The organism is Mesorhizobium sp. P2_E10 (genome assembly GCF_056404235.1).
Window position 1 is genome coordinate 1 of sequence record NZ_JBFUEK010000015.1, and the last position, 56,167, is coordinate 56,167.

Annotated in this window: 54 protein-coding genes, 4 tRNA genes and 1 pseudogene (1 of these 59 cut by a window edge); 25 read left to right on the plus strand and 34 right to left on the minus strand. The window is 62.3% G+C overall.

Going from position 1 to position 56,167, the window contains the following annotated elements:
- The coding region (locus AC1D0N_RS26535) for a GTP-binding protein (RefSeq protein ID WP_477248935.1) at positions 1-263 on the minus strand (263 nt) is incomplete at its 3' end.
- Between the two features lie 295 nt (positions 264-558).
- On the opposite strand from AC1D0N_RS26535, the gene AC1D0N_RS26540 reads away from it, so the two are divergent.
- Positions 559-1,446, plus strand: coding sequence for a DMT family transporter (locus tag AC1D0N_RS26540; protein ID WP_477248936.1), 888 nt, complete (start codon positions 559-561; stop codon positions 1,444-1,446).
- 109 nt (positions 1,447-1,555) lie between these two features.
- On the opposite strand, the gene AC1D0N_RS26545 is transcribed toward AC1D0N_RS26540, so the two are convergent.
- Positions 1,556-1,629: transfer RNA gene (locus AC1D0N_RS26545), tRNA-Gly, on the minus strand.
- 144 nt (positions 1,630-1,773) lie between these two features.
- Positions 1,774-1,858: transfer RNA gene (locus AC1D0N_RS26550), tRNA-Tyr, on the minus strand.
- A gap of 202 nt (positions 1,859-2,060) precedes the next feature.
- Between AC1D0N_RS26550 and AC1D0N_RS26555 the strand changes: the two genes are divergently transcribed.
- Complete coding sequence (locus AC1D0N_RS26555) at positions 2,061-2,912, plus strand: TrmH family RNA methyltransferase (RefSeq protein WP_477248937.1); 852 nt, start codon at positions 2,061-2,063, stop codon at positions 2,910-2,912.
- A 92-nt stretch (positions 2,913-3,004) separates the two neighbouring features.
- On the opposite strand, the gene AC1D0N_RS26560 is transcribed toward AC1D0N_RS26555, so the two are convergent.
- From AC1D0N_RS26560 to gcl, 3 genes are read right to left on the minus strand one after another with little or no spacing between them, the layout of a single operon-like run.
- Positions 3,005-3,889, minus strand: coding sequence for a 2-hydroxy-3-oxopropionate reductase (locus AC1D0N_RS26560; protein ID WP_477248938.1), 885 nt, complete (start codon positions 3,887-3,889; stop codon positions 3,005-3,007).
- Between the two features lie 28 nt (positions 3,890-3,917).
- Positions 3,918-4,715: a 2-oxo-tetronate isomerase gene (gene otnI / locus AC1D0N_RS26565; protein WP_477248939.1), complete on the minus strand. Its 798-nt coding sequence runs from the start codon at positions 4,713-4,715 to the stop codon at positions 3,918-3,920.
- Between the two features lie 24 nt (positions 4,716-4,739).
- Positions 4,740-6,521: a glyoxylate carboligase gene (gcl, locus tag AC1D0N_RS26570; protein ID WP_477248940.1), complete on the minus strand. Its 1,782-nt coding sequence runs from the start codon at positions 6,519-6,521 to the stop codon at positions 4,740-4,742.
- A gap of 212 nt (positions 6,522-6,733) precedes the next feature.
- Here gcl and bhcR point away from each other — a divergent pair, with 212 nt between their 5' ends.
- Complete coding sequence (bhcR, locus tag AC1D0N_RS26575) at positions 6,734-7,555, plus strand: HTH-type transcriptional regulator BhcR (protein ID WP_477248941.1); 822 nt, start codon at positions 6,734-6,736, stop codon at positions 7,553-7,555.
- On the opposite strand, the gene AC1D0N_RS26580 is transcribed toward bhcR, so the two are convergent.
- From AC1D0N_RS26580 to AC1D0N_RS26590, 3 genes are all read right to left on the minus strand, one after another.
- On the minus strand, positions 7,556-7,912 hold the full coding sequence (locus AC1D0N_RS26580; RefSeq protein WP_477248942.1) for a hypothetical protein: 357 nt from the start codon (positions 7,910-7,912) through the stop codon (positions 7,556-7,558).
- A gap of 364 nt (positions 7,913-8,276) precedes the next feature.
- A complete protein-coding gene (locus AC1D0N_RS26585) occupies positions 8,277-8,576 on the minus strand; it encodes a BA14K family protein (protein ID WP_477248943.1) in 300 nt (99 codons plus the stop codon).
- A gap of 350 nt (positions 8,577-8,926) precedes the next feature.
- Positions 8,927-9,094, minus strand: coding sequence for a hypothetical protein (locus AC1D0N_RS26590; RefSeq protein WP_477248944.1), 168 nt, complete (start codon positions 9,092-9,094; stop codon positions 8,927-8,929).
- A gap of 157 nt (positions 9,095-9,251) precedes the next feature.
- Between AC1D0N_RS26590 and AC1D0N_RS26595 the strand changes: the two genes are divergently transcribed.
- Both AC1D0N_RS26595 and AC1D0N_RS26600 read left to right on the plus strand, forming a co-directional pair.
- Positions 9,252-9,327: transfer RNA gene (locus AC1D0N_RS26595), tRNA-Thr, on the plus strand.
- Positions 9,328-9,576: 249 nt separating this feature from the next.
- Entirely contained in the window at positions 9,577-9,777 is a 201-nt protein-coding gene (locus tag AC1D0N_RS26600; RefSeq protein ID WP_477248945.1) for a hypothetical protein, read from the plus strand.
- A gap of 245 nt (positions 9,778-10,022) precedes the next feature.
- Here AC1D0N_RS26600 and AC1D0N_RS26605 read toward each other — a convergent pair whose 3' ends face one another.
- The gene (locus tag AC1D0N_RS26605) at positions 10,023-10,520 is read right to left on the minus strand and encodes a hypothetical protein (protein ID WP_477248946.1); all 498 of its coding nucleotides are present in this window, start codon (positions 10,518-10,520) and stop codon (positions 10,023-10,025) included.
- Between the two features lie 887 nt (positions 10,521-11,407).
- Positions 11,408-12,097 (minus strand): outer membrane protein, encoded by a 690-nt coding sequence (locus tag AC1D0N_RS26610; RefSeq protein ID WP_477248947.1) that lies wholly within the window; start codon positions 12,095-12,097, stop codon positions 11,408-11,410.
- Positions 12,098-12,287: 190 nt separating this feature from the next.
- Between AC1D0N_RS26610 and AC1D0N_RS26615 the strand changes: the two genes are divergently transcribed.
- A tRNA-Thr gene (locus tag AC1D0N_RS26615) sits at positions 12,288-12,363 on the plus strand.
- 59 nt (positions 12,364-12,422) lie between these two features.
- Here AC1D0N_RS26615 and AC1D0N_RS26620 read toward each other — a convergent pair.
- Positions 12,423-13,457, minus strand: a complete 1,035-nt coding sequence (locus AC1D0N_RS26620; protein WP_477248948.1) for a COG3904 family protein — start codon at positions 13,455-13,457, stop codon at positions 12,423-12,425.
- Positions 13,458-13,546: 89 nt separating this feature from the next.
- Positions 13,547-14,161: a TetR/AcrR family transcriptional regulator gene (locus AC1D0N_RS26625; RefSeq protein WP_477248949.1), complete on the minus strand. Its 615-nt coding sequence runs from the start codon at positions 14,159-14,161 to the stop codon at positions 13,547-13,549.
- Positions 14,162-14,252: 91 nt separating this feature from the next.
- On the opposite strand from AC1D0N_RS26625, the gene AC1D0N_RS26630 reads away from it, so the two are divergent.
- From AC1D0N_RS26630 to AC1D0N_RS26650, 5 genes are read left to right on the plus strand one after another with little or no spacing between them, the layout of a single operon-like run.
- Entirely contained in the window at positions 14,253-15,323 is a 1,071-nt protein-coding gene (locus tag AC1D0N_RS26630; RefSeq protein WP_477248950.1) for a polyamine ABC transporter substrate-binding protein, read from the plus strand.
- Positions 15,324-15,335: 12 nt separating this feature from the next.
- Positions 15,336-16,202 (plus strand): ABC transporter permease, encoded by an 867-nt coding sequence (locus AC1D0N_RS26635; protein WP_477248951.1) that lies wholly within the window; start codon positions 15,336-15,338, stop codon positions 16,200-16,202.
- A 1-nt stretch (position 16,203) separates the two neighbouring features.
- Positions 16,204-16,986, plus strand: coding sequence for an ABC transporter permease (locus AC1D0N_RS26640; RefSeq protein ID WP_477248952.1), 783 nt, complete (start codon positions 16,204-16,206; stop codon positions 16,984-16,986).
- A complete protein-coding gene (locus tag AC1D0N_RS26645; RefSeq protein WP_477248953.1) occupies positions 16,983-18,047 on the plus strand; it encodes an ABC transporter ATP-binding protein in 1,065 nt (354 codons plus the stop codon). Before AC1D0N_RS26640 ends, AC1D0N_RS26645 begins: the two co-directional genes overlap by 4 nt.
- 3 nt (positions 18,048-18,050) lie before the next feature.
- Positions 18,051-18,812, plus strand: a complete 762-nt coding sequence (locus AC1D0N_RS26650) for an MBL fold metallo-hydrolase (protein ID WP_477248954.1) — start codon at positions 18,051-18,053, stop codon at positions 18,810-18,812.
- A 144-nt stretch (positions 18,813-18,956) separates the two neighbouring features.
- Here the strand turns inward: AC1D0N_RS26650 and AC1D0N_RS26655 are convergent, their stop codons facing one another.
- Positions 18,957-19,526: a DUF2569 family protein gene (locus AC1D0N_RS26655; RefSeq protein ID WP_477248955.1), complete on the minus strand. Its 570-nt coding sequence runs from the start codon at positions 19,524-19,526 to the stop codon at positions 18,957-18,959.
- 113 nt (positions 19,527-19,639) lie between these two features.
- On the opposite strand from AC1D0N_RS26655, the pseudogene AC1D0N_RS26660 reads away from it, so the two are divergent.
- A pseudogene (locus AC1D0N_RS26660) lies at positions 19,640-19,801 on the plus strand (MBL fold metallo-hydrolase); the annotation flags it as partial.
- Between the two features lie 6 nt (positions 19,802-19,807).
- Here the strand turns inward: AC1D0N_RS26660 and AC1D0N_RS26665 are convergent.
- The 6 genes from AC1D0N_RS26665 to AC1D0N_RS26690 form a co-directional block, all read right to left on the minus strand.
- Complete coding sequence (locus AC1D0N_RS26665; protein WP_477248957.1) at positions 19,808-20,503, minus strand: TetR/AcrR family transcriptional regulator; 696 nt, start codon at positions 20,501-20,503, stop codon at positions 19,808-19,810.
- Between the two features lie 34 nt (positions 20,504-20,537).
- On the minus strand, positions 20,538-21,965 hold the full coding sequence (locus AC1D0N_RS26670) for an amidase (RefSeq protein ID WP_477248958.1): 1,428 nt from the start codon (positions 21,963-21,965) through the stop codon (positions 20,538-20,540).
- 93 nt (positions 21,966-22,058) lie between these two features.
- Entirely contained in the window at positions 22,059-23,093 is a 1,035-nt protein-coding gene (locus tag AC1D0N_RS26675; RefSeq protein ID WP_477248960.1) for an extracellular solute-binding protein, read from the minus strand.
- A gap of 39 nt (positions 23,094-23,132) precedes the next feature.
- The gene (locus tag AC1D0N_RS26680; RefSeq protein WP_477248961.1) at positions 23,133-23,933 is read right to left on the minus strand and encodes an ABC transporter permease; all 801 of its coding nucleotides are present in this window, start codon (positions 23,931-23,933) and stop codon (positions 23,133-23,135) included.
- Positions 23,926-24,846, minus strand: a complete 921-nt coding sequence (locus AC1D0N_RS26685; protein WP_477248962.1) for an ABC transporter permease — start codon at positions 24,844-24,846, stop codon at positions 23,926-23,928. The genes AC1D0N_RS26680 and AC1D0N_RS26685 overlap by 8 nt, the downstream gene beginning before the upstream one ends.
- 5 nt (positions 24,847-24,851) lie before the next feature.
- Complete coding sequence (locus tag AC1D0N_RS26690; RefSeq protein WP_477248964.1) at positions 24,852-25,943, minus strand: ABC transporter ATP-binding protein; 1,092 nt, start codon at positions 25,941-25,943, stop codon at positions 24,852-24,854.
- Between the two features lie 294 nt (positions 25,944-26,237).
- On the opposite strand from AC1D0N_RS26690, the gene AC1D0N_RS26695 reads away from it, so the two are divergent.
- Positions 26,238-28,631, plus strand: a complete 2,394-nt coding sequence (locus AC1D0N_RS26695; RefSeq protein ID WP_477248966.1) for a CHAT domain-containing protein — start codon at positions 26,238-26,240, stop codon at positions 28,629-28,631.
- A 27-nt stretch (positions 28,632-28,658) separates the two neighbouring features.
- On the opposite strand, the gene AC1D0N_RS26700 is transcribed toward AC1D0N_RS26695, so the two are convergent.
- Positions 28,659-28,823 carry a hypothetical protein gene (locus tag AC1D0N_RS26700; RefSeq protein ID WP_477249108.1) on the minus strand — a complete coding sequence of 55 codons (165 nt, stop codon included), beginning with the start codon at positions 28,821-28,823 and terminating at the stop codon, positions 28,659-28,661.
- A gap of 257 nt (positions 28,824-29,080) precedes the next feature.
- Here AC1D0N_RS26700 and AC1D0N_RS26705 point away from each other — a divergent pair, with 257 nt between their 5' ends.
- Positions 29,081-29,854 (plus strand): NAD kinase, encoded by a 774-nt coding sequence (locus AC1D0N_RS26705; RefSeq protein WP_477248968.1) that lies wholly within the window; start codon positions 29,081-29,083, stop codon positions 29,852-29,854.
- Between the two features lie 192 nt (positions 29,855-30,046).
- The gene (locus AC1D0N_RS26710) at positions 30,047-31,633 is read left to right on the plus strand and encodes a DEAD/DEAH box helicase (protein ID WP_477248970.1); all 1,587 of its coding nucleotides are present in this window, start codon (positions 30,047-30,049) and stop codon (positions 31,631-31,633) included.
- Positions 31,634-31,708: 75 nt separating this feature from the next.
- Here AC1D0N_RS26710 and AC1D0N_RS26715 read toward each other — a convergent pair whose 3' ends face one another.
- From AC1D0N_RS26715 to AC1D0N_RS26750, 8 genes are all read right to left on the minus strand, one after another.
- Positions 31,709-32,314: a hypothetical protein gene (locus AC1D0N_RS26715; RefSeq protein ID WP_477248972.1), complete on the minus strand. Its 606-nt coding sequence runs from the start codon at positions 32,312-32,314 to the stop codon at positions 31,709-31,711.
- Between the two features lie 244 nt (positions 32,315-32,558).
- Entirely contained in the window at positions 32,559-33,209 is a 651-nt protein-coding gene (locus AC1D0N_RS26720) for a YiaD family glycine zipper/OmpA-like lipoprotein (RefSeq protein WP_477248974.1), read from the minus strand.
- A gap of 115 nt (positions 33,210-33,324) precedes the next feature.
- Positions 33,325-33,609 carry a hypothetical protein gene (locus AC1D0N_RS26725; protein WP_477248976.1) on the minus strand — a complete coding sequence of 95 codons (285 nt, stop codon included), beginning with the start codon at positions 33,607-33,609 and terminating at the stop codon, positions 33,325-33,327.
- 193 nt (positions 33,610-33,802) lie between these two features.
- The gene (locus AC1D0N_RS26730) at positions 33,803-34,171 is read right to left on the minus strand and encodes a GFA family protein (protein WP_477248978.1); all 369 of its coding nucleotides are present in this window, start codon (positions 34,169-34,171) and stop codon (positions 33,803-33,805) included.
- A 106-nt stretch (positions 34,172-34,277) separates the two neighbouring features.
- Entirely contained in the window at positions 34,278-34,655 is a 378-nt protein-coding gene (locus AC1D0N_RS26735) for a hypothetical protein (protein ID WP_477248979.1), read from the minus strand.
- A 251-nt stretch (positions 34,656-34,906) separates the two neighbouring features.
- Positions 34,907-36,038 (minus strand): peptide chain release factor 2 gene (prfB, locus tag AC1D0N_RS26740; RefSeq protein ID WP_477248981.1). Its coding sequence is split into 2 segments (ribosomal slippage): positions 34,907-35,971 and positions 35,973-36,038, totalling 1,131 coding nucleotides; the frame shifts between segments, so codons are not numbered across the junction.
- Between the two features lie 125 nt (positions 36,039-36,163).
- Positions 36,164-38,620, minus strand: coding sequence for a penicillin-binding protein 1A (locus AC1D0N_RS26745; protein ID WP_477248982.1), 2,457 nt, complete (start codon positions 38,618-38,620; stop codon positions 36,164-36,166).
- A 213-nt stretch (positions 38,621-38,833) separates the two neighbouring features.
- Positions 38,834-40,096: an N-acetylmuramoyl-L-alanine amidase gene (locus tag AC1D0N_RS26750; RefSeq protein WP_477248984.1), complete on the minus strand. Its 1,263-nt coding sequence runs from the start codon at positions 40,094-40,096 to the stop codon at positions 38,834-38,836.
- A 654-nt stretch (positions 40,097-40,750) separates the two neighbouring features.
- On the opposite strand from AC1D0N_RS26750, the gene AC1D0N_RS26755 reads away from it, so the two are divergent.
- Positions 40,751-43,657 (plus strand): Rne/Rng family ribonuclease, encoded by a 2,907-nt coding sequence (locus AC1D0N_RS26755; RefSeq protein ID WP_477248985.1) that lies wholly within the window; start codon positions 40,751-40,753, stop codon positions 43,655-43,657.
- 109 nt (positions 43,658-43,766) lie between these two features.
- On the opposite strand, the gene AC1D0N_RS26760 is transcribed toward AC1D0N_RS26755, so the two are convergent.
- Together AC1D0N_RS26760 and AC1D0N_RS26765 are read right to left on the minus strand one after the other, a co-directional pair.
- Complete coding sequence (locus tag AC1D0N_RS26760; RefSeq protein WP_477248987.1) at positions 43,767-44,696, minus strand: glutaminase; 930 nt, start codon at positions 44,694-44,696, stop codon at positions 43,767-43,769.
- A gap of 8 nt (positions 44,697-44,704) precedes the next feature.
- Positions 44,705-45,856, minus strand: a complete 1,152-nt coding sequence (locus tag AC1D0N_RS26765) for a pyridoxal phosphate-dependent aminotransferase (RefSeq protein WP_477248988.1) — start codon at positions 45,854-45,856, stop codon at positions 44,705-44,707.
- Between the two features lie 169 nt (positions 45,857-46,025).
- Here AC1D0N_RS26765 and AC1D0N_RS26770 point away from each other — a divergent pair, with 169 nt between their 5' ends.
- The 6 genes from AC1D0N_RS26770 to aat all read left to right on the plus strand — a co-directional run bounded on the left by AC1D0N_RS26770 (position 46,026) and on the right by aat (position 51,348).
- A complete protein-coding gene (locus AC1D0N_RS26770; protein ID WP_477248990.1) occupies positions 46,026-47,423 on the plus strand; it encodes a M48 family metalloprotease in 1,398 nt (465 codons plus the stop codon).
- A gap of 58 nt (positions 47,424-47,481) precedes the next feature.
- Positions 47,482-48,288, plus strand: a complete 807-nt coding sequence (locus tag AC1D0N_RS26775; protein WP_477248992.1) for a DsbA family protein — start codon at positions 47,482-47,484, stop codon at positions 48,286-48,288.
- Between the two features lie 145 nt (positions 48,289-48,433).
- The gene (gene aroQ, locus AC1D0N_RS26780; RefSeq protein ID WP_477248994.1) at positions 48,434-48,868 is read left to right on the plus strand and encodes a type II 3-dehydroquinate dehydratase; all 435 of its coding nucleotides are present in this window, start codon (positions 48,434-48,436) and stop codon (positions 48,866-48,868) included.
- A gap of 26 nt (positions 48,869-48,894) precedes the next feature.
- Positions 48,895-49,353: an acetyl-CoA carboxylase biotin carboxyl carrier protein gene (gene accB / locus AC1D0N_RS26785; RefSeq protein ID WP_477248995.1), complete on the plus strand. Its 459-nt coding sequence runs from the start codon at positions 48,895-48,897 to the stop codon at positions 49,351-49,353.
- Between the two features lie 7 nt (positions 49,354-49,360).
- Positions 49,361-50,704, plus strand: a complete 1,344-nt coding sequence (gene accC, locus AC1D0N_RS26790; protein ID WP_112392211.1) for an acetyl-CoA carboxylase biotin carboxylase subunit — start codon at positions 49,361-49,363, stop codon at positions 50,702-50,704.
- Positions 50,705-50,730: 26 nt separating this feature from the next.
- A complete protein-coding gene (aat, locus tag AC1D0N_RS26795; RefSeq protein WP_477248997.1) occupies positions 50,731-51,348 on the plus strand; it encodes a leucyl/phenylalanyl-tRNA--protein transferase in 618 nt (205 codons plus the stop codon).
- A 12-nt stretch (positions 51,349-51,360) separates the two neighbouring features.
- Here the strand turns inward: aat and AC1D0N_RS26800 are convergent, their stop codons facing one another.
- The 3 genes from AC1D0N_RS26800 to AC1D0N_RS26810 all read right to left on the minus strand — a co-directional run bounded on the left by AC1D0N_RS26800 (position 51,361) and on the right by AC1D0N_RS26810 (position 52,884).
- Complete coding sequence (locus tag AC1D0N_RS26800) at positions 51,361-51,747, minus strand: hypothetical protein (protein WP_477248999.1); 387 nt, start codon at positions 51,745-51,747, stop codon at positions 51,361-51,363.
- Positions 51,748-51,835: 88 nt separating this feature from the next.
- Complete coding sequence (locus tag AC1D0N_RS26805) at positions 51,836-52,372, minus strand: DUF2155 domain-containing protein (protein WP_477249000.1); 537 nt, start codon at positions 52,370-52,372, stop codon at positions 51,836-51,838.
- Between the two features lie 113 nt (positions 52,373-52,485).
- Positions 52,486-52,884 (minus strand): NADH:ubiquinone oxidoreductase subunit NDUFA12, encoded by a 399-nt coding sequence (locus AC1D0N_RS26810; protein ID WP_477249002.1) that lies wholly within the window; start codon positions 52,882-52,884, stop codon positions 52,486-52,488.
- Between the two features lie 207 nt (positions 52,885-53,091).
- Between AC1D0N_RS26810 and panB the strand changes: the two genes are divergently transcribed.
- The 3 genes from panB to AC1D0N_RS26825 all read left to right on the plus strand — a co-directional run.
- The gene (gene panB / locus AC1D0N_RS26815) at positions 53,092-53,946 is read left to right on the plus strand and encodes a 3-methyl-2-oxobutanoate hydroxymethyltransferase (protein ID WP_477249004.1); all 855 of its coding nucleotides are present in this window, start codon (positions 53,092-53,094) and stop codon (positions 53,944-53,946) included.
- The gene (gene panC, locus AC1D0N_RS26820; RefSeq protein ID WP_477249006.1) at positions 53,943-54,794 is read left to right on the plus strand and encodes a pantoate--beta-alanine ligase; all 852 of its coding nucleotides are present in this window, start codon (positions 53,943-53,945) and stop codon (positions 54,792-54,794) included. The genes panB and panC overlap by 4 nt, the downstream gene beginning before the upstream one ends.
- A 213-nt stretch (positions 54,795-55,007) precedes the next feature.
- Positions 55,008-56,167, plus strand: partial view of a helix-turn-helix transcriptional regulator gene (locus AC1D0N_RS26825; RefSeq protein ID WP_477249008.1) — the 5' portion only. The gene runs 1 nt beyond the window's last position; the window shows 1,160 of its 1,161 coding nt (coding positions 1-1,160); its start codon is at positions 55,008-55,010; only part of the stop codon is in view: it crosses the right edge, with 2 bases visible at positions 56,166-56,167.

Genomic DNA, 56,167 nt, shown 5'->3' on the forward strand with positions numbered 1-56,167 from the left:
ATAGTCGGCGTGGCATAGTCGGCGTGGCCGGGGCAGTCGACGTGGGCATAGTGGCGGGCAGCCGTCTCGTATTCGACATGCGCCGTCGAAATGGTGATGCCGCGGGCCTTCTCTTCCGGCGCCGCATCGATCTGGTCGTAGCGCTTGTATTCGCCAAAATACTTGGTGATCGCCGCCGTCAGCGACGTCTTGCCATGATCGACGTGGCCAATCGTGCCAATGTTCACATGAGGCTTGTTACGCTCGAATTTACCTTTTGCCATAGTCTCTTTCCTTGGACGGCCTGGACCTTCAGTTCAGTCGAATGCGGGGCGATTAGCGACTACGGCTGAAAAACACAAGTGCCTTGTGGCCGGGAGCGCGCGCACTCGGCCCGAACCGATGATCCGATTTCGGGATGTGACGCGGATATAGGAACGCGCGGCGGAAAATGAAATGGCGAAGGCTCGCCTCAGTGAATGTCGGCATATCGCCGGTCGCGACCTGTCTGCCCCTGCCGGACTTGCCGCCGGCGGCTGGCCCATTGCCGCCGCGGTGCCAGTCTGATTTGGTCACCCAATGCATTTCATCCCGATCACCATCCGCGGCCCGCTGTTCATGATCGTTTCAACGGGGTCATACCTCGTCAACGACACGATGATGAAGCTCGCGACGTCAGGGCTGCCGCCTTATGAAGTGCTGTTCCTGCGCGGGGTGGCCGCCTCGCTCTGGGGCTTCCCCTTGTTGTTCCTGCTCGGCTACGGCAAGCAGGTTCCGCTGATCCTCGACAAACGCGTGTTGCGCAGAAACGTCCTCGAGCTGGCGGCGATCCTTTGCTACGTGGTGGCGCTGGCCAACATGCAGATCGCCGATTCCACCGCGCTAGGCCAGATCACCCCCTTGCTGATGCTGGTCGGCTCCTCGATCCTGTTTGGCGAACGGATCGGTGGCGTGCGCATGGCGTTGATCGGCCTCGGCTTCATCGGCGCGCTGATGGTGGCACAACCGACGATGCAAGGCATCTCCGTCTATGCCTTGCTGGCGCTCGGCAACGCGGCACTTGCCGCGGCGCGCGATCTGGCCGGGCGCAGGGTAGCGGCTGAGGTGCCGGGCATGATCGTCGCCATTTCGGCGGTCGTGGTGGTGCTGGCCGGGGCCGGAATTGCGCATCTGGTTTCCGAGCACTGGGTGATGCCGGAAACCCGTCACCTGCTGCTGATAGGCGGTGCCGGACTGTTCCTGATCTTCGGCCACTTTTTCATCTTCATGGCCTATCGCGTCGGGCCGACCAGCCTGGTGGCGCCGTTCTACTACTGCTTTACGGTCTGGGCCGTCATTTCGGGGCTGGTTGTGTTCGGGCAATTCCCGAACGCACTGGCCGTCTGCGGCATCCTGCTGGTGGTGGCGAGCGGGCTGACCATCGTGTCGCTCGACGAGCGCAGGCGCCGGCTGACCGTCGTCGCCTAGACTACGGTCCGGCCAGCGCGCAGAACCGATGGGTCACGGAAGACATGCGGCGTTGCAGGTCTGCGCGGGGCGCAATGTGCCAGCACTTTGATTTTTGCGGTTGGAAATCTGGAGCGGGTAGCGGGAATCGAACCCGCATATTCAGCTTGGAAGGCTGCTGCTCTACCACTGAGCTATACCCGCGCCTTTCAGTGAAGTATCGGATTCACCCGAAAACCGCCATGCACTTTTCGGTTCGATGCTTGTTAGTTAGCATCGCATTCGCCCGAAAACCGTTATCCACTTTTCGGTCCGATGCTTTGCGTTTCAGGGCTTCCGGGCCGGCAGTGGTGGAGAGGGTTGGATTTGAACCAACGTAGGCATAGCCAACGGATTTACAGTCCGTCCCCTTTAACCACTCGGGCACCTCTCCAGTCTGCCGCCGGAGCCATGCAACGAGGCATCGACGCGGCGAGGCCGCCTCAGCAGCCCTTCCGCGAAGCGCCTTATGGCGGCACCGCCCAAAACTGTCAACCGCAACAACCAGGCAAAACGCGCTGAATTTCACAAGCCGGGCAGCGGGCAGCTTTCTGCGCTGTATCCATGACCGGACGACACGTCTATAGAAGCCGGCCATGAGCAACGACAACAGTTCCAAGACCCCAAAAGACACCCACTACGCCAAGCTGCGCCGCGCGCACCGCGACGAGAAGGCTGGCGGCGCGCCGGCCTTCAGGCCACGCCAACCGGTGCCGCCCGGCGAGCACGCCGCGGATGGTCTGGTGCGGCTCTATGGCCTGCACACAGTGCGTGCAGCACTCGACAATCCGCGCCGGCGGATCAAAAGAATGCTGGTGACCCGCAACGCTGCCGAGCGTCTGGAGATCGCCGATCTCGCCGCTTTGCCCTTCAAAACCGAACTGGTCGAACCCAGGGACATCGACAGGATCACCGGCTCCGACGCCGTCCATCAGGGCGTGCTGATCGAGGCAGAACCGCTGAAGCCGAAGCGCCTCGATGCGCTGGGCGACGCAAAGCTGGTGCTGGTGCTCGACCAGGTCACCGACCCGCACAATGTCGGCGCCATCCTGCGCTCGGCCGTCGCCTTCGGCGCCGGCGCGCTGATCACCACCGCGCGCCACAGCCCCCAGGAATCCGGCGTGCTGGCGAAATCCGCATCGGGTGCGCTGGAGCATATCGACCAGATCGAAGTGAAGAACCTCGCTGATGCGCTCGGCCAGTTGCATGAGGCCGGTTTCCGCACCATCGGCCTCGATTCCGACGGGCCGGCCGAACTTGAGAAGAGTTTTGCCGGGGAAAAGATCGCGCTGGTGCTCGGCGCCGAAGGCAAAGGGCTGCGTCAGAAGACACGCGAGACGGTGACGACGCTGGCGCGGCTCGACATGCCCGGCGCCATCCGTTCGCTCAACGTGTCGAACGCCGCGGCGGTGAGCCTTTATGCGGCGAGGAAGTTTTTGAGCGAGTAGCGAGTAGCGAGTAGCGAGTAGCGAGTAGCGAGAATTAGATCGCAGCGCGCAATTTCAAACCCTATTCGCTATTCCCTGCTCGCTATTCGCTCCTACCCCACCTCATGCCCCGCCATCCGCTCCAGCGCGCGAACCAGCGCCGAGTGATCCTCCTTCGCCCCACCATTGGCCGCACAGGAGTTGAACAATTGCTGCGTGGTAGAGGTGTTGGGCAAGGAAACCCCAAGCGCCTTCGCCCCCTCCAGTGCCAGATTGAGATCCTTCTGGTGCAACTCGATGCGGAAGCCGGGCGCAAAGGTGCGTTTGACCATGCGCTCGCCATGCACTTCGAGGATGCGCGAGGCCGCCAGCCCGCCCATCAGCGCCTGCCGCACCTTGGCCGGGTCGGCGCCAGCTTTCGATGCAAAAACAAGAGCTTCGGCGACGGCTTCGATGGTCAGCGCGACGACGATCTGGTTGGCGACCTTGGTGGTCTGGCCGACGCCGTTGGGACCAACGAGCGTGATGTTCTTGCCCATCTTCTCGAACACGGGCCTCGCGCGTTCGAACGCCTTGTCCTCGCCGCCGACCATGATGGTCAGCGACGCCGCCTTGGCGCCAACCTCGCCGCCGGACACCGGCGCGTCGAGATAGTCGCAGCCGAGATCGTTGATCTTCTTGGCGAAAACCTTGGTTTCGATCGGCGAGATCGAGCTCATGTCGATGACCAGCTTGCCCTTGGTCAGGCCGGCAGCGACGCCGTTGTCGCCGAACAGAACATCGGCCACCTGCGGTGTATCCGGAACCATGGTGATGATGATGTCGGCAGCCTTGGCCACCGCGTCATGGCCGGTGACGGTTTTGAGGCCCTTGGCCACGAGGTCGGCCGAGGGTTTGCTTCGGTGGTCGCTGGCGATGACCTTGTATCCTGCATCGAGCAGATGCCCCGCCATCGGCGCGCCCATGATGCCGAGGCCGATAAAGCCGATGGTTTCCATCGTTGTTCTCCGCTAACGCGCCAGCAGCTTAAGCCGCCGCGCTCCCCTGCCCGGCCAGTTGCCTGAACCACCCCAGCCCAGCCTCCGTCCCCGCCTTCGGCTTGTACTCCGCCCCGATCCATCCCGCATAACCCAGGCGGTCGATATGCTCGTAGAGGAAGGGATAATTGATCTCGCCCGTCCCCGGCTCGTGTCGGCCGGGATTGTCCGCAAGCTGGATATGCGCGATGCGGCCGAGGTTTGCCTCGATGGTACGGGCGAGATCCCCCTCCATGATCTGCATGTGATAGATGTCGTATTGCAGGAACAGGTTCTTCGACCCGACCCGGTCGATCAGCGCCAGCGCCTGGTCCGAAGTGTTCAGGAAGAAGCCCGGGATATCGCGCGTGTTGATCGGCTCAATCAGCAGCTTGATACCGGCCTGCTCCAGCTTCTCCGCTGCGAAAGCCAGGTTTTCGGCAAAGACGTTTTCCAGCACCGTGCGGTCAGCACCTTGCGGGGCGATACCGGCGAGGCAGTTGACCTGCTCGCAGCCCAGCGCATGCGCATAGGTGATCGCCTTGGCCACGCCTTGCCGGAACTCGGGAACGCGCTCGGGCAGCACGGCAATGCCGCGCTCACCCTTGCCCCAGTCGCCGGCCGGCAGGTTGAACAGTACCTGCGTCAGGCCGTTCTTCTTCAGCCTCGCGGCCACCACATCCGATGCATGGTCATAAGGCCCGATATATTCGACGCCCTTGAAGCCGGCACGGGCCGCGGCGTCAAAGCGGTCGAGAAAGTCATGCTCGCCAAAGAGCATCGAAAGGTTGGCTGAAAAACGCGGCATTCTTTTTCTCCTTCTTCTCCGGGCTCAATCCAAGAGAACGATCGCCGTTGGGGCATCTTCATTATGTTCGGCAAGCTCTTCGAATTCGGTGATCTTGTCGATCTCGGTGCCCATCGAAATGTTGGTGACCCGCTCGAGGATGAATTCGAGCACGACCGGAACCTGGTGTTCCTTCATCAGCCGCTGCGCCTCCTTGAAGGCGCCGGCGAACTCCTCGGGCTTGCGCACCCGGACCGCCTTGCAGCCCATGGCTTCGGCAACGGCAACATGGTCGACGCCGTAGCCGGCTTCGGGTTCGTTTGCCCGATTGACGTTCTCGAAGGCGAGGCTGACTTCGAAATCCATCGCAAAGCCGCGCTGCGCCTGGCGGATTAGGCCGAGATAGGCATTGTTCACGACGACGTGGATATAGGGCAGTTTGTGCTGCGCCCCGGCCGCCAGTTCCTCGATCATGAACTGGAAATCATAGTCGCCGGAAAGCGCCACGATGGTGCGCTCCGGATCGGCGGCGCGAACACCCAATGCCGCCGGCAGCGTCCAGCCGAGCGGGCCGGCCTGGCCGCAATTGATCCAGTTGCGCGGCTTGTAGACATGCAGGAACTGCGCGCCGGCAATCTGCGACAGGCCGATCGTGGTGACATAGGTGGTGTCGCGGCCAAACGCCTTGTTCATCTCCTCATAGACGCGCTGCGGCTTCAGCGGCACCTGGTCGAAATGCGTCTTGCGCTTCATCGTCTTCTTGCGGGCCTGGCATTCCTTCGCCCAACCCGACCAGTCGCGCAGCTGTCCCGCCGTTCTCCATTCGGTGGCGACGTCGAGCAGGATTTTAAGCGCCGCACCGGCATCGGAGACGACGCCGAGATCCGGCGCAAAAACACGGCCGATCTGCGTCGGTTCGATATCGACATGGATGAATTTTTTGCCCTTGGTGTAGACATCGACCGAACCGGTGTGGCGGTTGGCCCAACGGTTGCCGATGCCGAAGACGAAGTCGGCCTCGAGCATGGTCGCATTGCCGTAGCGGTGCGAGGTCTGCAGCCCGCACATGCCGGCCATCAGCCGATGATCGTCAGGGATCGCACCCCAACCCATCAGTGTCGGAATGACCGGCACGCCGGTGATTTCGGCGAATTCGATGAGCAGATCGGACGCATCGGCATTGATGATGCCACCGCCGGCGACGATCAGCGGCTTGTCAGCCGCATTGAGCATGGTCAGCGCCCTCTCCGCCTGGCCGCGTGACATCGCCGGCTTGAACGGCACCATCGGCTCATAGGCGTCGATGTCGAACTCGATCTCGGCCAGTTGCACGTCGACCGGCAGGTCGACGAGAACGGGACCCGGCCGCGACGAGCGCATCAGATGAAACGCCTTCTGCAGCGCCATCGGCACCAGATAGGGCTCCATAACTGTGACCGCCCATTTGGCGACGGGTGCGGCAATGGCGGCGATGTCGACCGCCTGAAAATCTTCCTTGTTGAGCCGTGCGCGCGGCGCCTGCCCGGTGATGCACAGGATCGGGATGGAATCGGCCGCGGCCGAATAGAGCCCGGTGATCATGTCGGTGCCGGCCGGACCTGACGTGCCGATGCACAGGCCAATGTTGCCTGCCTTGGCGCGCGTGTAACCTTCCGCCATATGCGAGGCCGCCTCGACGTGACGGGCGAGGATGTGGCGAACCGTGCCCCGCGACTTCAGCGCCGAGTAGAACGGGTTGATTGCCGCTCCGGGCACGCCGAAGGCGCAGGAAATGCCTTCCTTTTCGAGAACGAGAACCGCGGCATCGACCGCGCGCATCCTGGCCATTTCAAGCCTCCACCGGAATTGTCATTGTTGGATGTCCGGATAATGCGCGCGTCGGTGCTATTTTTCAATTTTTTCAGAATATTTTTTCATTTCTAGAAAACGACGCCTGAGCACTGTTTTCATTCGCTTTTCCGTTTTCCATGGATTCGGCGTCGCAAAGCAGTGAAAAACTTTTTCATTGCTGATTCAGGAATATCTGGAAGAATGACGGGATGGAAACGACCGAAAAACGCCAGCGCGGCCGGCCGCGCTCCTTCAATGGCCCCACTGAGGCGGGTTCGGTGCAGTCGCTCGACCGGGCGCTGCGCATCCTCGCCATCGTCGCCGAAGGCAGCGGCCTGTCGCTGAGCGAGATATCGGCGCAAAGCGGCCTCGCCGCCTCCACCGCCTACCGCATGCTGACGACGCTGCAAAACCACGGCATGGTCGAGTTCGATACGAGCGACCAGCTGTGGTCGATCGGCGTCGAGACTTATCGCATGGGTGCCGCCTTCCTGCGCCGCCGCAAGCTGGTCGACCGCGCCCGCACCGTCATGCAGGAACTTATGGAAAAGACCGGCGAGACCGCCAACCTCGGCGTCGCCGAGGATGATTGCGTTGTCTTTGTCAGCCAGGTCGAGACGCACCAGGCGATCCGAGCTTTTTTCCGGCCGGGCACGCGCAGCCCGTTCCATGCCTCGGGCATCGGCAAGGCGGTGCTGGCGCATCTCGAGCCGGAGCGTGTCGGCGCCATCCTGCGCAAGGCCGGGCTGGAGCGTTTCACCGGCAACACGCTATCCGACATCTCGGCGCTGGCCCACGATCTGGTGGCGATCAAGCTGCGCGGCTGGTCGGTCGACGACGAGGAGCGGCATCCGGGCATGCGCTGCGTCGCCGCCGCCATCTTCAACGAGTTCGGCGAGCCGATCGGCGGTGTTTCCGTGTCCGGCCCGACAGTGCGGGTCACGCCGGAGCGGCTGGCCGAGATCGGGCCGCTGGTGCACGACGCGGCGGCGGCGGTGACCAAAATGATCGGCGGCGTCAGGCTGACCTGACTAAGCCCCGACCAGCGAGCCCCTCGCCGATACCTCGAAGACATCGAGCAGGATCGCTAGCCCGACGCCACAGGCGGTCAGGATGATGCCGGCCATGAAGATGCGGTTGGCGCGCTCGTAGATCGGCCGGCGCAGCGAATCCACCTTGAGCAGCAGCGACAGCGCCCGCATCTGCAGCGCGATGCCGACCAGGATCGGCACCACGGCAAGCAAATGATGGAATTGCCATGGGATCGGGTTGGCCGCCCAATGCGTGACAAAACCCAGCGAGAACGCCAGCAGGATGCCGACGGTGGTGACCGTGCCGTTGCGGAAAACCGGTTCGATCAAGTCTTTCCTGGGATCGTCCTCTTCCAAGGGCCCCTCCTCTGCTGGCATCGGATGATGATTGAGATTAAGGGCTTTGAAAATCTCTGTACACCGCCGAACAATCGCTTGAAGTTGGCGCCGCCCCTCATTGCCCTGCCGGGCATTTCTCCCCGTGAACGGGGAGAAAGAAGCCGGCCGCGGTCTCGGCGTTCTTTTCAGCAACGCTGGTGATTGGCGAAAGGATCGACGAGAGCGTCCTTCTCCCCGTCACCATACGGGGAGAAGATGCCGGCAGGCAGATGAGGGGCGGCGCCGACGGTCGATCGATTCAAACGAGTGGCGGACCGCCTCACACAGCAGAAAAAGGGGCTGTGGGAGCCCCTTCTTCTCGCCTGAAACGGTCCTCCTTCTTTCAGAGCCTGCAGTAGTGGGGATAGCCGTCGTAGCCGATGTAGGTGTTCGAGCCCGCGTCATAGCTGGCGTAGCGGGCGTAGCAGCGGCGGATGTGGATCGAGTCGTAGTCCTCCTCGACGTAGACGGTGCGCGGCTGCTGGGAGAGCAGGCTGCCGAGTACGAAGCCGCCAACGCCGGCGGCAAAGCCGATGCCGATTTCACGGTTGTGATGGTTGTGGGCGGCCGAAGGCTGCACGGTGCCGACCAGCATGGTGGCGGCGACAGAGGTGGCGATGAGGCCGGAAACGAAAGTACGCATGATGATCTCCTTGCTTCGTTGAGAGAGGCGATCCATCCGCCTCTTGATCATCAGTCGCAGCGAGCAAGAAAAAGGTTCGAAAGATTTTTCGATTCTTTTTCGAAGGCTAGAAATCGGCCGGTCGGAACCCCGATCGATCGGCAGAGTCCGGCGCTGAACGCGAAAAGGGCGGCTGAAGCCGCCCTTTCGCGAAGTCGGTCACCTCATCGCGGCGAGAGGTTCGAGGGTTTCTAAGCGAATAGCGAATAGCGAATAGCGAAATTCGCTTTCGGGAGTTGAAGCTGCCCCTATTCGCTACTCCCTACTCGCTACTTTCTACTCGCTACTCACTATTCCCTACTCACTCCCTTTCACCCCATCCCCGTGACATGGCGCAGCCAGAACGCCAGCGCGATGAAGCCGATGATGGTGGTCACGCCGGTCCAGTCGACATTGGCGCTCTTCACATCCCTGATGAGCTTCACCAGGAGAAGCCAGGCCACGATGACGAGCGGCAGAATGATGACAAGTCTGATCATGCGACACCCCCGTTGAGGCGATTGCACCTTTGAATCATATAGGAAGCGATTTGGCCGTTTTCAGGATGGCCTTACCGGCGCCCCAGCGCGCCCGCCGGCAACCAAAAACGGAGTTTTGTCTTTACTGGCGCAACAAATATGCTAACCGGAGCGCCGTGCCCTTGTAGCTCAGCTGGTAGAGCAGCGGTTTTGTAAACCGAAGGTCGGCGGTTCGATTCCGTCCGGGGGCACCAGCTTTTACTTATCGAATTAAATAGCTGTAGCGTTTGGCGCAAAGCGATCCCGCATGAAACGCCATACGTTGTGGTCAGAACCACGCATTTCCGGGCTTTGTCAGATATTCCCACGGAGTCCATGCAACACGGGTGCAACATTCGCCAGCGGTCGATCGCGCGCTGGTGGGCTGAGCGCACCATTGCGGGAGGCGAAACTTGCATTCGCGCACAGGTTGCGCGATGCTGCCGCGGGGCAAGGGGCAGCAAATGGCACGCAAGATCGAGAAGGCGGCAATCACCATCGACAAGTGGGAGGTAGCCATGAGTGAAGTAGTCGGCGGTGTCGTCCTTCTCCTGTTCCCGGCCGAAGGTGATGTTGTTCCGATCATACTTAGGCCCGCTCAGGCAACAAAGTTGGGCCAAGATTTACAATCGCCCAAGTTCATACCCAAACCCACTGTCCAATAAAGCTCACAGCTGTCCTTGGATTTGGTACCGCTCTACATCGCCGCCATTACTGCCTCGATCCTCGCCGGCGCCGTCTGGCGATACAGGCAGCGGGATATGCTCGGCATGGCCGCTTGGCCTCCTTATGGGCCGGCCTGGGCGTCTATCTGCTGTTCCGCTAGCGTCCTTTCAGCTTCGGCGTGCTCTCTTCGATCTGCACCTTTGAACTCCGTCCTGGGCCAGCGATTTTGGTGACGAAACTTTTTTTACCGGCTCGCAGCAGTGAAGCGGTCGGAGTCGGCGATCTGCAAAATGTTAAGCGGGTCCGAATCGTACTTGGCGCCGAACCAATCCTCATACTCTATGCGGATCGGAAACACCGCCTGCGGTTTCCAAAAGCTTTGCCGCGGGTCTGTGTGCGTCATCCCAAATGAGCATGACGTCTTATCGCCATTTTGGAGGAGCGGAATTTCCGTCGACTGACTGAAGCACGCCAGCCATCGCCTTTTGTCATCCTCACTGGCACCGACTCCGAGCGCCGCTTTGAGCCCAGCCTGGTCGTGTACGATCAGGCGGATATTTGTCGCGGGAATTGATCCAGAGTTCAGCACCACGAGCTTGTAGGAGATCCCATTGTTCCCGCCGCTGTGAGTTTTGACCGTAGCCGTTACGATCGGGCGAAACTGGCGCCTCCAAAAGTAGACGGACATGCCAAGAGCAACCAGAGACACGGCCAGTGCGGCAAGCGCTATCAAGGTGTCCAAGTTCGTTCTCCTCTCGTATTTGGCCCGCCGCCTAACGGTGGCGAGCCTCTTCAAGGCGGAAACACACTTGTTTCTTGAACAATCCTGGTCACCTCTCCTCTGGACAACCATGGGCTTTGAGCGTTTCCCTTGAAACGGGCCGCAGCCGATGGAGTGCAGAGCCGAATCCGGAATGCAAGATGGTCCAATGAGGTAGATTGCAAGCCCCTGTGGCGATGACCATTATGCGCAGTCGCTAAACTACGGAACGTGTAATGGACATTGCCAGAACCGAACAGGTTCGATCAGACTTTGCACCTAGGAGATCTAGGACCTTGGTCCCTATCAGTTTTAGGTAGGAGGCGCGGGCTACGGAATGCTTCCGCGATCACTTTTTGGGCCGCCAGGTCGGCGATCACCGTCGCCCTGGGGCGGTTTTATCAACTAAGGTCGGTATTAGTGGCGGGACAAACTTCAAACGCACGCATCGACTCGCAACCCCGCAAGTCAATCAGCATACACTTAATTAGTTCCGGAGCATTTTAACGAATCGTTGACCGCGCTGTCCCAGAATAGGACGGCGCGGTCAAACCCCAACCCGGCCTGCGCAGGCGGCTCCGGCAACTTAGGCCCACCCACACTGTCGGAGCCGCTCCCACACTCGTTCACAGTACCAGCAATGGTTGAACCAACTGTTACCGCACGTGCTTTCCAGTGCGTTTTCCCAGTGGTTAGACTTTGACGGACTGCGCCGCTGATCAATGAGTAGCGGTTTTGTAAACCGAAGGTCGGCGGTTCGATTCCGTCCGGGGGCACCAGTTAGCCATGAAGCATTCTTTGCCGACGCGCCGATGCTGCTCACCAGCGACACCCTGGCCGGATGATCAATTCATCGTCGTCGCGACGGTTCAGAACTTGTAGCTGGCCGTGACCGAAAAAGTGTGTAGGTCGACGTCCTCATGACGATCAAAGAGCGGGGAAGCCGGCGGCGGTGTGAAGCTTTCCGTGCCGAAATCATAGTACCGGTATTGTGCGCCCAGAATGATCTGGTCGGTCATGGCATAGTCGACGCCGGCGCCGGCGGTCCAGCCGACGGCGGTGTTTGTCTCCGAGTGGGTTTCGCTCAGGAAGGTAAAATTCTGCGCCATCTCGATGCCGCCGAATGCGACGCCGCCGGTTCCGTAAACCAGCAGGCGGTCCATCGGCACGCCGATCTTTGCATCCAGCGAGCCGAACCATTGAATCTTGGTATCAAAGAAATTGCCCACGGGTACCGAAATATCGCCACCATCCTTTATTCCGGCAAAGTTCGCCTCCGCCTCGACACCGGCAACGATCTGGCCGAACTGCCACAAAGCCGCGACATGGCCACCTCCGAACGCACCACTGGGATCGAACGTCTTGCGATCCGCGGGGATGAAGTCGTTACTTAGATCGGCTTTCCCCCACCCACCGCCTGCCTGGACGCCGATATAGACGCCAGACCAGCTATAGGTCGAGCTTTCTGCCGGTGTGTCTACCATCGGGTCGGCGGCCATGGCCGGGCTTGCAGTCGCGGCAGCCAACAGTGCCGCGCATGTGATGGAAATGAACCGCATGAAAACCCCCGCCGCGCCGCTGAGCAAATTGCTTCTGGCGCCAAGCGGCTATAGCGGCGTTTCGATCAACCTTAAGTCTCATATATGCAACACGCACAACATTTGGTTGTGGGTGAAGTTTGTTGGTGCACTGCCTCACATCCCGATCACCGCCACCAATATCCGGTTCTGCCGCCAACCGGAGCGCCGTGCCCTTGTAGCTCAACTGGTAGAGCAGCGGGTTTGTAAACCGAAGGTCGGTGGTTCGATTCCGTCCGGAGGCACCAGTTGTCTCCCAGAGACTACGCAAAGAGCGGACAGCCATTCCCCCCGTGCCAAGGTGTGTTCAGCGCACGACTTTGCTCGTCTCGGCAATGATTTTGGGGTTCGGTCCAATCGCGATCGTGTAGCTGAAGCGCGCCACGCCTTTTGCCTGCCTGTGCCTTGGAAGGCTGCGGACAATCCAGTCGTAGGTGCCCGACACCATGCACCGCTCATTGGCGCAAGTGACCATGACGCTCTCGTCGTGGACATTATATCCCCGTTCGGGCCATCGTTGGAAATAGCTCCGCTTGTCCGCGACAATTGAGCTTAAGTCCGTGGGCTTGCCATAGTAGTCCACGATGCCGGCATAGGAAGTTAGAACCTGAGAGATTGCCAAATCTTCGTTGTCGCCGTGACGCTCAATAAGCCCCTTGATGAAGGCCACCGCCGCACTCTCCAGTTGCTGTTCTTTGGCGCTGGCTTCAGCTGGGGGCGGACTAGGCGTTGACGGCACCTGTGATGTGTCGACCGGTGGCTGCGTGGGGATAAGGTTGGTTACCCGCAGCTCTGTCATTTCACTGGCGGACAGATACCGCATGTCAGACTTGTCATAGCTCAATGCGACGGCCATGAGCTTGGGGTCTACTCCCATTTCGGTCATGTAAGACATAATGTTAGCGGTGACAGCTTGAACGTTCGCGACAGCCTCTTCGGCGGACATCCCGCTGTCTGGAGCGAAGGATGAGCGATGAACACCTATAGAGCCCGGATCAGCGACGCGACGAACGCCGCCCATGAAAGCCAGTGAACAGGCGGAAGCGCACTGCAACTGGCGAACTTGAAGCGTATCCAACCCCGCTGCCCGGATCATACGCCCAAGCTGCATTGCGCTCCCGATGCTCCCCCCTTGCGAATCGAAGACGATCACCCTGGCCCCGCTGCTGGCGACAGCGCTGCTAAATTCATTCAGAGGCTCATTGATTCCAAATTCACCAGAAACGACGAGAAACGGGAGTTCGCCCGGAGACGATACCGGCTTGTACTCCAGAGCCTTGGCCGAACATGTTGCCGTTGCGATTATTGACGCAGCAGCCAAAACTCTCAAAACTGAACGCATAACTGGCTACCCTAACCTACCCGTCACAAGTAAGAGCCAGTTGATGCACTATTTCAAGCGCCAACTGTGAAGGGCCTCCTCGCGCCCCCTCACACCCCAATAGCCGCCACCAGTATCCGGTTCTGCCGCCGGATCGCCGCGCGCAATTCCGGTATCCTCGCCTCGTCTCGCTTCACGAACTCGATGAACATCATGTTCATGTTGTTGAACACCAGTTCGCCGAGCGCCTCTCCATCGATGTCGCGCCGCACCAGGCCGGTCTCCTGCAGGCGCTTGACCAGCGCACGGATCTGTTCGGTCAGCGAGCGGTCGAGCCCGGTATAGGCCTGGCCGAACGGGCTGTCGGGCAGTTGCGTCGAGATCGCCATTGCCTGCCGCCACATCTCCTTGCTGAGATAGTGGAGCGAGTGCTCGATATAGATGCCGATCAGCGTATCCAGCGCATCGCCGACATTGGCCGGCGGGTTGGCGACGACGCCGCGCCCGGCATTGAGCACCTCGTTGACCTCCAGCGAGACGATGGCGCCAAGAATGTCGCCCTTGTTCTGGTAGTAATTGTAGATGGTGCCGACCGAGACCTCGGCCTGCGCCGCAATCGCCTCGATCTTGGCGCCCTCATAGCCGGCCTCGCGGAACAGCTCGGCCGCCGCCTCGATGATGCGGCGGTGCCGATCCGCCTTTTGCCGTGCCCGCAATCCGCTCATATCAGCCTCTTGCCATAAAAACAGAATTGACTCAATTTTAGAATTGGTTCAATTTTTTGCAAGAAGCCAAAAAGGCAAGGGAGAACACTCGATGTCCACGACCCTCACGTCCATCCTGAAGACCCATCTGCGCGCCGCGACCGCCGCCGCCGCGCTGCTGCTCGCCACAGGCGCTCACGCCGCCGATCTCAACGCCCTGATCTGGTGCGACCATGCCGATCCGGCACTGCTGCAGCCTTTCGAGGAAGCCAATGGCGTCAAGGTCAACGTCAAGGAGTTCGAAGGCACCGGCGCCGGCCTGGCGATCGTCGACCAGTCGCAGCCCGGCGACTGGGACGTGATGGTGATCGATAGCATCGATGTGCCGCGCGGCGTCGAAAAGGGCCTGTTCGAGCCGCTGCCGGAAGACAAATTGCCCCTCGCCGACCTGTTCCCCGAGGTGAAGATGGACGGCTCCACCGTCGTCGGCGGCAAGCGCTACGGCATCACCGAAAAGTTCGGCTACAACACGATCGGCTTCAACAAGACCAAGGTCGATCCGTCCGACATGCAGTCGATGGCTGCGCTGACCGGCGAGAAATACAAGGGTAAGATCGCCATCTACGACTATTATCTGCCGGTCATCGGCATGGCCGCTTTGGCGATCGGCAAGAAGACGGCGGAGCTGACCGAAGCCGACCTGCCCGCCATCAAGGCCGAGCTGCTCAAGATGAAGGCCAACGCCAAGCTGGTCGGCGAAGTCACCGCCAGCCAGACAGCACTGGCGACCGGCGAGGTCGACATCCTGGTCGGCGGCGGCGAATGGGTGACGGCGGGGCTGGCCAAGGAAAACCCGGCACTCGACTTCTCGATCCCTAAGGAAGGTGCTGTGCTGTGGTCGCAGTCGCTCGCCATGTTCAAGGATTCCAAGAACAAGGATCTGGCGCTGAAATTCATCCAGTACATTATGAGCCCGGAGGGACAGGCGCGGCTCGCCACCTCGTCCTGCTACTGGGGCATGCCGGCCAACACCAAGGCAGCACTCACCGACGACCAGAAAAAAATCCTGCGCTTTGACGAGCAGCCGGCCTTCCTCGCCCGCGCCCAGTCCTACCCGGCGCCGAACGCCGATCTCGACAAGAAGATGCAGGACGTTTGGACCGAAATGCTGCAGGCGCAGTAGACGGCCGAGACCTTGAACACCGTCGCGAACAATTCGCGTGCCCTGCCCCGGGCGGGCAATGCCCTGCCCTGGGCGCTGGTCACGCCGGCACTCGGCTGGACGCTGCTGTTCTTCGTGCTGCCCTTCGTCGCCATGGGGCTTTCCAGCCTGACAGCGCATGAGGGCGGCGGCTTTACGCTCGCCAACTACAGCCAGTTCTTCACCAACCCTTCCTACTGGCAGGCAATGGTGAACTCGCTCGAGGTGACAGCCATCGTCACCGTCATCTCTGTGCTGCTCGCCTATCCCTTCGCCTGGATTCTCGCCGAACAGGTGCCGGAACGCTGGCAGCGGCTGGCGCTGATGCTGGCCGTGCTGCCGTTCTGGACCTCCTATGTCGTGCGCTCCTATTCCTGGCTACTGGTGCTGGCGCAGAACGGCGTCATCAACCGCGCCCTGACCGGCTCCGGCCTGTTTGCCGAGCCGGTGCAGCTGGCCAACACACGTTTCGCCACCGTCACCGGTTTCGTGCATTTCTTCGTCATGCTTTTGACGCTGACCATCTTCGCCAACCTCAAGCAGCTCAGCCCGAGCTACCGCAAGGCCGCCGCCGATCTCGGCGCCGGGCCGGTGCGCACCTTCCTGCATGTCGTCCTGCCACTGACGCTGCCCGGCATCATGGTCGGCGCCTTCCTGACTTTCGTGCTGTGCATCGGCGACTACATCACGCCGCAGATCCTGGGCGGCAACAACGAGCTTTTGATGCCGCAACTGGTGATGATGCAGATCGGCCGGCGTGGCGATTTTCCGCTGGCCTCGGCGCTGTCGATCATCCTGATGGCGGTCGTCACCATCGCCTATCTCGCCTGCGCCCGCTGGCTGAAGATCGAGCGGGCCTGAGATGCGCAAGTTTGTCCGCATCGCCTCGTGGCTCTATGCGCTTGCCATCTACGGTTTCATCTTCCTGCCCGTGGTCGTGCTGGTGCTGTTCTCGCTGCAGGCGACCTCGTTTCCGATCCCGCCCTTCACCGGCCCGTCGCTGCGCTGGTACGACGCGGTTCTTTCCGACACGCGGCTGACCTCGGCGCTGGTCAATTCGCTGCTGGTGGCGTCCGTCTCCTCTTTTGTCGCCGTCACGCTCGGCTTCCTCTCCGCCTGGGGCTTTGCGCGCTTCACCCTGCCTTCCTCGGCCCTGCTGCGCGGGCTGATCACACTGCCGCTGACGGTCAGCTATCTCATCATCGGCATGGGCTTGCTGGTGCTGTTCAACTGGGCCGGCGTGCCGAAGTCGCTGCTCGCGGCCGGCATCGGCCATGTCGTGATCAACCTGCCACTCTGCTTTGCCATCATCTACAGCCAGATGGGCGACCATCAGATCAACATCGAGCGCGCCGCACGCGACCTCGGCGCGCCGGAATGGAAGGTGCTGCTGCTGATCACCGTGCCGGTGATGGCGCCGGCCATCTTCGCCGGCTTCTTCCTGTCGATGACCTTCTCCTGGGACGAGTTCGTGATTTCCTTCCTGCTGACCCGTTTTGACACCACGCTGCCGGTCGAGATCTGGAACCTGTTGCGCTCCGGTCTCAATCCCAAAACCAATGCCGTCGGCTCGCTGGTCTTCGCCGTCTCCATCGTGCTGGTGGTGTTTTTTGAACTGACCTTGCTGCGGAGAAAGCCGGCATGACCGCACCCCTGGTCGACATTCGCGCCGTGTCACACCGCTTCGGCCAGCAGACGGTGCTGAAAAACGTCTCGCTGCAGATCGAACCCGGCAGCTACACCATCCTGCTCGGCCCCTCGGGCTCCGGCAAGACGACGCTGCTTTCCATTCTCGGCGGTTTCGTCACCCCGAGCGAGGGCAAAGTGTTCATCCGCGGCGAGGACTGCACCGCGGTGCCGCCGGCCAAGCGGCCGACGACTACGGTGTTCCAGGACTATGCGCTGTTTCCGCATATGAGCGTCGGCAGCAATGTCGGCTTCGGCCTGCGCATGCAGGGCGTCGATGGCACGACGCGAGCTGCGAAGGCGCGCGAGGCGCTGGCGCTGGTCGGGCTGGCTTCCGCCTTCGACAAGAAGCCGCACCAGCTGTCCGGCGGCCAGCGGCAGCGCGTGGCGCTGGCGCGCGCACTGGTCATCGAGCCGGCGGTGCTTTTGCTCGACGAGCCGCTTGGCGCGCTCGACCTCAAACTGCGCCGGCAGATGCAGGACGAACTGAAAGCGATCCAGAAGCGCGTCGGCACCGCCTTCATCCATGTCACCCACGACCAGGAAGAAGCGATGGCGCTGGCCGACCATTGCGTGGTGATGAATGACGGGCGCATCGAGGATGAAGGCCAGCCCGAGCGCGTCTATGCCCGCCCCGCGACACGCTTTTCCGCCACCTTCATGGGCGAAAGTACAATCCTTTCCGGCACAGTCACGGCGGCGACGGACAGGGCAAGCACGGTCGCGACGTCGGTTGGGCCGGTTTCACTGCCCGGCGCGTTGCCGCAGGGCTCGGCTGTTGCGCTCGCCATACGGCCGGAGCACCTTGTCCTCGGTGCAGCGGCAGGCAACGTCGCGCTCGGCTCTGCCAAGGTAAGCGACGTCGTGTTCCAGGGCAGCTTCAAGCGCGTGCTCGCGGTTTCCATCGAAGACCCCTCGCTGCAGTTCATCGCCAAACTTCCGGCCGCAGCCACCGTCCAGCCCGGCGACACGGTCGCGGTTTCATGCGACGCTGGCGACATCATTCTTTTGACAGACTGAGCGATGAGCACGCTTCCCATCATCGACGCGCCGAACTGGTACGAAACCATCCGCATGGGCGATGGTGTGACGCTGATCCACGAGCCATGGATCAAACCGTTCTTCCGCTGCAATATCTGGCATGTGCGCGGCCGCGACCGTGATCTGCTGTTCGACACCGGCCTCGGCCATTTCAGCCTCAGGCGTCACGTGCCGCTGGTGAGCGAGCAAAAGCTCATTTGCGTCGCCAGCCACACGCATTTCGACCATATCGGCTGCCATCACGAATTTCCCGATCGCTGCGTGCACCGCGCCGAGGCGAAAATCCTCGCCGATCCGCGCAACGAATGGACGGTCGCCGACCGCTATGCGAACGACGAGATGTTCGACGGCATGCCCGATGGTTGGGATACGGCGCGCTACCGCATCCTGCCGGCGCCGGCCGGCCGCTTGCTCGCGCAAGGCGATGTCGTCGACCTCGGCGACCGTACCTTCGAGGTGATCCACACGCCCGGCCATTCACCCGGCGGCATCGCGCTTTACGAAAACAGGACGGGCATCCTGTTATCCGGCGACATCATTTATGACGGTCCGCTGATCGACGATGTCTACCACTCTGTCGTCGACGACTATATCGCCACGCTGCTGCGCCTGCGTGATCTCGATGTCTCGGTCGTGCATGGCGGCCATTTTCCGAGCTTCGGCAAGGTGCGCTATCGCCAGCTGATTGATGAGTACCTGGAACAAAAGCGCCAAGCCGGCTGCCATCTCCTGCAATCCCGCTAAGCGGGATTTGCAGCTGCGGCAGCGCCCGCAGGGATCGCGCCCGCACCAGTTTTCTATCCGATGTGAGCCAAACGCCTTCGTGCGGCCGTCTCCCTTCCGCGAAGCGCTCGCGATTTGGCCGGCTGCGCCGTCCCGGTGGACCTTCTAGGTGAACGTCGCAGCGTGAGTGGCTGCCGTATCGCCACCGAACGTGTTCTTCACCCTGACCGACCTGTAGACGTAAGCGACCCAAATCCCGGTCAAAACAAATGACACAATAGGCGTGACCAGCGCATCTCCCGCAAGGATCTGGCTTATCGGAGCCCCGAGAGCGGCGGAAATCCACACAGTGTCGAGGACGAACACGACCGGGATTGCAATCCACTGCACGAGAAATAGCTGCTTGAAGCGGGGGCTGCGCCGAAACATGGCAATGAGAACAACCACTTGGAGCACCAGGAACGCTAACAACAGCGCGATCTCGCCATAAGCCGCCAAGGTCCCGTTGGGAAGCGTCATGAGTTTCTGATAGTCTTCCATCGATGAACTCAATTGGGCCAATGAGCGCAATGGCGACAACGTCTGGCCGATCGCCAGCAGCATCAGCCAGCCGCCAAAGCCCACAAGCGCCGCTGGATTCTGTGACGGCTTCGCGGCCGACCGAACGGCAAAGAAAACAGGCACGCCGATCAACAGCAGCAATATTGCCCAATGCCAGATAGAAAACGACCCCATTTACCCCTCCCCTGATACGCCTCAAAGTTGTAACAGCTTTCGCGCTCAACTCAAGGGGTTGTTGACGGCGAATAGCCTCCCGCTTGCATAAGATGGCTACTTTACTGCCTTCTCCTGACTATATCGCCACACTGCCGCGTATGCGCGACCTCGATATCTCGGTCGTGCATGGCGGCCATTTCACCAGCTTCGGCAAGGTGCGTTATCGCCAGCTGATCGACGAGTATCTCGCGCAGAAGCACCAGGCGGGCTGCCATTTGCGGCAGACCCTTTAAGCGGGATCAAGGCATCAATTCAAAGTGCCTGGGAAACGCCTGGTGCAGCAGGAGGAGCATGGTCTTGCGCAGCACGTTGGTGTCACGGCTGGACGGATTGAGATGGTCCCAGTACCAGGCGCCGTGAACCAGGTAATTCAGGCTCTCCGACAGGGTGTCTATGTCGACCCCGGTATAACCGCCGCTGCGCGATATCTCGATCAGCAGCTCGCGCGCCTCGGCGGTGTAGGCGAGATCGCTGGGCAAGCCGATTTCATTATAGATCTGCATGCTCTTGCGGTCGCTGGAGAACACGACGAAGACCGAAACCCAGTTCGGGTGCTGCCGGGCGAAACGCTGCGCGCAATCGACCGCGCCCAGGGCCCGCTCCGCCGCCGAAAGGCCTGGCGCCCGCACCAGCGTCACCCACAGCTCGTCGTAGCGATCGCTGAGATACTGCAGCACGGCGCGAAACAGGTTCTCCTTGCTGCGAAAGTGAAAGACCACCAGCGCGTTGGAGGAACCAACATGCTCGGCGATGCGCTGCATGGTGACGCTCGCCAGGCCTTCCTCGGCGATAAGTTCGATCGTGGCGTCGATGATGCGCTGAACGCTCGCTTCGCCGCGCTCGCGCCGGCGGTCCTTGGGGGCGGCATCGTTCGCCGACCCCTTGGTAGTTGCAGCCCTGTCCGCCGCGATTGCCTTGCGTTGCGCCATTTTCATCCAGCCTTTTCGACCTTGCGGCCCGCCTCAAATATCAAAGCGACGGGCGTGTCGCCGCACTCTCATACCATTGCCCCTGTGCCGTTTCATAGGCGAGAGCCGCCCGGAACACATCGGCGTCGCAATAGGTGCGACCGACGATCTGCAGGCCCGTCGGCACGCCATTTGCCGCCCTGCCCGATGGAATTGAGACTACGGGACAACGGCTCAGCATGTTGAACGGCGTCGTCATCACCCACCCAAGCGACGGGTTCACCTGCTTTCCGTTGATCGCCAGCGTTTCCCTGGTGTGGTCGAACTCCGCCGGCACGGCGGGAAGCGCGTTCGTCGGGCAGATCAGCACGTCATACTTTTCCAACAGCGGCCCCAGCGTCTCGTACATTTTGGCCGCCACCTCCAGCGTTCCGACGAAGTCGGCGGCCTTCGACTTTCGCCCGTCCTCGGCGAACTGCCTGGCATAGCTGGTCATGTCCTTGCCGTGCTCCTTGAGCAATTGCGACAGCGAGGCGCCGAACAGATGCTCCAGGTAAGCGATGCCGGCCTTCAGCACCTCGTCGCCCCAGCCAAGATCGACCTCCTCGACCGTGGCGCCGAGCGAGCGGAACACATCGCAGGCGGCAAGCGTGTTCTTGCGCACGTCGGCATCGACTTCAAAGGAGCCGAGGTCCATCGAGAAGGCAATCTTCCAGCCCTTGATCGGCTTGTAGTCGAGCGGCAGCCGCAGTTTCGGCCGCAGCGTGGCGATGTCGAGCGGGCTCGGTCCGGCCATGACGTTCTGCAGCAGGATCGCGTCCTTCACGTTCCGCGCCAGCGGCCCGATGTGGCAGTAGAAATCTAGGTTGAAGGGCGGCTCGTCCGGGTTGCGCCCATAAGGCGGCTTGAAGCCGACAAGACCGCAGGCCGACGCCGGAATGCGGATCGATCCGGCAATGTCCGAGCCGGTGGCGATCGAAGATGTGCCGGAGGCCAGCGTTGCCGCTGCACCGCCGGACGAACCGCCCGGGGTAAAATCCGGGTTCCATGGGTTGCGGGTAACGCCCCAGCGCTTCGACCAGGTAAAGCCGGCGCAGCTGAATTCGGGCGTTGCCGTGCGCGCATGCACGATGCCGCCCGCCTTGATGACGCGCTCGTTCATCGTCGACGTGTGACCGCCAATGGCGTCCTTGGTCAGCAGCGAGCCATGCGATGTCGGCTTGCCCTTGATGTAGCTCTCGTCCTTGATGCCGATCGGCAGGCCCTCGAGCGCGCCGGTCCGGGCGCCTTTGGCGTATTTCGCCTCGGCCTTTTTGGCCAGATCCATCGCCTCGTCGAAATGCTCGAAGGTGAAGCAGTTGATCGTCGCCTTCGTCGCCTCGGCGCGGTCGATGGTCGCCTGCATCAGTTCGACGGGCGACAGTGTCTTCGCCTTGAACTGCCGCAACGCCTCGCTGGCCGGGATATAGCAGAGGTCGAGATCGGTCATGAAGGTCTCCTGCGATCGCCAGATCGCCTTTTGGCTTGATGGTCGAGAGGGTGGCCGCGCCGCATGTCGCGGCGCGGAAAACAACGGATCGGGCTATTTCTGCAGGTCGGTCCAGATCTTGGTGTAAAGCGCCTGCACATCCGGCGGACAGGCCGCCATGAACTGGCCCTTGGCCGCGAATTCCGCGGGAACCTTCACTTCCGGCGCATCTTTCATGTCGGCCGGCATGAAGGCTTCTGAGCCCTTGATGCCGTTCGAATAGCGCGCGAAGGCCGAGATCAGTGCGGCATTCTCGGGATCCATGATGAAGTTCTGGAACAGCTTGGCATTCTCGACATTCTTGGCGTCCTTGAGGACCGCGACATTGTCCATCCAGATCGGATAACCCTCCTTGGGATAGCCATAGACGATCTTGTCGTTCTGCAGCCGCTGGCGCAGCGATATGCCGTTCCAGTTGACGCCGGCCGCGATGTCGCCCTTGCCCAGCCCGTCGACGGCACCGTAGTCGAAGGACAGCCATTTCGCCTTGGCCTCGACCAGCTTGTCGCGCACCTTCTTCAGCAGCACCTTGTCGTCGGTGCAGTACTGGCCGCCCTCATAGGCGATGGCGAGGAACATGACGTCCCCCATTTCGGGGACGACATTGATCTTGCCGACGAGTTCGGCCGGCGGGTCGAGGAATATCGCCGACGTATTCACGTCGCCGGAATAAACCGACTTGTTGACCGACACGCCGGTCGTTCCCCACTGCCACGGAACGGTGTATTTGCGGCCCGGATCAAAAGGCACATCGACCCATTTCGGGTCCATGTTCTTGAAGTTTTCCATTGTGTTGGGATCGGTCTCCAGCAGCAGACCTTCACTGATCCAGATCGGAACCACGCTGGCCGAAGGCACGACAATGTCGAAACCGGCGCCGCCCTGGCGGATCTTGGCGAGCGCGGTGTCGTTGGAATCGAAGTCGGTGACGGTAACCTTGACCTTGTAGGTCTGTTCGAACTTCTTGATCAGGTCCGGGCTGGTGTAGTTGCCCCAATTGTAGATGTTGAGCTCGCCATCGGCGCGGGCCATCCCGGTCATGGCCATCAGCGACAGCCCCAGAGCGGTCGCGGTCAGTTTCCAGTTCATGCACTTGCTCCCATTGTTGGGACCGGCGGCAATGCTGCCTCAGGTCCGTTTCCTGCTGACGAAAAAGAAAGCGGTGACGATGCCGATCGACAGCACGAGGAAGGCCGTCGAGATGGCGTTGATTTCCGGCGTCACGCCGCGCCGGAGCTGGCCGAGCATGTAGGTCGGCAGCGTGTCCTGGCCGCCCGATTTGACGAATTCGGTGATGACGACGTCGTCCAGCGAGACGACGAAGGCGAGCATCAGCCCGGCGAGGATGCCGGGCCACAGCAGCGGCAAGGTCACGTGCCGGAAGGTCTGCCATCTGGTCGCGTAGAGATCGGCCGCCGCCCTTTCGAGCGACAGATCCATGCTTTCCAGCCGCGCCCGGATCGGCAGAAAGGCGAAGGGAATGCAGAAGGCGGTGTGCGCGGCGATGAGGTAGCCGAGACCCGAATAACCGGTCCAGATCTTGATGCGTGAAAACACGATCAGCAGCGCCACCGCGGTGACGATCTCCGGCACCATCAGCGGCTGGTTGATGAAGGCGTATTTGAAGGTCAGCCCGCGATAGGGCTTGGTCCGCGTCGTCGCCAGCGCCGCCATCGTCGCGCAGATCGTCGCCAGCACGGCGGCGACGGCGGCGATCTGGGCCGAGCGGATCGACGATTCGATGACCAGCGAGTTGTTCCAGGCGACGTGGAACCAGCGCAGCGAAAAGCCCTTCCAGATCGCGAGCGATTCGTTGTCGTTGAAGGCGTAGGCCACCAGCGTGGCGATCGGCAGATAGAGCAGGAAGAAGCACAGCATCGCCATCGAGGCAAAGCCGGTCTGCCGCCGGACGTCGAAGCGGTCAGCCATGGCTGCCATCCGATCTGGTTGTGTTGCGGACGTAGAACAGCAGCGCGACCATGACGATCGCCATCAGAGTGATCGACAGCGCCGCGCCCAGCGGCCAGTTTCGGCCCTGGCCGAATTGCAGCTCGATCAGGTTGCCGATCATCAGATTGGTGCCGCCGCCCAGCACGCGCGGCGTCACATAGGCGCCAAGCGACGGGATGAAGACGAGGATCGAGCCGGCGACCATGCCCGGCGTGACCAATGGCACGATGATGCGCCGCAGCACCTGGAACCGCGTCGCGTAGAGATCGTAACCCGCCTCTACCAGCCGAAAGTCGATCTTCTCCATGCTGGCATAGAGCGGCAGCACCATCAGCGGCAGGAACACATAGACCATGCCGAGCAGCACGGCGAAATTCGTATACATCAGTTGGATCGGGTGGTCGGTAATCCCGAGCCACTGCAGCACCCAGTTGATGAGGCCGTCATTGCGCAGCACCTCCTGCATGGCGAAGGTGCGGATCAGCAGGTTGGTCCAGAACGGGATCGTGATCAGGAACAGCCAGATGTCGCGCCGGTGTTCCGGCCGCGTGGCGATGAAATAGGCGGTCGGGAAGCCAAAAATCAGGGTCAGCCCAGTGGTTGCCAGCGACAGCGAGACCGAGCGCCAGAAGATCGACAGATGCGCACCGGCAAGCGACAGCGTGTCGTCGAAAACATCGCGCTCGAGCAGCACGCTCACCCAGGCGCCGGCCGAGAACTGCCACTTCACGTCGCCGTAATTGCCGGGCGTCAGGAAGGAATAGATGACCACGATCAGCAGCGGCCCGACGGCCGCGAGGAAGACGATCAGCAGCGCCGGGGCGGACAGCAGCCAGCGCGACCGGATATCGTCGCGCTCGGCCTTGTCGGCGACCTCTTTCGCGCTCGCCATCGGCCCTAGTCCTTCAACAACTGGGCGGCGTCGTCGCCGATTGAAATGCCGACCTTGCCGCCAGTCTCGAAGCCGCAACTGGCGCTGCGCGAATTCTGCTGGCGCACGATGAAGGCTTCGCCGCCATCCAGCCGGACATGGATATGCGTGTCGGTGCCGAAATAGACGATGGTCTCGATCGTGCCGGCGAGGTCGCCGGGGCCTTTGACGAGCTTGGCATGTTCGGGCCGCACCATCAGCGTTGCCTTGCTGCCCGGCTGAAAGTCCCTGGCGGTGGTTGCGCAGATCCTCGCGCCCGAACTCAAGACGATCCGCGCATGGCCGTTCCCTGCACTCTCGATCGTACCGGTCAAGAAGTTCGTCTCGCCGATGAAATCGGCGACGAAACGCTCGGCTGGATGGTCGTAGATGTCCCATGGCGTGCCGACCTGCAGGATGTTGCCCGACGACATCACCGCGATGCGGTCCGACATGGTCAGCGCCTCTTCCTGGTCGTGGGTTACGAAGATGAAGGTGATGCCGGTCTCGTGCTGCAACCGCTTCAGCTCGATCTGCATCTCCTTGCGCAGTTTGTAGTCGAGCGCCGAGAGCGGTTCGTCGAGCAGCAGCACTTTTGGCTGCGGCGCCAGCGCCCGGGCCAGCGCCACGCGCTGCTGCTGGCCGCCGGAGATCTGGCTGGTGCGCCGGTTCTTCAGCTCCTGCATGTGGACGAGCTTCAGCATCGCCTCGACGCGCGCCTCGATCTCGGCCTTCGGTCTGCCCAGCATCTTCAGGCCAAAGCCGATGTTTTCGGCCACCGTCATGTGTGGGAACAGCGCATAGGACTGGAACACGGTGTTGACCGGCCGCTTGAACGGCGGCAGCGGCGCAATGTCCTGGCCATGGAGCAGGATTTCGCCGTCGGTCGGATAGTCGAAGCCGGCGATCAGCCTGAGCAGCGTCGTCTTTCCGCAGCCGGACGGGCCAAGCAGCGTGAAGAATTCGTTTTCGCGGATCGAGACGGAGACATTGTCGAGCGCCCTGACGGCGTCGTGGCCGGTTCCCTGAAAAATTCTGGTGACGCCCTTCGCCTCAACGGCTGGCCGGTTGGCTGTCAAGATATTCCCCTCTTCTCGGTAGCCATTCACCGGCAAACGCCGGCTGGCCAACTCGGTCCTCGACGTTAGGGATAACTATGACTAACTATACAGTCAATATCTTTTTGCACACGCAACCATTGGTTCAACCGTTCGTAATTCGGTCCTTGATCGGGACGAGCAAGCGTGTGCCGCAGCGCGCCTTGCAGCCGTCAGAACCGAGACCAATGCGCCCGATGCGCTGGCAACTCCGTCATGGTATCGTCAAGGACGAGGGCGGGCAGAGGCGAATTCCGCACAACAGGGCTTGGGTATATGCGCGCCAACAGCGTCGTCATGATTCTTCTCGCCTGCGTGTTTGGCGTGCTCGCGGTGGTTCTCGCCAATATCTGGCTGGCCGACCAGCGGAGTGCACTGGCACAGATGGACGGTGCGCCCCGGCCCGCACCACCGCCGATGCAGAGCGGCGGTGGTGCCGGTGGCTACAACGCTTCAGCGGGCGACTACAGCTCGGGAGGTGGCGGTTCGGCAGCCGGCGGCAGCGACTCCGGCTCCGGCGGCTTCGGGGGCAGCGGCCAGGAGCAGCCTCCGATGGACGTTGCGCCGGGCTCCGGAAATCCCGATGCCTCGACGGGCAACGGCGCCGATGAGGCTGCCCAATACGAGGAATACAAACGCCAGGAGCAGCAGCGCCAGCAACAGCAGGAGCAGTTGGCGCGACAGCGGTATGAAGAGGAGGCGGCCAAGGCATCAGCCGCAGCGCAGAACAGCGCGGCCGGCATGGAGCCGCCTCCCGATGCATCATCGGCCACGGAGCAGCCTGCTCCACCACCGCCCGAAGGGGCCACAGCTGAAGAGCCACCTGCCCCTGACACGGCAACCGCCGAAGAGCCTTCGGCTGTGCCACCTGTCCCGGCGCCGGCGCCTGCCCCAGCGCTTGTCATCGAGCCGCCTGCCCCGCTGTCCAATACGGCAACCGCCGAAGAGCCTCCGCCGTTGGACGCACCTCCCGGCATGGTGTCTCCACCCGTCGACAACAATGCAATCGAAGTGGTGCGCCATCCCACCATCGATGCGCCGGACGAAGTCGTCGCCGGCGAAACGGTGACCGTTTCCATCGCATTGACCGAGGAACAATTGACGCCCGAGGTGAAGGTCAAGGCGGCGCCCGGTTCGTCGGTGACGCCGGACGGCGCCCTGGCCATGGCGATGCCGGCTGGAACCGATTCCTGGCCGATCGATATCGATCTCTTCGCCAGCGGTTTCGATCTTGTCGACGGCGGCAAATGGAGCCGGCGGACGACGCTCTATCGCGAGGGCAGTAGCGATTTCGTCCGCTTCGACCTCAAGGCGCGGCCGATTGCCGGGGAGAGCAAGCCAGCACAATTCATCGCCCGCATCTACAGCGCCGGCCGTTTTCTCGGCTCCGCATCGCGGCCCGTGATCATCAAGCGCTTGCAGCCGGCGGCACCGTCAGTCGAAGCCACCGCCGACACAGCCCCTCCGGTGATGTTGCTGGCCTCTGCTCCGCCGCAGCCTGTGACCGGCAAGGTCGAACTCGGCGCCGGCGGCACGGATAACGTGCCCGACCTCGACGTGACCATTCTCTATGATGATCCGAGCGGTCTGGGCGCCGGGCAAATCATCATCCATTCGCCGCATCTGGCCGGCCCGATCACCGATACGTTCTCGACCCCGCCGGAAATGGCGGCGTGGCTGGACTCTGAATACCGCGTGCTGCTGCAGCTGGGATTGAGCCTGCGCGGTGCTGTCTCGCTGCAACAGCCTGCCACAAGCAGCGATCCGGAGGCGCAAAAGCGCTTTGTCACGCTGGCCGCCGAAGGCTTTGGCGACGCACTCTACCGGGACTACGTGCCAAAGGCTTTCAAGGACGTGTTCTGGTCGTTGCGCGACAAGGGCGAACTGCATTCGATCCAGATCACCTCGAACAGCCCGACGCTGCCATGGGAGCTGATCCGACCGCAAAGCGGAGATGGCGCAACCCGCGACGGCTTTCTCGGCATGAGCTACCGGCTAGCCCGCTGGGCGCCGCGCAGCATTTCCTCGCAGGTCGACAATCCGCTCGATCGCATGGCCTTCACCGGCGTCGCCGCAGTCGCTCCCTCCTATGTCGACAAGCAGTCGCTGCCGTTCCAGCAGGTCGAGATCGACGCGCTGAGCAAGCTCGCCGGCTATCGCCGCTTCGACGGCGATTTCGTCTCCTTCGAAAAACTGGTCGGCGAGGTCTCGACCGGGTTCATCCATTTTTCCGGCCACGGCGAGGTCAACCAGCCGAGCAGCGGCCGGCCGGTCTTCGCCATCGACCTCGTCGACCAGTCGCTCGATCCCGATACATGGCGCGCGCTGGTCGCCGCCGCACACGGCAAGGGCAACCCGTTCTACTTCTTCAACGCCTGCGACACCGGACGCTCGCAAATGCTCGGCGGCTTCGTGCAAGGCTGGGGTCCGGCAGTGCTGGCCGGTGGCGCGTCCGGCTTCATCGGCGGCATGTGGCCGCTGACCGACCGTGCGGCCGCAGCCTTCTCGACCAGCTTCTATGGCGACATCACCACCCAGATCAAGGACGGGCCGGTCTATCTGGCCGAAGTGCTGCAAGGCGTGCGCAAGCGGTTCTACGAAACCGGCGACCCGACCTACCTGGCCTATACTTTCTACGGCAACGCCAATCTTCAGGTCGTCACGCAGTAGACGTGGAAATGGCCGGGAAAGCTCGCCTCACAGCGCCCGTTGCGGGCACGGCGTTCCGATGGTGTCATCGCAGCGCGAGGCCATGGGGTGCGATCTGAGGCTCATGCCCTCCGACTGGCGCACCAGTTCGGCAAAGACAAGGGCAAAACTTCCCAGCATCAGGACGACAATGATCAGGCGTGTCACCGGCAATAGACAGGTCTCGACTGGCTAGCCCCCCAGCCACCCATCCTCTGCCGGCTAACATGACCGCTCAGGCTTTACGAGTGTTTAAGCTCCGTCTTAACCATCACATTCGCCTTACCCGCGACACGAACCGCGAGCCGCTGGCTGGCATTTTCGCCCCGGTGCTGCGTTGCCGTGCGGGACAACACCTCCCTTTGCAGAAATGCCCGCCCATGCTACCCCGCGCTGGCGCGGCCCAAGCAACCGGTCGCCATCCGGGAGCCATGAGCAAAGCCGCCAGCCGTTTCGCCTTCGTCTCGTCCGATACAGCCGATGCCAAGGCAGCGCTGGAAAGCCTGTCGGCGCGTTATGGCCACACATCCAACGGGGATGCCGACGTCATCGTGGCGCTCGGCGGCGACGGTTTTCTGTTGCAAACGCTGCGCGATACGATGGGCACGGGCAAGAAGGTCTACGGCATGAACCGTGGCACCATCGGCTTCCTGATGAACGAATACCGCGTCGGCGGCCTAGCCGAGCGCATCGCCGCTGCGGTCGCCGAAACGATCCGTCCGCTGGAGATGCTGGCGGTGACGCATGAGGGCGAAACGGTTTCAGCGCTGGCCATCAACGAGGTGGCACTGTGGCGCCAGTCCTACCAGACGGCAAAGATCCGCATCACCGTGGACGAGCAGGAGCGGCTGGCGGAATTGAACTGCGACGGCGTGATGATTGCGACGCCGGCGGGCTCTACCGCCTACAATCTATCCGCGCACGGGCCAATCCTGCCGCTCGACGCGCCGCTGCTGGCGCTGACCCCGGTCAGCCCGTTCCGCCCACGCCGCTGGCGCGGTGCGCTGCTCTCCAACAAGGCGACCGTGCGCTTCGACATACTGGAGCCGGAAAAACGGCCGGTGAACGCCGCCGCCGACCACACCGAGGTCAAGGCGGTGGCCTCGGTCACGGTCCGGGAATCGCCGACGGCGACGGCAACGCTGCTGTTTGATCCCAACCATTCGTGGAACGAGCGCATTCTCGCCGAGCAGTTTCGCTACTGAGCCGGCGCAACGACCGGCAACGGGATTAAGCATCGCGATTAAGGTTACAACTTCACAATCGTGCCTTTCCCGCCCGTTTCTGTTGACAAATCGCGGGCTTGCGCCTAATCGCAATACCAATCTTGCAGGCGCGTGGCGCTTGCCGCGACGGATGCCGTTGCGCTTCCCCGAACCAGCCAAAGACAACAACACTTGTCCTCAGACACAACGACCGCTCAAGAAGCGTTGACCTTCGCAGACCTCGGCCTGTCGCCGAAGGTCCTTTCCGCAGTCACCGATGCCGGCTACACCGAGCCGACGCCGATTCAGGCTGGCGCCATCCCGCATGCCTTGCTCGGCAAGGACATTCTGGGCATCGCCCAGACCGGCACCGGCAAGACGGCTTCCTTCGTGCTGCCGATGCTGACCCGCCTTGAAAAAGGCCGGGCCCGCGCTCGCATGCCGCGCACGCTGATTCTGGAGCCGACGCGCGAGCTTGCCGCGCAGGTCGAAGAAAATTTCATCAGATACGGCAAGAACCACAAGCTCAACATCGCCCTGCTGATCGGCGGCGTGTCGTTCGACGAGCAGGACAAGAAGCTGGAGCGTGGCGCCGACGTGCTGATCGCGACACCCGGCCGCCTGCTCGACCATCGCGAGCGCGGCAAGCTGTTGCTCAACGGCGTCGAGATCCTCGTCATCGACGAGGCCGACCGCATGCTCGACATGGGCTTCATCCCCGACATCGAACGTATCTGCGAGATGATCCCGTTCACCAGGCAGACGCTGTTCTTCTCGGCGACGATGCCGCCCGAAATCACCAAGCTCACCGAAAAGTTCCTGCACGCGCCGATCCGCGTCGAGGTTTCCAAGGCCGCATCCGCCGCCACCAACATCATCCAGCGGCTGGTCAAGTCGGGCTCGAAGCCGTGGGACAAGCGCGAGACGCTGCGCAATTTGATGAAGGCCGAGGACGAAGGGCTGAAGAACGCCATCATCTTCTGCAACCGCAAGGTCGAGGTCTCGGAGCTGTTCCGCTCGCTGTTGAAATATGATTTCGATGCCGGCGCCTTGCATGGCGACATGGACCAGCGCGCCCGCATGCAGATGCTGGCCAATTTCCGTGACGGCAAGCTGCGCTACCTCGTCGCTTCGGACGTCGCGGCGCGCGGTCTCGACATCCCCGATGTCAGCCATGTCTTCAACTACGATGTGCCGATCCATGCCGAGGACTATGTCCACCGCATCGGCCGTACCGGCCGCGCCGGCCGCTCGGGCAAGTCCTTCACCATCGCCACCAAGTCGGACACCAAATACATCGACGCCATCGAACGGCTGATCGGCAACAAGATCGAATGGCATGATGGCGACCTGTCGACGGTCGTCGCCAGCGAGGGCGGCGAGGACGATGCTCCCCGCCGTGGCCGCGGCGCGCCGCGCCGCGCCGGCCGCAAGGACGATGACCGCAAGGAGCGCGGCGAGCGCAAACCACGCGAGCGCCACGCCAAGCCTGCCGAAGAATCGGCACCGCAAGCAGCACTCGAGGACGTGCCGGTCGTGGCCGAGGCCGCGGTCGCCGATATTGGCGAGCGGCGCGCGCGCAAGGAATCGATCCGTTCCGAGAACACCGAACGCAAGGCTTCCGATCGCAACGAGCAGCGCGCACCGGAACGCGGCGACACCAGGCCGCAGCGCGACAACACCAACCGCCCTGCCCGCCACCGCCAGGAAGACAACGACTCGACAATCGGCTTCGGCGACGACATGCCGGCCTTCATGCGGATCGTCGCCAAGGTCTGATCCCCGACCGCCTTCGAAGGCAAGCCGGCCATCCGGCTTGCCCTTTCGGCAAAACCTCCTGACCCGGCTCGCCCGTTACATCGGCCCAGGCATCATCTTGGTCGGTTTCTCGAGCATTGGAAACTCGGCCTTGTTGCATTTCACGTTTGGGTTGGTCGGGCTGAACATGCCGTTCGGATTGTCCTTGAGCCAGGCGTGAAGGTCGTAGTGGACGAACTCCCTCGGGATGAGCGGATAGTGTCCCTCCATCGGGCCCATGAAAGTTTGGCCAAACAGCTTCGGCGGCGCTTTGACGTCCGGCGTCAGCGGCACCAGCCATTCCACCCCGACCAGGTGCAGGCCCTTTTTCGTCGGCTCGTAGATCAGCACATTGGGGTGCATCGGATCGAGTTTCTGGCCGATGCTTGGGACGTTGACGAAATGGATACCCATGGCGCCTTTCGGGTAATCCATCGCGCCCGCTATCTTTTCTCCGCTGTAGTAGACGCAGCCGACTGTCGACAGATAAAGGTCGCGGACGGCGGCGGTGTAGTCTTCATATTTGGCGAGCGATTTTTTCAAGGCATCGATGTCGGCCTTGTTGGCATCCTCGGCTTGAGCCATAGCGATGCTCAACCATGCGCCTACGAGACTTGTCATAGCGAGGACGGCGCAGCGCCCAAGGCTGGTTGTTCTTGTCATGCATTCCTCCCAGATTTTCTGATCTGGCCGTGCAAGACCGAGGCGGAAAAATGCTGATTGCGCGGCCAGTTTGTACCGCCTCATCCCCTCCGGAACAGCGACGATGCTATTCCTTTCCCTGGCTGCGGGAAAGCAGCTCTTTAGAGGTAGCTAATTTAATGGCGCACCAATCTGAAGCGGCAACTCCGCCCAAACAAAAACGGCCCCGACGTGGGGGCCGTTTCGCATTCGCTTGCCGAACAGCTCAGGTGAGTGGCGACAGCTGGATCTCGACGCGCCGGTTCTGTGCGCGGCCCTGGGCCGTCGCGTTGGATGCGACCGGGCGGGTCTTGCCGAAGCCGGTGACGGCGAAACGGCGCGAATCGACGCCCTGGCCCGAGAGGTAGTTGGCGACCGCCAGCGCGCGGCGCTGCGACAGGTCGAAATTGTGCTCGTCGCCACCGGTCGAATCGGTGTGGCCGAAAACGTCGACCGTGGTCTGGCGGAACTTGTTCAACACCAGGGCGACCGAATTCAGCACCTGGTAGAAGCCGGGCTTCACCGCGTCCTGGTCGACGTTGAAGGTGATGTCGGACGGCATGTTGAGGATGATCTGGTCGCCGGTGCGGGTAACGCTGACACCGGTGCCTTGAAGCTGCCGGCGCAGTTCGGCCTCGTTCTGGTCCATCGTAGCGCCGATCGCGCCACCGGCCAGCGCGCCGATGCCGGCGCCGATCAACGCATTGCGGCGATCGTTGCCGCCGGCAAGCAGGCCGAGACCCGCACCCGCCAGGGCGCCAAGACCGGCGCCGGCTGCGGTGTTGGAAACCTTCTGCTCCCCGGTATACGGGTCGGTGGTGGTGCAGGCGCTCACGAGCACAGCCGTCGCCACGACGACGAGCAAAGTCTTTTTCATAGGATCGTCCCTCTCCAATCGGCGGTCGCGCCACAGGCGCGCCGTTTCAGCCCTTCCGGCGACTTGTAACATGAAATGCGGCAAAAAACGGAACGGCAAAAGCGCCGGTAGTGTCTCAGTTTGAAATAAGCGGAATGATCAGCACGACGACGACTTCGATGATGGGGATTGCCACGTAGATGGCAAGAAAGCCGGCAATCCACATCCCGATTTTGACCGGCCAGGACGGATGAGGGATCGCCTTCCAGGCGAAAAATGCGCTCGCGACGCCCAAACCCAATGCGACAATGCCAATGACCGGAGACCGCGTCATTGGAAGCATCAGATCATCAAAAAAAAGAAAGATCGCGCCGATGAAGACTAGCTGGACCGCGAGCCCGAATAGAAACGCGCGTTTCACGTGGCCCGCCCGGTGCTATCTTTTATCGGCATCAGACGACGTCTTTCGTTTTGTACGGCCCGCGTTTCGGTGCAACCGCATCATCTTCTCGCAAAGATTGTCCATTGACCAGAGCATTTTGGACACCCCACTTCCCAAGCGCTGATCAGGGCTTTTCCCGGTGCACTTCCGCGCCGCCTGCGAGATTGATCGGCTACCAGAGATTCTTGCCGTCGATGACGACCACTTCGACCGTGTCCAGGTCGAAATCGTCGAACAGACGTGAATTGACGCTGACCTTCGGATTGTCGAAATCCGGCTCGCCGGTCGACCAGTCCGGCGTCTCGGTGAAAGTGCCGCAGCCACAAGTGGCGCAAAACCCGTGTTTCACGGTTTTCGACCCCCAAAGATAGAAAGAGACATTTTCGATCGGGCTGGTGAGCTTGAACTGCGAGGGCGTGTAGTAGGCCCACAGCGACCCGCGTTTCGAGCAGAAGGAACAGGTGCAGCGCGTCACCGTTTGCGGCGCCTCCGAGACCTCGAATGTCGTCGCCTTGCAGTGACAGCTTGCCTTGATGATCATAAGCGCATTCCTCTCCATTGCCCGCCGCCTGTGCGACAAGGCAGCATAGAGAAGCGCTCCTGACAACTGTCTGTCAGCAGGCTTTGCTCGAACGAGCCGAGCAGCGCTAATAAGAGCGCGGCGGCACGAACAGGCAGATCGTCTTGCCGGCGTCGAGACCAGCCTGGTGGGCGCACCAGTGGAACTCGCCGTCCGGGCTGTCCTTGACGCGCTTGTCGCTCATCGGAACAACCTCACCCGTGCCGGCAATCACATAACCCTCGGGCTTTTCCAGCACCTCGCCCGTATGGGTCGTACGGCAATCATAGTTGGCACAGCACGCGAATGGATAAGACCAGCCTTGCGGCATCGACTTGGTAGGCGTGGCGTCATGGGCGAAGGCAGATGCCGTCAGCATTGCGGTCGCGCCGATTGCGAACAGGGAAAACAGAAGTCGGCCAGCCGGTCGAACGGCGCTGGCCGATCTGGATGTGGCAGCAGACATGGAAACGTTCCTTTCAAACGAGCATCAAGCGTTTCGCTTGCCCGTTCCCGGAACGTGTTCTTCCCAGTGGCCGATCGTCGGCTCGCAGATATGCCGCGTCCGGCCATAAATGCTTTTAAACCACGGGGATGGTGAGCCGATTTATGAGTCGGCGCAAGAAAATGCTGCGTCCACAATGCCGCAGCCCAAACGCCGATTGGCGCTTGCCGCGATTGAGCCGAAGGGGTGCTGTTCGACCGCGGCGCACGCCGTCAGTCGATATCCGCCACCACTTCGCCGGCGCCGCCCTCAATGCGCTGCGACAGCGACGCCTCCATGAAATCGTCGAGGTCGCCGTCGAGCACGCTCGACGGGCTGGTGCTCTCGACCCCGGTGCGCAGGTCCTTCACCAGCTGGTAGGGCTGCAGCACGTAGGAGCGGATCTGGTGGCCCCAGCCGATATCGCTCTTGGACGCCTCGGTGGCGTTGGCCACCGCTTCACGCTTCTTGAGCTCTTCCTCATAAAGCCGCGAGCGCAGCATTTCCCAGGCCTTGGCCTTGTTCTTGTGCTGCGAGCGCTCGGCCTGACAGGCGACCGCAATACCGGTGGCGATATGGGTGATGCGAACCGCCGAATCCGTCGTGTTGACGTGCTGGCCGCCCGAACCGGACGAGCGGTAGGTGTCGATGCGGACATCCGATTCCGAGACGTCGATCTCGATCCTGTCATCGACGACTGGATAGACCCAGATGCTGGAGAAGGACGTATGGCGGCGCGCATTGCTGTCGTAAGGCGAGATGCGCACCAGGCGGTGGACGCCCGACTCCGTCTTCAGCCAGCCATAGGCATTGTGGCCCTTGATCAGCAATGTCGCGGACTTGATGCCGGCCTCTTCACCGTCATGCACTTCCAGCACTTCGACCTTGAAGCGGCGGCGCTCGGCCCAGCGCGTGTACATGCGCAGCAGCATCGAGGCCCAGTCCTGGCTCTCGGTGCCGCCGGCGCCGGCGTGGACTTCGAGATAGGTGTCGTTGGCATCGGCCTCGCCTGACAGCAGCGTCTCGACCTGGCGGGCCTTGGCCTCACCCTGCATCGAGCGCAGTGACGCTTCCGCCTCAGCGATGACGCTCTCGTCGCCCTCTTCCTCGCCAAGTCCGATCAGGCCGATATTGTCTTCCAGCGCCTGGGTCAGGCTCTTGACGCCGGCGATGCCGTCCTCGAGACCCTGGCGCTCGCGCATCAGCTTCTGTGCTTCCAGCGGGTCGTTCCAGAGGCTCGAATCCTCGGCGCGCACATTGAGGTATTCAAGCCGCTTTATGGCCTGATCCCAGTCAAAGATGCCTCCTCAGCAGGGTTATCGCCTGCCTGATTTCGTCGACAATATTCTGCGTTTCCGCGCGCATGGCTGGCTGTTCTGTCCTGTTGCTGGAATGGCGCTTTGGTCGGCGCGATACATAGGCACGGCACCGCCGCCTGTAAAGCGAAATGGGCTGGCGCGAAAGCCAGCCCCGTTTCGAGTGTCAGCGTGTCAGAACAGCCCGCCGCCGGTCGACTGGATGGCTTGCGTGGCTTGCGGCGACAGCGGTCCGCCGGCGCCGTTGGAGCCGTCGGCGCCCATGCCGATCACCCAATAGCTGTCGGCGGGGCCGGTGCCCGGCTTGAAGGCTTCGATGATGGTGCCCGCCTCACCCTCGCCTGCCCGCATGCCGGTCTTGCGATTGATAGCGATGAGGTTCATGCCTTCCGGCACCTTGAAGTCGACATTGGGCGTACCGTCCAGCGCCACGCGCATGAAATTCTTGAAGATCGGCGCCGCGAGGCCGCCGCCGGTCGCGCCGTGGCCGAGGCCACGCGGCGTGTCGTAGCCCATGTAGAGCCCGACGACGAGGTTCGGCGTGTAGCCGATGAACCAGGCATCCTTCTCGTCGTTGGTCGTTCCCGTCTTGCCGGCGATATGGCGGCCAAGTTCGGCGATGGTGGCGCCGGTACCGCGCTGGACGACGCCTTCCATCATCGAGGTGATCTGATAGGCGGTCATCGGATCGAGCACCTGCTCGGCATTGTCGACCAGTTCCGGTTCGGGCTGGTTCTGCCATTCGGGCGCGTTGCAGCCTTCGCAGCCGCGCTCGTCCTGCTTGAACACGGTCTTGCCGTAGCGGTCCTGAATGCGATCAATCAGCGAGGGTTTGATCGCCTTGCCGCCATTGGCCATGATCGAATAGGCCGACACCATGCGCATGACGGTCGTTTCGCCCGAGCCCAGCGCCATCGGCAGATACGGCGCCAGATGGTCATAGACGCCGAAGCGCTCGGCATATTCCACGACCAGCTTCATGCCCATGTCGTTGGCCAGCCGAACCGTCATAAGGTTGCGCGACTTTTCGATGCCGGAGCGCAATGTCGCCGGACCCGCCGCCCCGCCGTCATAATTCTTCGGCGTCCAGGTCGTGTTGCCGCTCTGGATGGTTATCGGTCCGTCCATGATCACCGAGGCCGGCGTATAGCCGTTGTCGAGCGCAGCCGAGTAGACGATCGGCTTGAACGATGAGCCCGGCTGACGCATGGCCTGCGTGGCGCGGTTGAATTCCGACTGCGCGTAGGAGAAGCCGCCCACCATGGCCAGAACACGGCCGGTATGCGGATCCATGGCGATCATGCCGCCTTCCACTTCCGGAATCTGGCGCAGGCTGTAGGCGCCCTCGGTGCCGTCGTTCTTCTGCACGAAAATGACGTCGCCCGGCTTCAGCACGTCCGCCGGCGACTTGGCCTTGACGGTCTTGCCGTCGACCACATGGCGCATGGCAAAGCCCATGTCATCCTTGCTGACGGTGCCTTCGACACGCTCCTTGACGATCTCACCCGAGATCTGCCGCGTCGGCTGCAGGCCGATCGACAGGCCGTCGTCAGAGCTGTCAAGCACGACGGCGAGCGACCATTCGGGCACGTCCTCCAGCCCCTTGACCGCGCCCAGCGGCACACCCCAGTCGCCGGAGACGTCGATGTTCGTCACCGGGCCGCGATAGCCGCGCAGCGTGTCGAACTTCATCAGGCCGTTCTGCATCGCCGTGCGGGCGATGAGCTGCATTTTCGGATCGAGCGTGGTGCGCACGGACAGGCCGCCCTCATACAGCGCATTCTCGCCGTAGCGCGCGATGATCTGGCGGCGCACTTCCTCGGTGAAATATTCGCCCGCGAACAGATAGTTGCCGGTGCGGCGCGGCGTGACGCCCAGCGGCTCCGCCTTGGCCTTGTCGCCTTCTTCGCGTGTCACGTAGCCGTTCTCGACCATCTGGTCGATGACCCAGTTGCGGCGCTCGAGCGCGCGGTCGGCATGCTTGAAGGGATGATAGTTGTTCGGCCCTTTCGGCAGCGAAGCCAGATAGGCCGCTTCCGCCACGGTGAGCTCGTTCACCGACTTGTCGAAATAGGTGAGCGCTGCACCGGCGACGCCATAAGCGCCGAAGCCGAAGAAGATCTCGTTCAGATAGAGCTCAAGAATGCGGTCCTTCGAATAGGCCTGCTCGATGCGGAAGGCGAGGATCATCTCCTTGATTTTGCGCTCATAGGTCTGGTCCGAGGACAACAGGAAGTTCTTCGCCACCTGCTGGGTGATCGTCGAGGCGCCGACCTGGCGCTTGCCGGAGCCGAGATTCTGCAGATTGACGATGACCGCGCGGCCAAGACCGGTCACGTCGATGCCGGGATGGTTGTAGAAATTCTTGTCTTCTGCCGACAGGAAGGCCGCCTTGACGCGATCCGGAATGGCTTGGATCGGCAAGTAAAGGCGCCGCTCGCGCGCATATTCGGCCATCAGCGCGCCGTCGGATGCATGGATGCGGGTCGTGACCGGCGGCTCGTACTTGGCCAGCACTTCGTAGTCGGGCAGATCCTTCGCCAAATGGCCGATATAGATCGCCACGCCCGCCGCGACCAAAAGGGCCAGCGTCGTGCCAATGCCGAAGAAATAGCCAATAAGACGAATCATGCCCGCTCCAGTCCTTGGTTCGGGAATTCCCTAGACGAAGCCGCCTTTCGCGCAAGCTTTCGAAACGGTCCCAATCCGTAATCGAAAACCCATGTCGCCACCATGTGGACAAAATGGGGCAGCGCGGGATTTCGGCCACCAGTGCTGGAAATAAATGTGCCTGGTGTTGTCGTCGGGCAACGCTGCCTCTGGTTGTAGGCGGCGGCAACCATGTCAACCCCCGGTTCCGGTTCCGCTCCTGGCAGAGGCAAACAGCGCCACGGCGTTGGTTATGCTCTGCGCTGCCTTGCCGCGCCAATCGGCATCGAGCAGTTGCGCCTCGTCCTTCGCATTCGAGAGATAGCCGAGCTCGACCAGCACTGACGGAACGTCCGGCGCCTTCAGCACCTTGAAGCCGGCCGAACGCTGTGGATTGTTGATCAGGCCAACGCTGGTGGAAAGCTGGCCGACCAAAGTGTGCGCAAAACTCATCGAGAAATTGTGGGTCTCGCGCCGGATCAGGTCGATCAGGATGTCGGTGACTTCCTTGTTGTCGTCCTTGATCACCATGCCGGCGAACTGGTCGGATAGGTTTTCACGGTCGGCCAGCGCCTGCGCTTCGGGGTCAGACGCCTTGTCGGATACAGTGTAGACGGTGGCGCCGCGAATGCCCTTGACGCTGATCGTGTCGGCGTGGATCGAAATCAGCAGGTCGGCCTCGTGCTGGCGGGCAATGCGCACGCGGTCGTCCAGCCGCAGGAACTCGTCGGTCTCGCGCGTCATGAACACATCGTATTTGCCGATTGCCGCGAGCTTGTCGCGCAGCTCCGTGGCAAAAGCGAGCGTAACGTTCTTTTCGATCGTGCCGTTGAGGCCCTCGGCGCCGCCGTCAATGCCGCCGTGGCCGGGATCGATGACCACCGTGAAGCGATGACCTGGATTGGAGATCGGCCCGGTGCCGACCCTGCCGCCCTTGTCGCTCGAGACCGTCGAGCCGGTGGTCAGCGCCTGATCGGCGAGTGCAGCGTCGAATTCGCGTTCGGAGGCCGCCGACATGTCGATAGCGATGCGATAGCCATTGCCATCCTCGTTCTTGAGCACGTCGAGCTTGTCGACCGAAAACGGCCCCTTGCCGGTGAGGATCAGCCGCGAAGCCCCCTCGCCAAGGTCGCCGTAGCGCACGCCCTTGACCAGGCCGCGCGCTTTCACATCCTTGGCATTGATGGCGAACGCGGTGCGTGGCAGGTCGATGACCAGACGGTTGGGACCGCGCAGCAGAAACCATTTGATCTCCGGCTCGCGGTCGAAAGTCATGACGATGCGCATCTTGGTGGCATCGCCCGCCATTTTGTAGCTGGTCGCGCCGAGCGGCGCGTCGGCGGCGCGGCAAAGCGGCGAAAAAACCAGGCAAGCCGCCATCAGCAAAAGAACACAGCCGGCGCGGGCCAAATCCCCCCAGCCGCAACGCCCCTTGTCTGTGCTGCCTGCCAGTCCCATCTTTCTCCAGTCGCTCCCGGGTTTGGCGCCTGGCGCCGGGTCGTTTTGTCGAAGTGCCGGTTAGGCCGCGAACTCGATTAACGATTGGTATATAGAGAAGGTTAACCAAGCCTTTTCATTGTGAGATAGAGGCCTGAGCTTCCCTAAGGGCACTGCTTTTTGCCGGCATCCTAAATCGGGGTTGCCTTCCACCCCGCCAAATCATAAAAGCGATGGTGGATCACTGCAATCCTGGAACCGCTTCTCCCGCAGCTTCCTGCTACAGGTCAGATGAAAGGCGGCTCCTTTCGCTTCCAGCGAAAAGGGTTCAGGTGATCGCGACGAATTTCGCAGGTGTGCGCCCGTGGCGGGGGAATCGCCTGCGTGAGGAAAACGGCCGGGTTCGTCCCGTGCCGGCTCTGTAAGAGCAAACAAGCTGGTCCGGTTTTTTCCGGGCTTTGGTTCAAAAGGTTCTGCTGGTGACGATGGCTTCAAGCGCAATCATGGAAAGGTCCGCATCAAACCGCGCCATTATGGCTGCGGGCGGCACCGCCATGGCGCTCAGCCGGCGGCCGGCGGACGTTCAATTGTCCGGCACCCATAATCTTCCAGCCACACAGCGGCGGGCTTTGCCTCGCAAGCTGCAGCTGGCGGCTGCCGGGGGGAAACGAAATAATGCCCAACAAGATGCTGATAGACGCCTCCCACCCGGAGGAAACACGCGTTGTCGTCGTTCGCGGTAACCGTATTGAAGAATTCGACTTTGAATCCCAGGACAAGAAGCAGCTCAAAGGTAACATCTACCTCGCCCGCGTAACGCGCGTCGAACCTTCCCTGCAGGCAGCCTTTGTCGAATATGGCGGCAACCGTCACGGTTTTCTCGCCTTCAGTGAAATACACCCCGACTACTACCAGATCCCGGTCGCCGATCGTCAGGCGCTGCTGCGCGCGGAAGCGCAGGAAGCCCAGGACGAAGAGGATGAGGACGGCGATGGCGACGACCGCCAGAACCGCGATCGCGGGCGGCGCGGACGTCGTCGCGGCGGCAAAGGTCGCGAGCGCGGTGAAAACAAGCGCGATGCCGGTGCCGATTCCGACGACAGCGGCGAAAATGGCGACACCGGCGGTGACGCCGTCGCCGAAGGCGCCGCTCCCGAACTTGCCGACACCTCGCCGGATACGGCCGGGCACGAAGCGGGGCACGACGAGGCCGCAGATCATGGCGAGACCGAACCTTCCGAGGGCGGCCCCACTTCCATCGCGGCAAGCGTCGAAGCGGATGTGATTTCCGAAGCCGTGACGCAGGCAGAGCCGAGTGGCGAAGTCACCTCCAGTGACGCAAGTGGCGAAGCCACGTCCAGCGACAATGACCGCGGCATGCTGGAAGAGGTGCAGTCCTCGCATCCTGACGACCACGAGGTCGAATCGGTCGGCGCCGAGGACGCGCTGGAAGAAGTGCGCAACCGCCGCAAGCCGGTGCGCCGCCAGTACAAGATCCAGGAAGTCATCAAGCGCCGCCAGATCCTGCTGGTCCAGGTCGTCAAGGAAGAGCGCGGCAACAAGGGTGCTGCACTCACCACCTATCTATCGCTTGCAGGCCGCTATTCGGTGCTGATGCCGAACACCGCGCGTGGCGGCGGCATTTCGCGCAAGATCACCAGCGCCGTCGACCGCAAGCGCCTCAAGGAGGTCGTCGCCGATCTCGAAGTGCCGCAGGGCATGGGCGTCATCCTGCGCACCGCCGGCGAAAGCCGCACCAAGGCCGAAATCAAGCGCGATTACGAATATCTGATGCGGCTTTGGGAAAATGTCCGCAATCTGACGCTGCAATCCACCGCCCCTGCCCTCGTCTACGAGGAAGGCAGCCTGATCAAGCGCTCGGTGCGCGACCTCTACAACAAGGACATCGACGAGATTCTTGTCTCCGGCGAGGAAGGCTATCGCGAGGCCAAGGACTTCATGCGCATGCTGATGCCGAGCCACGCCAAGGTGGTTCAGCCGTTCCGCGACACGACGCCGATCTTCGTGCGCAATGGCATCGAGGCGCAGCTCGACCGCATGCTGCAGCCGCAAGTGACGCTGAAAAGCGGCGGCTACATCATCATCAACCAGACCGAAGCGCTGGTCGCCATTGACGTCAATTCGGGCCGCTCCACCAAGGAGCACTCGATCGAGGACACCGCGCTTCACACCAATCTGGAAGCGGCCGAGGAAGTCGCGCGCCAGCTTAGGTTGCGCGATCTCGCCGGCCTGATCGTCATCGACTTCATCGATATGGAGGAGAACCGCAACAACCGCTCCGTCGAAAAGCGGCTGAAGGATCACCTCAAGAACGATCGCGCCCGCATCCAGGTCGGCCGCATCTCGCATTTCGGCCTGATGGAGATGTCGCGCCAGCGCATCCGCGCCAGCGTGCTGGAATCGACAATGAAGCCTTGCCCGCATTGCGGCGGCACCGGCCATGTGCGCTCCGATTCGTCGGTCGCGCTGATGGTGGTGCGGGCGATCGAGGAATTCCTGCTCAAGGATTCGCGCAGCCACATCACGGTGCGGACGCCGGCGGCGACCGCGCTCTACGTGCTCAACCATAAGCGCGGCACGCTGGTGGAACTCGAAAGCCGTTTCGGCCTGACCATCACCATCGAGGCCGACGATACGGTCGGTGTGCAGCACTATGCGATCTTCCGCGGCGCGCTGGCTGAAAAGCCGGAGGGCTTTGTCGAGGCCCGCAGCTTCCCGGCCTATGTCGAGCCGGAAGAGCCCGAGGACGAGATCATCGTCGAGGTGGAAGAAGACGAGGCACCGGTGCAGGCCGAACAGCCACGCCAGCAGCCGCAGCAACAGCATCCGCGGCCTGCCGGCGGAGAAGAAAACGGCGAAGGCCGCGATCGCAAGCGCCGCAAGCGCCGCAGACGGCGTGGCGGCAAGGATCGCGATCGCGAGCATGGCGCGCCTTCTGAAGGCGCTTCGGTCTCGACGCCAACCGATGGCATCACTCAGGCGGCAAGCCATGACGACGCGGAGTCCGACACCGAGGCACCGGTGGTCGGCGTCGTCGAAACGGTGGAAGCGTCGGACGACGCCCAGGGCAAGAAACGCCGGCGCGGCAAGCGCGGCGGCAAGCGCAATCGCCGTGAGGACGGCGAAGGCACTGACACCGAGGCCGGCGAATCCGCTGACGTTTCGGTGGTGGATGCTTCAGAAGCCGAAGCGATTGCCAGCGAGCCGGTAGCGGTTGAAGAGGCTGCGGCTCCTGTACCGGCGAACGACGACGAACCGGCTGCCGAAAAGCCAAAGAAGAAGCGCGCATCGAGGGCGAAGAAGGCCACAGCCGAAATCGCCGCCGAGACGATCGCCGAGGCTGCACCGGAAATTGCCGCCGAGCCCGTGGCCGATGCTCCTGTCGCGGCCGAGCCGGCCGTGGCCGAAGAGGAAACGGCAAAAGCCCGCCCGTCACGGCGCAAGCCCGTTGCAGCGGATGCTCCGGTCGTGCCAGTGGTCTCCTCGACCGTCGCCGACGAGGCCAAAGCCGAGGAAAAGCCGAAGCGCGCCGGCTGGTGGCAGCGGAAGGGTTTTTTCTAGGCCTTTCAGCCAGTTAGATTGATTTCTTGCTAACAAGAAATCCCGCGCGGTCGAGAAGACGGCGCGGGATTTTTGTTGCCTGTCGTCGGCGTTAGCGTGTGCCTCGCGCTCAGGGCGCGAAGATCGACCAGTTCATCATCCTCGCCAGCTTTTCCAGCGCGATCGAGCCCAGCTTGGAATTGCCGTTGGCGTTCAAGCCAGGCGACCACACCGCAAGCGACGCAACGCCCGGCACGATGCCCAAAATGCCGCCGCCGACGCCGCTCTTGCCGGGAATGCCGACGCGGAAGGCAAAGTCGCCGGACCCGTCATAGTGGCCGCAGGTCAGCATCATCGCGCCAATGCGGCGTGCGCGCTCGGCCGACACCACGGAGTGTCCGGTCGCCGGGTTCTTGCCGCCATTGGCAAGGAAGCGACCGGCCAGCGCCAGCTGCCGGCAGCTCATGGCGATGGCGCAGTGGTGGAAATAGACACCCAGCGCCAGCTCCGGCGCGTGGTGGAGATTGCCAAAGGATTTCATGTAGTTGGCAAGCGCAAAGTTGCGATAGCCGGTGGCGCGTTCGGAAGCGGCGACCTCGCGATCGATGATGATCGTTTCGTCGTCGGCGAGGAACTGGATGAAACGCAGGATCTCGCCGATCGCCTCACGCGGCTGGTGGCCGGCGAGCAGGATGTCGGAAATCACGATGGCGCCGGCATTGATGAACGGATTGCGCGGAATGCCGTTCTCATGTTCGAGCTGGACGATCGAGTTGAACGGATTGCCAGAGGGCTCGCGCCCGACGCGTTGCCACAGCGCGTCACCGACATTGCCGAGCGCCAGGGTCAGCGTGAACACTTTCGAGATGCTCTGGATCGAAAATGCCTCGTCGGCGTCGCCCGCCATGAGCACGCGGCCGTCATTGGTGACGGCGGCGATGCCGAACTTTTTCGGATCGACCTTGCCGAGCTGCGGAATGTAGGTGGCGACATCGCCGCGATCGCTGCGCGCCGCCATCTCGGTGGCGACTTCGGCCAGGGCCTGTTCGAGTTCCGGCATACCCGTCCTCACACCTTCAGCCAGCGCTCGATGCGCGCCATCGCCTCGACCATGTCGTCATGGCTGCCGGCATAGGAAAAGCGCATGGTGCGGTGCCCTTGCAGTGGATCGAAGTCGCGGCCGGGCGTCGCCGCCACATGCGCCTCGGCCAGCATTTTTCGCGCGAAGGCCATGCTGTCATTGGTGTGCCAGGTGACATCGCAGAAGGCATAGAAGGCACCGTCCATGGGTGCGGCCAGCGCAAAGCCGAGCTCCGGCAGGCGTTGCATCAGAAGCTCGCGGTTCCAGGCATAGCGCGCCTTCACCGCTTCCAGTTCCTGCGTCGCCTTGAACGCCTCGATCGCGGCGATCTGCGAGAGTTCCGGCGGTGAGATGTAGAGGCTCTGGGCGATGCGCTCGACCGGCCGCACCAGCTCTTGTGGCAGCACCATCCAGCCGATGCGCCAGCCGGTCATGCAATAGTATTTCGAGAACGAATTGATCACCGTCGCACTCGAGCTGTAGGCGAGCGCCGAGGTGTCCGGCGCCGAGTAAGCCAGCCGGTGGTAGATTTCATCGGAGATCACGGCGATGCCGAGCTCCTCGGCCGTCTTCACCAGCGCCGACAGTTCCTCGGCGGGTATGACCGCGCCGGTCGGATTGGCCGGGCTGGCAAACAGCACGCCCCTCAGCGGTTTTTCCCGGTGCGCGGTCTTCAGATGTTCGGCATGGAGATAGGCGTCGCCGTCGAGTTCGATCTCGACGACCTCGATGCCGAGCGCCGCCATGATGTTGCGGTAGGCCGGATAGCCGGGCGCGGCGATGGCGACGCGGTCGCCCGGATCGAACATTGCCAGAAACGCCAGGTTGAAGGCGGCGGACGATCCGGTGGTCACGGCGATGCGGCCGGGCGCGACGTCGATCCCGTAGTGCTCGCCATAATGCTCGGCGATCGCCTTGCGCAGACCAGCAAGCCCCAACGTGTCGGTGTAGCCGATGCGGCCGATCTTCAGCGCGTTGGCCGCAGCCTCTCTCACGCCGATCGGCGCCGGGTCCGACGGCTGGCCGACAGCCATGGAAACGACCGGCACGCCGGTGGCTTTCAGCCGGTTGGCCTCGGCCAGAATGTCCATGGCGTGGAACGGCTCGACCTCACCGCGGCGCGAAAGCGAAACAACCATTTGACCTCACTGTTGCCGCCCCATTTTGCCGCCAGATCCAGCCGCCGCAGACAGCCGGCTTTGATGACCGCGCCGCACAAATGCCCGATTGATGTGAGGATCACAAGTTCAGGAAGTTTCCGGTGCCGACTCTTTTCATCGTTCGCCCGCTCGTTTACCAGTGGACCTCATGCTGAGCCGACCCAAATCGACGATTGCCAAGGCCGCGCGCATCTTCGCGACGCTTGCGCTTGCCGCCGCGGTGGCCCTGTCCGGCTCGGTCAATGCCTTTGCCCAGAACGTGCCGGTGGTGCGCGATGCCGAGATCGAGGCGCTGGTGCGTGACTATGCGCGGCCGATCTTCAAGGCAGCAGGCCTGGCGGGTGATGGCATCGACATCGTGCTGGTCAACGACCAGAGCTTCAACGCCTTCGTTGCCGGGCGGCGTCTGTTCATCAACACCGGCGCGCTGATGATGGCGGAAACGCCCAACGAGATCATCGGCGTCATCGCCCACGAAGCCGGCCACATCGCCGGCGGCCACCAGCAGAAATTGCGCGAGCAGCTCGAGCGCGCCAAGACGATGGCGATCATTGCCACACTGCTTGGCGCCGGCGCCATCGTTGCCGGCGCCTCCACCGGCAGCCGCGGCCTTGCCGGCGCCGGCATGGGCGTTGCGGCCGGCGGCGGCGAGATGGCGCAGCGCAGCATCCTGGCCTATCAGCGCACCGAAGAGACCACCGCCGACCGCTCGGCTATCACCTATCTCAACGCCACCGGCCAGTCCGGCATGGGCATGCTGAAGACCTTCGCCCGCTTCCAGAGCGCCCTGTCGCTATCCGGCGCGCAGGTCGATCCCTACCGGATCAGCCATCCGATGCCGCAGGAGCGCATCGCCAATCTCGAAGTGCTGGTCAAGCAGAGCCCCTATGTCGACAAGGTCGACCCGCCGGCGCTCCAGCAGCGGCACGACATGATGCGCATCAAGATCGCCGCCTATATGGGTGGCCAGGCCGCCGCGGCGCGGCTGATCCGCAAGAACCCGGGAAGCCTCGCTTCGCAATATGGCGAAGCGCAGACGGCCTATCTCTATGGCAATCTGGCCACCGCGCTCGCCAGGACCAATGCGCTGATCAAGACACAGCCGAAAAACGCTTATTTCCAGGAATTGCGCGGCGACATCCTGATGAAGGCGAACAAGCCGAAGGACGCGGCGGAAGCCTATGCCAAGGCGGTCAGCCTCGATCCGGCAAGATCGGGACTGCTGCCGGTCTCGCTCGGCCAGGCGCTGATGGCCGTCGGCACTCCTGATTCTCTGAAGAAGGCGGTGGTGCAGATCAACAATGGCATCGGGCGCGACAAGGAAAACGCCGAAGGCTACCGTTATCTGGCGCAGGCATATGGCGAGCTTGGCAACATTGCAGCGGCCGAACTGGCGACAGCCGAAGGTCATTTCTATTCTGGCGACTACAAAAATGCGAAAATCTTCGCCATGCGCGCACAGCAGACTATGAAGCGCGGCGAGCCGGGCTGGCTTCGCGCCCAGGATATAATAAACTACGCGCCATCAGGCAAAATCAAAAAATGAACCTTCCGGCGGCATGCGGCGACAAAAGCGGACGGAACAGGCTAGAGGATAAGGGATGATGAACAAGGCAATTCTGCTTGGCACGACTGGAGTGGCTGCCGCTCTTGCCATGCTGGCTTTCGGGTTCGTCGCTGGAAGTCCGCAGGCTGCAAAGGCCGGGACGACGGCGCAAGTCGTGCAGGTAGCGTCCTCGGACACCAAGGTCGACCGCACCGAAATCGAAGGCATCATCCGCGACTATCTGTTGAAGAACCCTGAGGTTCTGCTCGAGGTGCAGGATGCGCTCGAGGCCAAGCAGAAGGAAGAGCAGCGCATCGCCGCCCTCGGCGTCATCACCAAGGCCAAGAGCGAGATCTTCAACTCCAGCTTCGACGGCGTTGTCGGCAATCCGAACGGCAAGGTCACCATTGTCGAGTTCTACGATTACAATTGCGGCTTCTGCAAACGCGCCATCGAGGACATGCGGGCACTGACGAAAGCCGATCCGGATCTGCGTTTCGTGCTCAAGGAATTCCCGATTCTCGGCCCGGATTCGCAAAAAGCCAGCGTCGTCTCGATGGCTTTCCATCTGATGATGCCGGAGAAATACGGCGAGTTCCACAACGCGCTGCTTGGCGGCCAGGGCCGCGCCACCGAGGCTGCGGCCATCAAGGTGGCGCTGTCGCTCGGCGCCGATGAGGCAAAGCTGCGCGAAAAAATGAAGGACCCGAGCATCACCGAGACCTTCTCCAAGACCTATGACCTTGCCAACAAGCTGGCCATCACCGGAACGCCGTCCTATGTGGTCGGCAACGAGGTGGTGTTCGGGGCGCTTGGCCAGCAAGTGCTGGCGGAAAAGATCGAAGCGGCGAAGGCCGCGCTCTGATCGGCCGGTGATTTGGCGGGCCGGCGGATTTTCGGCTGTTGTGGACAGCAAAAGAACGCACTTGCGCTCTTTTCGCAGGCGTCTATGCCCATTATAGAGGCCCAGTGCGCCGGCTTGCCGCCGGCACCGGGAAAGGTCGGCATTTTTGAAAACTGTTTTCGTCCTGAACGGCCCCAACCTTAACGCGCTTGGCAAGCGCGAACCTGGGATCTATGGCGGCAAGACGCTTGCCGCCATCGCCGACGATTGCAAGCAGGCAGGTGCGGCCCTTGGGCTCGAGATCGATTTTCGCCAGTCGAACCATGAGGGCGATCTCGTCGACTGGATCCAGGAGGCCGGCGACAAGGCCGCCGGCATCGTCATCAATCCGGGTGCCTACAGCCACACCTCGATCGCCATTCACGACGCCATCCGCGCCATTGCGCCGCTGCCCGTCGCCGAAGTTCATCTTTCCAACATCCATGCGCGGGAATCGTTCCGCCACGTCTCCATGGTCGCGCCGGTCGCTGTCGGCATGATCTGCGGGTTCGGGCCGCTCGGCTACACTCTGGCGCTGCAGGCGCTGGCAGCACGCCTATGACCGGCCAACAAACAGAAGGCTCGAAAATGTCGATAAAGAAGACCGGTGTTGACCAGCAGCTCATCCGCGATCTGGCGGGCATACTGAACGACACCAACCTCACCGAGATCGAGGTCGAACTGGGCGACCTCAAGGTGCGCGTATCGCGCCAGGCGCCGGCCGTTCATGCGATTGCAGCACCGCAGCCGAGCTATGCGCCGGCGGCAGCGCTGCCTGCCGCGGCTGCCGCGCCGGCAGCCGTCGACGTGTCCAAGAACGCGGTGCCGTCACCCATGGTCGGCACCGCCTATCTGGCGCCGTCGCCCGACGCCAAGGCATTCATCGAGATCGGCACGAAGGTCAAGGAAGGCCAGACGCTGCTGATCATCGAGGCGATGAAGACCATGAACCAGATCCCCTCGCCGCGCGCCGGCACGGTGACGGCGATCCTGTTCGAGGACGGTCAGCCGGTCGAGTACGGCATGCCGCTCGTCGTGATCGAGTAAAACAGGAATGTTTCAGAAAATCCTCATCGCCAATCGCGGCGAAATTGCTCTGAGAGTGCTGCGCGCCTGCAAGGAGCTCGGCATCCAGACCGTGGTGGTGCATTCGACCGCCGACGCCGACGCCATGCATGTCAGGCTCGCCGACGAGAGCGTGTGCATCGGCCCGCCGCCGTCGCGTGACAGCTATCTGAACATCCACCAGATCGTTGCCGCCTGCGAGATCACCGGCGCCGATGCGGTGCATCCGGGCTACGGCTTCCTGTCGGAGAACGCCAAGTTCGCCGACATCCTGGCCGCGCACAACATCACCTTCATCGGCCCGTCCGGCGACCATATCCGCATCATGGGCGACAAGATCGAGGCCAAGCGCACCGCAAAGCGCCTCGGCATCCCGGTGGTGCCCGGTTCGGACGGCGCGGTCACCGATCAAAAGGAAGCCAGGCGCATTGCCGCTGAGATCGGCTATCCCGTGATCATCAAGGCATCGGCCGGCGGTGGCGGGCGCGGCATGAAGGTCGCGCTTACCGAGGCCGACCTTGAGATCGCCTTGCAGACAGCGAGCACGGAAGCCGGTGCGGCCTTCGGCGACGACGCCGTCTACATCGAAAAATATCTGGAAAAGCCGCGCCACATCGAGGTGCAGGTGTTCGGCGACGGCGCTGGCCGCGGCGTGCATTTCGGCGAGCGCGACTGTTCGCTGCAACGCCGCCACCAGAAGGTCTGGGAAGAGGCGCCCTCGCCGGCCCTCAACGCCGAGGAGCGCGCCCGCATCGGCGGTATCTGCGCCAAGGCCATCGCCGACCTCGGCTACTCGGGCGCCGGCACCATCGAATTCCTCTACGAGAACGGCGAGTTCTATTTCATCGAGATGAACACCCGCCTGCAGGTCGAGCATCCGGTGACCGAAGCGATCACCGGTATCGATCTCGTGCACGAGCAGATCCGCGTCGCCTCCGGCGGCGGGCTTTCGGTGAGGCAGGAGGACATCAAGTTCAACGGCCACGCCATCGAATGCCGCATCAACGCCGAGGATCCGCGCACCTTCACGCCCTCGCCCGGCACCATCACCCATTTCCACACGCCAGGCGGCCTCGGCATTCGCGTCGATTCCGGCGTCTATTCCGGCTACAAGATCCCGCCCTACTACGACAGCCTGATCGGCAAGCTGATCGTGCATGGCCGCAACCGCGTCGAATGCATGATGCGGCTGCGCCGCGCGCTCGACGAATTCGTCGTCGACGGCATCAAGACGACACTGCCGCTGTTCCGCGATCTCGTCGGCAATGCCGACATCGCCAATGGCGACTACGACATCCACTGGCTGGAAAAATACCTGGCCAAGGAAGAATAGCCACGACTTGCCGCTATGATGACGCGATGACCCGTCCCTACGCGCCCGGCTATCGCATCCCGACAGACCTTTTGCTCAAGGCCTATGCTTCGGGCGTCTTCCCGATGGCCGAAAGCGCCACCGACCCGGAAGTGTTCTGGGTGCGGCCGGAGACGCGCGGCATCATTCCGCTCGACGGCTTTCACGCCCCGAAGAGCCTAAGAAAGACGATCCGCAAGAACCCGTTCGACATCCGTTTCGATTTCGATTTCGAGGCGACGATCGATGGCTGCGCCGAACGGCGCGAAGAGCGCCGTTCCACCTGGATCAACGCGCCGATCCGCGAAGCCTACGTGCAACTGCACCGGCTCGGCCATTGTCATTCGGTAGAGGCGTGGCGCGAGGAGCGGCTGGTCGGCGGTCTCTACGGCGTCTCGCTCGGCCGCGTGTTCTTCGGCGAGAGCATGTTCGCCAGGGAGACCGACGCATCGAAGACCTGCCTGTTTTATCTCGTCGAGCGATTGAAGGCGCGCGGCTTCGCGCTGCTTGACACCCAGTTCACCACCGAACACCTCAAGCGCTTCGGCGCGGTCGACGTGCCGCGTGGCAAATACGAGAAGATGCTTGCCGACGCGCTGAAGGGCGAAGCCGTCTTTTTTCCCTGACGGTCAGACTTTTCACCCTTTCGCAGCAGCATCCATCGGCGTCTGCGAGTGGAACATCATCTTCCAGCCATTGACGCGATGGACATAGCCGGTGCTGACCAGCGCCGCGTATGGCTCGCCGTTTTCTCTGACGGCGCGAGCCTCGTAAGTCATCATGATGATGTCGCTGCCCGGCTCGATGATGCCCTTGAGGTCCATCTTCAGATTGCGCCAACGGTTCGGCTTGGTCGCGGTCTTGGCCAGATCGGCATTGTCCATGGCTTGCGCCATTTTCGGAAACGCCACGAGGCATTCGGTGTCGACATTGGCCTCATAGTAGGCCGCGTCGCCGGTCCAGAACCCTTTTTCGAGTTCGAGCAGGTCTTTCTTGCTGGCGGTGATCCGCTTGCTGTCTGACATCGGGAAATCCTCCGGCGCATCGATGCGCGGTCTCCTTCCCTAACGTGTAGCCAGCCGGGCGGTTCCCCCTACCGACTGGTATTGGGGATCAGTTCGCGTCGGTGCTGTCGGGGTCGGTCGCTTCCGGAGCGGCGGCGGCCTTCGGCTTGGACGTATCGACCTTTGGTGTGCCGGCCTTGGCTGCATCGGGCGGCGGCACGTCCGATTTCTGCTTGCAGCCCTTTAGCCAGACGTCATAGACGGCGTGCTCGACCGCGTTGAGGCCGGGGCTTTCGGCAAACATCCAGCCGGTGAAGATGCGGCGGATTTTGCGATCCAGCGTGATCTCGTCGACCTCGACAAAGGAATCGGTCTTCGGCTCTTCGGTTTCGGGCCGCGAATAGCAGATGCGCGGCGTCACCTGCAAAGCGCCGAACTGCACCGTCTCGTCGATATAGACGTCGAAGGTGATGATGCGGCCGGTGATCTTGTCGATGCCGGCGAATTCGGCGACGGGATTGGTGATCCGATCGGACGCCGCGGGCGCCTCCGGCGTCTGCGCGGCGGCAAACGCCGCCGTGCATGCGGCAACACTTACGGCTGCCGCCGTCAGTCCACCCATCGCGATTCGGCTCAAAATGCTCATCTGGGAATACCGGTGGTTTGCGCCCGGGTGATTCTCGCACCCAAGGCTAGTCGCCGCTGTCATATCAGCAAGCAGCTAAACGCCAATTGTGGCGACAAAAGACCGGCAACCGGTCAAGAACCGGGCGTCCAGGCATCGTAGTCGCCCGTCACCTGCGGGCGGTGCTGATTGGTCAGCACCGAGCCCTTCGGGCGATAGGCAGCAGCACTTCCCGTGAGGTTCGGTTCGTGCGCCTTTTGCCAGTCGCGCGGCCGGTAGTCGTCGCTCGGCGGCGCCACATCGACGCGGTGATGGATCCAGCCGTGCCAGCCCGGCGGTATAGCCGAAGCTTCCGAGTAGTTGCGGTAAATCACCCAGCGACGGGTGCGGCCTTCCGAATCGGTGCCGCCCTCATAGTAGGTGTTGCCGGTCTCGTCCTGTCCGACCTTCGTGCCGTAGCGCCAAGTATGCAGGCGCGTTCCCAGCGTCTGGCCGTTCCACCAGGTGAAAAATTGCGTAAGGAAAGTTTTCATCCAGATCCTCGCGGGCGGCAGCTGCGGCGCCCGTTCCCTGCTTATGGCGTCAGCCCATCGCGAAGGCAAGAGTTTTGCCACGGTTGCGGCACTAGGTCGTCTAGCGAAGCCACCAACGTCACGCTTGCCAAGCCCCCATCGTCTTTCTAAAGCTCTGCGCGCCCTGTACGGGTATCCGGCCTGATTGCCGGTCAAGGGAGGTGACGATTGGCCCCACACGCATCCGACCCTGATGTCCGGATCAGCGCCGATGCCATTCGTCGTCGCAAGGGCGGCGTGCCGATCGTCTGCCTGACCGCCTATACCTATCCTGTCGCCCGGCTGCTCGACGACCACGTCGACCTGCTTCTGGTCGGCGACAGCGTCGCCATGGTCCTGCATGGCCACAAGACCACGCTCGGTGCCTCGCTGGAGATGATGATCGCCCATGGGCAAGCGGTGATGCGCGGTTCCGCCAAAGCCTGCGTGGTGGTCGACATGCCGGCCGGCAGCTACGAGGCCTCTGCGGCGCAGGCCGTTGCCTCGGCCCGGCGCATCGTCGATGAAACCGGCTGCCAGGCCGTCAAGCTGGAGGGCGGCGTCGACATGGCCGCGCAGATCGCGGCAATCGTCGCCGCCGGCATTCCGGTGATGGGGCATATCGGCCTGCTGCCGCAATCGGTGGAAAAGGATGGCGGCTACAGGATCAAGGGCCGTAGCGAGGAGAATGTGGCGGCGCTTTATCGCGACGCCGACGCGGTCGAAAAGGCCGGCGCCTTTTCTGTCGTCATCGAAGGCACGGTCGAAACCGTCGCCGCCGAGCTTACCCGGCGCATTGCCATCCCGACCATCGGCATCGGCGCCAGCGGCGACTGCGACGGCCAGATCCTGGTCATCGACGACATGGTCGGCCTGACCGTCGACCGCGTGCCGAAATTCGTCAAGCAATATGCCGATTTGCGCAGCGTCGTCGCGGGCGCTGCCGCGCGCTACGCCGCCGAGGTGCGCGACCGGAGCTTTCCCGGACCGGATCACGTCTTTTCAGCCGGCAAGGAGTTTTCAGCCAAGAAGGATAGGGCATGAGCCGGCCAATCGTCGTCGACAGCGTCGCGGCACTTCGCGCGCAAATCCGGGACTGGCGGCGCGATGGCCTGAGCGTCGCCATGGTGCCGACCATGGGCGCGCTGCATGACGGCCATATCTCGCTGGTCAGGATCGCGCTCGAAAAGGCCGATCGCTGCGTCGTCTCGATCTTCGTCAATCCGGCCCAGTTCGCGCCGACCGAAGACCTCGACAAATACCCGCGCCAGCTTGCCCACGATTTCGACCGGCTGGCGGAGGCCGGAGCGCATCTTGCCTTCACGCCGACTGTTTCCGAGATGTACCCGGTCAGCTTTGCCACGAAAATCTCGGTTGGAGGTCCCTCTTCCGGACTGGAATCTGATTTCCGGCCGACCTTCTTCGATGGCGTCGCAACGGTCGTGGCAAAACTCTTTCTGCAAGCATCTCCCGACCAGGCGATCTTCGGCGAAAAGGACTACCAGCAGCTCTGCGTCGTTAGGCGGCTGTGCCGCGATCTCGACCTGCCGGTTGAAATCATCGGCGCGCCGACCGTGCGCGACGCGGACGGCCTCGCCATGTCGTCGCGCAACGCCTATCTCGGCGCAGCCGAGCTTGAGATTGCACGCCAGCTCAACGCCATCCTGTACAGATCGGCGGCGGCACTTGCGGCCGGCGGCGATGAAGTTAGCGTAACCGGCCAGGCCAGCAGCGCTCTTCTCAGCGCCGGTTTCCGCAGCGTCGACTATGTCGCGGCGCGCGCCAGCCTGACGCTTGGCCCGTGGCGGCAAAACCACGACGGGCGCTTGCTCGCCGCCGCTTGGCTTGGCAAGACCAGGCTGATCGACAATGTGGAAGTTCCCTCCGCCTAGCGCGCAGGACCACAACCATCTGCGCTACTCTGGGATGTAGCTCCAAGCACCAGATGCAGATCTACGCTGCACGGTGATGCAGCTTTGACACAACCACAAGCGATGTGAACCAATTCACATACATCAATAGGTCGAAAAGGTTGTGTGCGACCTTCCGCAAAATTATTGTGGAACTTGGCACCGAGTCACTCCTGTTGTGGCAAAAGAGAACCCATGTCTCCCCTTGCAAATACGATCGGTCGCACACTGCCGCAGGTCGTCGAGGCAATCTACGATTCGATTGCCGACATCGACCGCTGGCAAGCGACACTCGATGCCATCTGCAGATTGGCAATCGGCCAGCTTGCCATGCTTGGGGTCGTCGACACGGTCAGCAACTCGGCCCGATTTTCGGTTTCCTGCGGCGATCCGGCCATACTGGAGCCGCTGCAGCGCGACTACGGAGCCGCGGTGCCCTTCTCCACCGCTCTGCCGAAGATGGACATCGACACGCCTTTCACGGTCGATTCCATTTATGCGCTGCAAGGCCCGGGCGCGCGGCAGAACTGGCTCGACAGCCGCATCGTGCGCGAATGGGTGGAGCCCAACCGGCTCGACGATTTCTTCTGGGTGGCGCTGATCAAGCGGCCAACCCGCGTCGGGACGCTGATGGTGGTGACGGACAAGGACAGGCGCCAGATTTCGAGCCAGGATCTCGAGCTGATTTCCCAGCTTGCGCCCCATGTTCGCCGCGCCGTGACCATCGGCGACCTGTTCGAGGCCGAACGGCGCAAGGCCGAGATTTTCAGCTCGATCATCGAGGGCCTCGACCATCCGGTGCTGATCGTTGCCGACGACATGCAGATTCTTTTCGCCAATCCGGCGGCCGAAGCGCTGCTGAGCGAGAACATTTCGGTGTCTTCGGCGCGCGGCCAACTCTCGTTCAGCTATTCCGACGCCAATGCCGCGATCGGCCTTGCCGTCGAACTCGGCACGCGCGACGAATTCGCGCTCGGACCTTCCGGCATCAACATTCCCCTGGTCAGAGCCGACGTTCCGGCGGTGGCGCATGTCATGCCATTGGCGCGGCGTGAAATTTCGGCACGCGTGTCGCAGCGCGCCGCAGCCGCCATCTTCATCGCCGCCGTCGGCTCGACACCGATGCCGGCACTGGATGCGATCGCGGCACTGTTCGGGCTGACCGCAGCCGAAAAACGCGTCGCCAGCCATGTCGCGGCCGGCCTGACACGCCGTGAGATTGCCGCCACGAGCGGCGTCTCGGACGGCACCGTCAAGTCGCAACTGGCGACCATCTTCGACAAGACCGGCGCCAGCGACCAGCGCGGGCTGGAACTCTTGATGCGCGAACTATCACCGCCGCTGCGCTCGAGCTG

Coding starts and splice junctions, on each gene's coding strand:
- AC1D0N_RS26540 (WP_477248936.1), top strand. CDS start 559: ATGCATTTCATCCCGATCACCATCCGCGGCCCGCTGTTCATGATCGTT.
- AC1D0N_RS26555 (WP_477248937.1), top strand. CDS start 2,061: ATGAGCAACGACAACAGTTCCAAGACCCCAAAAGACACCCACTACGCC.
- AC1D0N_RS26560 (WP_477248938.1), bottom strand. CDS start 3,889: ATGGAAACCATCGGCTTTATCGGCCTCGGCATCATGGGCGCGCCGATG.
- otnI (WP_477248939.1), bottom strand. CDS start 4,715: ATGCCGCGTTTTTCAGCCAACCTTTCGATGCTCTTTGGCGAGCATGAC.
- gcl (WP_477248940.1), bottom strand. CDS start 6,521: ATGGCCAGGATGCGCGCGGTCGATGCCGCGGTTCTCGTTCTCGAAAAG.
- bhcR (WP_477248941.1), top strand. CDS start 6,734: ATGGAAACGACCGAAAAACGCCAGCGCGGCCGGCCGCGCTCCTTCAAT.
- AC1D0N_RS26585 (WP_477248943.1), bottom strand. CDS start 8,576: ATGCGTACTTTCGTTTCCGGCCTCATCGCCACCTCTGTCGCCGCCACC.
- AC1D0N_RS26590 (WP_477248944.1), bottom strand. CDS start 9,094: ATGATCAGACTTGTCATCATTCTGCCGCTCGTCATCGTGGCCTGGCTT.
- AC1D0N_RS26600 (WP_477248945.1), top strand. CDS start 9,577: ATGGCACGCAAGATCGAGAAGGCGGCAATCACCATCGACAAGTGGGAG.
- AC1D0N_RS26610 (WP_477248947.1), bottom strand. CDS start 12,097: ATGCGGTTCATTTCCATCACATGCGCGGCACTGTTGGCTGCCGCGACT.
- AC1D0N_RS26620 (WP_477248948.1), bottom strand. CDS start 13,457: ATGCGTTCAGTTTTGAGAGTTTTGGCTGCTGCGTCAATAATCGCAACG.
- AC1D0N_RS26625 (WP_477248949.1), bottom strand. CDS start 14,161: ATGAGCGGATTGCGGGCACGGCAAAAGGCGGATCGGCACCGCCGCATC.
- AC1D0N_RS26630 (WP_477248950.1), top strand. CDS start 14,253: ATGTCCACGACCCTCACGTCCATCCTGAAGACCCATCTGCGCGCCGCG.
- AC1D0N_RS26640 (WP_477248952.1), top strand. CDS start 16,204: ATGCGCAAGTTTGTCCGCATCGCCTCGTGGCTCTATGCGCTTGCCATC.
- AC1D0N_RS26645 (WP_477248953.1), top strand. CDS start 16,983: ATGACCGCACCCCTGGTCGACATTCGCGCCGTGTCACACCGCTTCGGC.
- AC1D0N_RS26650 (WP_477248954.1), top strand. CDS start 18,051: ATGAGCACGCTTCCCATCATCGACGCGCCGAACTGGTACGAAACCATC.
- AC1D0N_RS26655 (WP_477248955.1), bottom strand. CDS start 19,526: ATGGGGTCGTTTTCTATCTGGCATTGGGCAATATTGCTGCTGTTGATC.
- AC1D0N_RS26665 (WP_477248957.1), bottom strand. CDS start 20,503: ATGAAAATGGCGCAACGCAAGGCAATCGCGGCGGACAGGGCTGCAACT.
- AC1D0N_RS26670 (WP_477248958.1), bottom strand. CDS start 21,965: ATGACCGATCTCGACCTCTGCTATATCCCGGCCAGCGAGGCGTTGCGG.
- AC1D0N_RS26675 (WP_477248960.1), bottom strand. CDS start 23,093: ATGAACTGGAAACTGACCGCGACCGCTCTGGGGCTGTCGCTGATGGCC.
- AC1D0N_RS26680 (WP_477248961.1), bottom strand. CDS start 23,933: ATGGCTGACCGCTTCGACGTCCGGCGGCAGACCGGCTTTGCCTCGATG.
- AC1D0N_RS26685 (WP_477248962.1), bottom strand. CDS start 24,846: ATGGCGAGCGCGAAAGAGGTCGCCGACAAGGCCGAGCGCGACGATATC.
- AC1D0N_RS26695 (WP_477248966.1), top strand. CDS start 26,238: ATGCGCGCCAACAGCGTCGTCATGATTCTTCTCGCCTGCGTGTTTGGC.
- AC1D0N_RS26705 (WP_477248968.1), top strand. CDS start 29,081: ATGAGCAAAGCCGCCAGCCGTTTCGCCTTCGTCTCGTCCGATACAGCC.
- AC1D0N_RS26715 (WP_477248972.1), bottom strand. CDS start 32,314: ATGACAAGAACAACCAGCCTTGGGCGCTGCGCCGTCCTCGCTATGACA.
- AC1D0N_RS26720 (WP_477248974.1), bottom strand. CDS start 33,209: ATGAAAAAGACTTTGCTCGTCGTCGTGGCGACGGCTGTGCTCGTGAGC.
- AC1D0N_RS26730 (WP_477248978.1), bottom strand. CDS start 34,171: ATGATCATCAAGGCAAGCTGTCACTGCAAGGCGACGACATTCGAGGTC.
- AC1D0N_RS26735 (WP_477248979.1), bottom strand. CDS start 34,655: ATGTCTGCTGCCACATCCAGATCGGCCAGCGCCGTTCGACCGGCTGGC.
- AC1D0N_RS26745 (WP_477248982.1), bottom strand. CDS start 38,620: ATGATTCGTCTTATTGGCTATTTCTTCGGCATTGGCACGACGCTGGCC.
- AC1D0N_RS26750 (WP_477248984.1), bottom strand. CDS start 40,096: ATGGGACTGGCAGGCAGCACAGACAAGGGGCGTTGCGGCTGGGGGGAT.
- AC1D0N_RS26755 (WP_477248985.1), top strand. CDS start 40,751: ATGCCCAACAAGATGCTGATAGACGCCTCCCACCCGGAGGAAACACGC.
- AC1D0N_RS26760 (WP_477248987.1), bottom strand. CDS start 44,696: ATGCCGGAACTCGAACAGGCCCTGGCCGAAGTCGCCACCGAGATGGCG.
- AC1D0N_RS26765 (WP_477248988.1), bottom strand. CDS start 45,856: ATGGTTGTTTCGCTTTCGCGCCGCGGTGAGGTCGAGCCGTTCCACGCC.
- AC1D0N_RS26770 (WP_477248990.1), top strand. CDS start 46,026: ATGCTGAGCCGACCCAAATCGACGATTGCCAAGGCCGCGCGCATCTTC.
- AC1D0N_RS26775 (WP_477248992.1), top strand. CDS start 47,482: ATGAACAAGGCAATTCTGCTTGGCACGACTGGAGTGGCTGCCGCTCTT.
- accB (WP_477248995.1), top strand. CDS start 48,895: ATGTCGATAAAGAAGACCGGTGTTGACCAGCAGCTCATCCGCGATCTG.
- accC (WP_112392211.1), top strand. CDS start 49,361: ATGTTTCAGAAAATCCTCATCGCCAATCGCGGCGAAATTGCTCTGAGA.
- aat (WP_477248997.1), top strand. CDS start 50,731: ATGACCCGTCCCTACGCGCCCGGCTATCGCATCCCGACAGACCTTTTG.
- AC1D0N_RS26800 (WP_477248999.1), bottom strand. CDS start 51,747: ATGTCAGACAGCAAGCGGATCACCGCCAGCAAGAAAGACCTGCTCGAA.
- AC1D0N_RS26805 (WP_477249000.1), bottom strand. CDS start 52,372: ATGAGCATTTTGAGCCGAATCGCGATGGGTGGACTGACGGCGGCAGCC.
- AC1D0N_RS26810 (WP_477249002.1), bottom strand. CDS start 52,884: ATGAAAACTTTCCTTACGCAATTTTTCACCTGGTGGAACGGCCAGACG.
- panC (WP_477249006.1), top strand. CDS start 53,943: ATGAGCCGGCCAATCGTCGTCGACAGCGTCGCGGCACTTCGCGCGCAA.